Origin of the sequence: Photobacterium angustum, from assembly GCF_003026365.1 — a bacterium.
In the GTDB taxonomy this organism is placed as follows: domain Bacteria; phylum Pseudomonadota; class Gammaproteobacteria; order Enterobacterales; family Vibrionaceae; genus Photobacterium; species Photobacterium angustum.
Genome location: NZ_PYOM01000012.1, coordinates 115,343 through 173,013, shown reverse-complemented (window position 1 = coordinate 173,013; position 57,671 = coordinate 115,343). Strand labels below are relative to the sequence as shown.

Here is a 57,671-nt window from a genome sequence, read left to right as displayed (position 1 = left end):
TTAGTGGATGAAATTAAGACTAGATCAGAAAAACAAGGATATGTGTCGCGTAGGCGACACCTATTCTAAGTGTTGGACAAGCTTCATTACCTTCACGCCTTTCGATAAAAACACGTCCAAAGTTCTCGGCTGGAATGATATGTTCTGCTTCCCAGCGTTTAGTACGTTTCTTGTGTACTTCTGTTGTAAACCATTTAGGTAATTTTATGTACTTATCTTTATTAAAATAGGCAGCACAATAAAGCGTTTCCATGCGTTCTTTGTTGGTATAAATATCTCTCTGCATGTGCTTTTTTACTTTTCTGAAAGATTGAATTGTAGTGTTCCCTTAGTAATTATCAGCAATACAGAAAGTGGGAATAACTGCTAATGTAATAAGAACAAATGGATTAACGAGAATAATGTTCAGTTTATAAGGAAAATGAGTAGTAACTAAAATCGTAACTAATAAATCATGTATTATCTTATTAAGAGTGTGATTCATAACTCTTATCGTATTGATATCTTTTTAATGTGTATTAGTGGGTAATACTGCTCTTATAGATAGTCAAATAATGATGAATATCCCACATTATGTGCTGAACATAAGAAAAATGCGAGTTCTATTCCTTAACATAAGATTTATACTCACATCTGCATTTATCTGTATCATTTTCTAGCTCGAAAATATCACATAATAAGTAATACCTAGTTACACTTTGTTGACTTTAATTTGAATTAGCTTTAACGATCAACTTAATCCTAAATTTTAATTAGTACTTCTCCTGTCTTTATTTCCTTATAATAATTTTCTTTAAGTAATAAAGTGTTGATGATGTCATAATTTCCTAGATAAAAAGTTGTATAATTATCTAAACTTTTGGATGTTTGGTGTATCAAGCATGTTATTTTTATTTTATGTTGGTTTAAATGACTAAACTTCAATGAATAAAAGTTAGTTGTATCGATTCAAAATATTTTAGCGCAATCTGAGTATATGAATCACAATGAGTTGCTACGCAATGTCTTACTTTTCTGAAGTTACATATCATTATTCAATACTAAATATTATAAAAACAATTTGGAGTAGAGATGAAATATAGAGATCCAAAACCTGATATCTTACGGATCGAAGAATTAGTGAAAGATGTAAAATCTGGCGATATTAAGCTTCCTAAGTTTCAACGGCCTTTTGTTTGGAAGAAGGAAGATATACTAAAACTTTTAGACAGTGTTTACCAAGGTTATCCGATCGGAAGTGTGCTTCTTTGGCTTACAAGGGAAAAACTAGCAGCTGAACGAAAAATTGCTGACCTTGAAATAAACGAGCGGCCTAACGAGTATCCAACAAACTATCTCTTAGATGGTCAGCAACGCCTTTCAACTCTTTGTGGTGCATTGTATTGGAATGGTGAAGACAAAAATAGCATATGGAATATCGTGTTTGATGTAGAGAAAGAGGTTTTCATCCATCCTAAAGGAGACTTGAAAATCACTGAATTTCCACTAAATAAAATCATAAATACCAGTGATTTTCTCGCTCAATGTCGAGCATTTGATGCTCTAGAAGATAAAGATATTTTTTATGAAAGAGCAGAGAGATTACTAAATGCAATTAAAGATTATAAAATTGCAGCAGTTCGGATTGGCGATATGTCTTTAGATGAAGTAGCACCAATTTTTGAAAGGATAAACAGCTCTGGTCGACAATTGACAATGGTTGATTTAATGAGAGCCGCCACATGGAAAGGCGGCTTTGATCTTAATGATGCTATTTCATCTGTTCGTAATGCATGTGAAGCAAAAAGTTTTTATGATATCAAAGAGTTACATATTTTAAGAAGTATTTCTGCGGCTGCCGGCCTTGGTATTCATAAAGAAGACATTGAAAAGCTACGGGATAAAACTTCAGATGAGCTAAAGGCAGCTGCAACGAAGTCAGTACAAGCTTATAAACTTGCTGTTGACTTTTTAACATCTGAATTACCACTTACATCAATTAATTATCTACCCTACGCACTTCAGCTGACCTACATTGTTGAGTTCTTCAACATTTGTCCTCAGCCGTCAGTAGAAAAGAGAAAAGAACTTAAAAACTGGTTTTGGCGGTCTTCTCTTGCAAGACAGTATGGTTCGTCGAATACAGGTCTTATTTCAACTGATTTAAAACACATGAGATCATTTGCTAATGGTGAAATAGCGCTAATACCAGTAAGTAATGACTTAAAGACAAAAGCAATTCTCGAAGATAGTTTTACCTTAAATAAAGCAACAAGTATGACCTTCGCTTTATTACTTGCACATAAAAAACCTAGGAGCCTTCTAGATGGTAGTGTTATTGATACAAGAAGAGCGCTTTCAAAAACCAATCGTTTAGAGTACCACCACATATTTCCTAAGGCTCATCTCGAGAGAGTCGGCGTGTCAAAAATAAAAGCAAATATGCATTTAAATATATGTATGTTGAACCTAACTAATAATCGAGAAATTTCTGATAAAGACCCTTCAGATTATTTCTCAACTATTGAAGAAAGGTTAGGCAACCACCTAAGTGAAGTATTGATATCAAATTATATAAACAATGAAGCATTCTTAGCAGCCAAGTCTGGTGACTACGAGAAGTTTCTGAGTGAGCGAGATAAAGAAATATTAAAAGAGATTAAAAAGCTTACATACTCTCGGATTTCGTGAGGGAAGAATGGACAAAATATAGCTATGAAAATTGATATACTTTATTATTCTAAATCAAATATAGGCTACAAATCTAACAAATCAATCAAGAGTGATTTAGCGCGTATGGAAATTTTTATGTCATACAGTAAGGCTCTTGGAAAGCTTTAACTTGCATATTAGAACATTTGACATTATGAGGCTAAGCTGGAGTATCCAGATAGCCTCATTTAAAAATCTCATAGATTTTCAATTTTAAGGGTAAGGGGCAGGAAAAATTATTTATGATAAATACAAAGTTGATTAGTAAAATAGCCAAAATCGTAATGCACTATAACTTTATATTTTGTAAAGGAAAAGTAGACAAAAAGTTCATATTGAAAAAGCTTTTTAGAAAAATTTACAACTTATAAGAATGTTGTAAAGAATAGTAGAGTGACTTGATAATATAAGTCATTGTTATACTTATTTTTATCAAGTCAGTCGGTCAGTTAGTCATTTAGTTAATGGTACATACCTATAACTTTCTAGACTGTGATAAAAGTAACTTACCAATCGAGAACTAATTGATGATTTTTAATTACCAATTCAGGCTTAGTAGATTTAAGTAACGCTTGTTTCATTTCGTTTTCATCGAGCCTATAGACGGGTTTGGTTGATAACACTTGTCCAATAAGTGAAACAAATGGTGTGATAACCGGTTTAGTGATCATGTTATTAAACTTCTCCGGTTTTATTGCCAATGATTCAATATTTAAACCACGTAAATATATTGCCCCTTCATCTTGGTTATAATAGGGGATGGCACTGAAATTTGCTTTAACAACAATATCTTGAGGTGGTTGACCTGCAAGTTCTAGTTGGGCGCTAGCAGTAGTATCAACACTTACACGATTGTCAGCGACACGACCAATACCAACTTTTACTTTTTCAAACTTACCTGTAGCGTAGGCGATACCTTGAATACCAACAGATCGTTCAACATTGGTTTCTTTGTTTATGTAATTTTGCATCTCACTTTCAGTGACACCGTAACTACTACAACCAGCAAAAAAGAAGGCAGAACTCACAATAATTAGAGCTTTTAAGCGCATAAAAAACCTTAAGAAAAATATATATGCTTTATTTATAGCTCATAATAACCAAAAAAAGCACGTAAACCTACGTGCTTAACACTTTCAAACAAATATTAACTGTTAGCAAACAAAACAGAGATATCGTAGTTATCACGGCTCAGTGAATTTTTTAGTTTTGCTAATGAGGTAACTTGTAACTGGCGAATACGCTCTCTTGTAAGTCCCACTTCTTCAGCCACTTCTTGTAATGTCTGAGCTTCATAACCTAATAAACCAAACCTCCGACATATGATTTCTTTATCTCGATTATTTAGACACTTAAGTACGTTCGCTGTAATTTTTTGGATTGCTAAATCATCAACGAGCTCATCAGGTTTAGCACTGTTTTCATCTGCAATTAATACAGCTATTGACTGTGAAGTTGCTTCACTTGTAATTGATTGATCATACGAGACAATAGGGGTGTCATAAGAAAGGGTTGTAGATACATCATCAAGTGTTTTGTTTAAAACTTCAGCAACTAATTCTGTACTAGGTTCTTGATTGTTTTTCTTAACTAACTGTTTGTGTGTTCGAATAATAGTGTTGATTTCTTTTGATACATGAACAGGTAAACGTATCGTTCTTCCTTGATTATGTATTGCACGTTCTATCGTTTGTTTTATCCACCATGTTGCGTATGTTGAGAATCTAAAACCTTTTTCAGGATCAAATTTTTCAACAGCTGTCATCAACCCTATATTACCTTCATCTATTAAATCACTTATATGTATGCTACTGCCTCTATATTTTTTTGCGATACTTACTACTAATCGTAAATTACTCTCAATTAATACATTTTTACTACAAGCATCGCCACACAAACTTTTCCGACTATATAAAATTTCATCTTCTTTGGTTAAAAGTGGCTTTTCTGATATCTCTTTTAGATATAAATGAACAATGTCTCCGCCATGTGAAAATTGTTCTTCTTTCTTATTTATATCCATATTACATCCCTATATGACATTAATGCTACATGCTTAAATGCATAACTCTCTATAAGCAACAAAACTCACCCTACCATAAAGGTATGACCTGTACATCATATTTTATGAAAATGTTAATATAAAATTAAAATCACTTCACATTTAACTCTCGTGTCATATAGCCAAAACGTATTATGCCTGTTGATTGTTAGCGTAAGACTTTATCTTTAGATAGGTTTTAACAATCAAAAAACATTTAAACATTTATGAAATCTTACCAACCACTAATAGCACCCAAATGACATTGATTATCATTTGCAACGGTATATGATAAAATTATTGTTTAAGGAGTTAGCTATGGTCTCTACCACAATTTCTGTTAAGCCCGAAATGGCTACCTTCAGTTTAAAACTAAAGAAAAAACTACTACTTCTAGGCCCAGCATTCATTGCTGCTATTGGTTATATTGATCCAGGTAATTTCGCTACAAACATAGAAGCCGGCTCTTCTTTTGGCTATCAGTTATTATGGGTTGTGCTTTGGGCAAACCTGATGGCTATGTTGATCCAATACCTATCTGCAAAGTTAGGCATAGTGACGGGCAAAAATCTCGCGGAACATTTACGTGATCATCTACCTAAATGGGCGATAGGTCCATATTGGATTCAGGCTGAAATAATAGCTATGGCGACTGATTTAGCAGAATTTATTGGTGCTGCTGTTGGTTTCCAATTATTGTTTGGAATTAGTTTAATGGAAGGGGCAATAATAACTGCCATAGTAACAATGGCTATATTATTATTAAGTAATAAAAGCCAGAAACCATTAGAAGCTATGATTGCAACATTATTATTAGTTGTAGCTGTTGTATATGTTATTGAGCTTTTCTTTGCTCATCCTGCTACAAGCGAGATGATAAAAGGTCTTGCAGTTCCAACGTTAAATAGTTCACATCAAATTTATTTAGCTGCAGGTATTTTAGGTGCAACAGTCATGCCGCATGTTATTTACTTACACTCGGCACTATTTAAAAATACTTACGGTGAAAAAAAAGCAAAAAGATTAAAATCAACACGTTTAGATGTACTTATTGCAATGGTTATTGCTGGTTTTGTTAATATTGCAATTGTGGCAATGGCAGCAGCAGTTTTCCATTATTCAGGTAATCAAGATATTGCTGGGATTGAAACTGCGTACAAAACCTTAACACCACTTGTTGGACAAGCTGCATCTACATTATTTGCTATTTCTCTTATCGCATCAGGTTTATCATCTACTGTTGTTGGTACTATGGCTGGAGATGTTGTAATGCAAGGTTTCGTAAAATTTAAGATCCCTTTGTTATTACGCCGTCTTGTTACAATGATCCCATCTTTTATCGTTATTGGACTTGCTATTAATACCACTGAAATTTTAGTGATGAGCCAAGTCGTACTTAGTTTTGGTATTGCATTAGCTATTATACCGTTACTAATTTTCACTAATAATGAAAAACTAATGGGTGAGTTTAAAAACAATAAATACGTTAGTTATGCAGGTATTGTTATCATTGCTCTTGTTATTGCCTTGAACATATATTTAATGATGACACTTTCTTAAATATTACTTTCAATCAAATAAAAGAATAAAAACCAAACATTTCTTGTTTGGTTTTTATTCGCATTTTTTTTGTTTCATCAATAAACGTAGTGCTTTCTTTTTATATTTAAATTCTTTTTTAGCTTTCTCTGATGCAACATTTAAGATCATTTTGGAACGCTTTTCTAGGCTTTCCAATTTTGTTTTCAAACCATTACAAGGTACAACACTGTATTGATTCTTGTACTGTTTCACACTTTGAGCCCCAGAAGGGAAAGAGATAAGTAAAAAAATCGAAATTAACGAGCTAATGACACACATTTTCATGAAAAATACTCCTTAATTTGGCGTATTATATCCCATGGCACTTTATTGCTAGTATTAAGTTTTGTAATAAATGCGAGTTAAATTAAGATTTTATAAAATAGATAATATTGTCAATTACATTATCGACTCGGAATTACACCTTTTAAATCATCATCGGTACGTCTATCGTAACGTTGAGTTGTCGTAATACTGCTATGTCCCATAAATTTACTGACCAGCAATAAGTCGTATCCTGAGCGCAAAAGATTTGTTGCCACTGAATGTCGAAAATCATGGGGTGAAACAACACGAGAAAAACCAAACATATTGAGTTTTTTGCACAAATCATTAAGTGTTTGTGTTGTTAAACGCATATAAGTCAATGTTTGGTAACGATTAATAGTGCAAAATAGAGCGGGTAAATTCGGATTAAAATTTTGCTGGCGAATAGCCAGCCATTTTTCCATCGCGTTATATAAATCACTATTGCGCGAGAAAGGAACATAGCGCTCCTTATTACCTTTACCAACAACACGTAGCTGGCACCGATCCATATCAATATCATAGGTATTGATATTTACCACTTCTGCTCGTCGTAAACCTGCTTCATACATCAACCAAAAAATAGCGTTATCTCTCAATGCTTTAGTTTTATTCTTTTGAGTAAGAGTAATAGCTGAAATATGATCTAATTCATTATAGCTAAGATATCTGCCGCTGGATTGACGAGAGCCTCTCGGTAATTTGATCGCTTTTATGCGTTCTAAAGTTTCAACTGAGATTAACTCTGCAAGCCAAGCATGTTGAGCAACACCGCGTAACATACGAAGTAAATTATCAGCCGTTGCTGGCGCATAAGCTTTTTTTCGATCACTGATTTGGTTATCTATTCGATCACTTAAAAAAGACTGCATGGTTGATTGAAGAATAGGGGCGTATAAAATACGACTCCAATCAAAACGCTCAACACAACTTCTAATACAAAAACAACTAAAAGCCTCTAACATCACTTCAGATTGTTTAGATAATTCAAACGAATAATGTTGAGGTGAGCTTGGTTGAAACCAGCCACTTTCGATCATGGTTTTATTCAAACTACTTAGATCAAAAACCGCAACACGATCTTTAAATTCAACAACACGAGAGGCTGGTAAGCTCTGAGTATCTCGAAGAAATTCAGCTACATTCAATAAAGCGTTAAGTAACGGCTTTATTTGTAAGTTCTTTATTGGCTCATTCGCACTGAAATAATGATTTTTCATCTTAGCTTTTTGTTTAGCGCGAGCGATCAGAAATGACTTAACTGCATCAATCAGCTTTTCTTGATTATCAAATAGTTCAAACCAATCAACAAGTTGGAAGCTATTTCCCAATACATATCGCGCAAACCTTTCAAGCGTATAAAGCGCATTAGCTTGACCACCAGTAGTGTCAGTCGATGATAATGAATATACGTAAGATAACGCAGGATTAGTCGAAGCATAATTTATATGATTAATGCGTTCTGCTAATTGTGTTTGCTGACGTAACGATGTAGTCCTTAAACTCGAGGCTCTTGGATCGATAGGGAATTTGTTCTGCATTACATAAGTTATATTAGATCTGCTATAAGAGATATTATATAAGACTTAGAATTTATTACTATGTAAATCTGTCACTTAGAAAGAATTTCAAGATCAACTAAGATCATCTGTATTGTGGTTTTGTGGTCATTTTGTAGCCATGTTTATCGCGGTTATAATTTTAATAAGTAAAGAGTGTTAAGCCATGAGTAAGTGATTTATTGAAGTGTTACAGCGTCACTTAAGTGGTTGTAAACTTGATACGATGAATGAGAAGGTAATTACTTATAATTAAAGTTAATGGAGATAAAAGGATGTAGGTATGAAATTGTTAAAGAGAGCTATTTGGCTTTGTTGTATTTTTTCTACTTCAGTAAGTGCAACGAATATCTATCTAAAGCAATTTAATGAAATAGATATAAGCCTTAACAATTTAGTGTTGGATATAAATTGCGGGAAATTACCATCAATATCTTTTAATGGTGATGAACTTGAAAAGGTTAAGTTACAAGTGAATGATGCGACGCTTAAATTATATTCTACAGACAAAGATAACCCAAAAGTTAACATTACCGCTCATGTCATTGTTTCTAAACCTCTAACCAAAATTGATATCGCTAATCACGCAAAGATAAATATCGATGGGTGTGCGTTAGATGAAACTAAATTCACCGCGAATGTATCGAACAAAAGTTATGCTGAACTTCATGGTTCAACCACTAATCTCGATATTACGGCAACAGACAATGCACATGCAAAGGTCAGTATTATTGCTGAAAAAGTTATCGTTAATGCCTTTCAATCATCATCCATTGATATCGTTAAACCTGTTGGTGTTTTAAATTTGGCGCTCGCTACAGATTCATTATTTTCCTTAACATCAGGCGTCAACCATGTCAAGGTGAACATGAAAGAGCAGTCAATTGCAATTATGTGTAATACTGCGAACAGTACAATAGATGGCTCAATGGAAGATGATTCATCTATAGCTATAAATAAAGCTGCAGAATCAACAATTGTAGCTAACGACAATAGCAAAATTACTTATTGTTATCAGAACTGACGTTTTATACTAAATATGTAATGATAGTCTTAATTAGATAGGGGCCGATCATGACAATCAAAACAGTAACGTTTTCAGTCAATAACAAACTTTCAATTGCAGAAAATATAATCGAATATGTACAAAGCCATGAAGATAAATTCTCCCACGCTTTGTTCACTAAACACGATCAACAAGATCTTCGATATCAATTTGCAACAGCAAGCCTAAATGTTGATATGGTAGAAATAGCAAAAGATTCAAATAGTGGTGTGATCACCGTAAGCTACGGTATTCATTTCTTCTGGCCCTGTAATAACCAAGATGAAATTGATAACTATAAAGAAAAACTAAACTTTGTAGTAAGAGAGGAAAAAGTAACGGTTGAACTTGTTGAACATGAACCATGGGTTGTGCTGTAAACAAAAACAGCCACTCGGAAGAATGGCTGTTTTAAATGACATCTAATTTATTCGTCACTTTCAAAACCAAATACGCGATCTTGGATATACACCATATCGCAATCAGTTTTGTATAAAACACTATGTATTCTGTTCGCTTGAATATAACCTGTTTGACCAGCAGATAGAGTCACTTCATCACCATCTTTGGCAAGTTCACCATCTTTCTTTACGTAAAATTGAATAACAATTTCACCTTTAACAATGATCGACATGTCATCATTGGGATGATGATGCGGTGCTTCAAACGTACCTGCTTCCCAGCGTTCAAGTAAAGCTGTTACACAGTTTTCATTCTTTTCATCTGTGTCTCGGAAACTAAAACCTGGCATTTCAGGTTCTTTTTTAAAATCAGACCAGATATTTTTAGAAACAAAATCACTCATAACAAAACCATATAACTAACTGAACATATGGTCATTATAGGTGAAGAAAATTATTTTACAGATAGCTAAAAAAGAAAGATAAAAAACCAAATTGACGTGCTACAAATTCAGGTTAAGAATCTTATATCTTAATTAATACATATCGTGATCGTTGTATAACCAATCGTCCGCTTCATCAAACATATCCTGTAGCAATGTTTCAACACGCTCTTTATCATCGGCAAAACCACCAAGCACTGTTAGGTTATTTCCGCCACCAAGGCGAACACGAATATTTGCATCCGGCCAGTTCATTAATACTCTTCGGTTAAATTCATCATCAATCTTTGAAAAATGAACATCAGATAGGTTTAGTTTGTTAAGCATCAATTCAATACGCATATAGTAATTACATCCAACTGTATATAACAACACTGATTTTATAAACAGTATTAGGTAACATCAATTCAAGATTTAAATCGTTGTAATTAGTTGTATTAATTAATGCTGTTACCTTATGACAACATGGATATTTGTCACATCTTCAATGAAAATTGATCAAAATAACGTTCATTTGATACTGTCATAACGCCATTCATTAACCAATGCTTTTATGAAAAGTCGGAAAAGAAGTACTTAACTCATCAAGCTTAACGTAGATAAACTCTTACTCCAGTCGTTCAGATTTTCAAGACGTAACGATTTTTAAGCCCAAAAGCGATTAGAACTTCAAAGATATAATTAACATTTAAACAATAAGTATCAAAATTGAACCATTAAAAAGCAATGTGATACTTAATGTTATATTTTGTGGTCAAAATAGTTCTATTATTATTCCAACGAAAAATAATAGGACCTAAAAAAATGACAATTTTCACATTACACAGCCAAGACATTGTAGAAGGCCAACTAAAGGACAAGCGCTTTTCATTTAACAGTTTCGGACATGACGGTGATAACGTTTCTCCGCAGCTATCATGGGAAAACGCACCTGAAGGAACAAAAAGTTTTGCAATTACGTGTTTTGATCCAGACGCTCCAACAGAAAGTGGTTTCTGGCACTGGCAAGTGATAAATATTCCAGCATCAACAACATCAATCGAACAGGATGCATCAGGTAAACTTGCAGCCGGTTTAGAGATGCGTAATGACTACGGATTTAATGGTTACGGCGGCGCTTGTCCTCCTGAAGGTCACGGTATGCATCGTTACCAATTTACAGTATGGGCACTACCAGTAGAAAAACTTGAAGTGCCTGATGACGCATCATGTGCATTAGTTAGCTTTATGCTAAACGCAACTGCATTGGGTAAATCAACAATAACCCCAACATATGTTCGATAAATAATGCTAACGCTTATATAAATAATTATTGAGATAAACCTTGTGTCTATTTACTGTGTATTTCAATAACCAGTCACAAGGTTTATAAAAAGAAAACATGTCAGGCATAATCAAACTAAACTATTACAACGGTAATCAACCGCAGCACCTACGAAATGTACCTATTATTTACCCTTCAATTTTCTGGATTCAACAGGGTAATAAAAAGTTGCACTGGCAAAATGAATGGATCCCTTTCAATAGTAATAACTGGTTATTGGCACATGGCCATACATCATTAACCTTTATCAATAACCCTAATCAAACCAAATTTTTTTCAACTCAACTGAGTTTTTTTATCCGTCCTACAGATGAGCAAATCCAACGATCGCAAGAAAATCAGGAAGATGGTTTAACACCTGAATATAGCCTCGATGGAACAGCGAAATACTTATGGCAAAGCATTATAACAATGCCGAAGGGTATTAAGCCCAACGTACAAACACATATCGTTAATGCTTTATTTGAGCACCTTGCTAACAGCGGTTATCTTCATCAGTTATTTTCTATGCGAAATTTGAGTTGGCGAGATAAGTTAACCCAATATTTTAATGACGATCCCAAAGCCAATCACTCAATTGAATCGGTATGTGATCATTTCGGGTTAAGTAAATCGACATTAATTAGACGCTTAAAAAACGAAAATACTCAGTTTAGGGATGTATTAGCAGAACTCAGAATGGGGTATGCATTAAGCTTGTTGCAAACTAAGCCATATTCACAAATAGAACTTGCACATTTATGTGGTTACAAATCAGAAGCTCGATTTGCACAACGGTTTCAACATCAGTTTGGTTTGAGCCTAAAACAATACCAAAAAACATTTGAATATCATTAGGATAAATACCATTAGCTTACGTTAGTGATAATGGTATCTATCTTTATATTTAATAATATAAATCGATTAACGGATAAATAATGTCTCTAATTGCAAGGCAATTGCATCCGCTAATTGGTGTGTTGAAACATTACGTTCGACAGTATGCAGTGGCATAGTACCTGACTCAACCACACTTAACCAATCAGAAATCATGGTATCAAAACCTTTGGTTGCTAACATCGGCATCCAATCTTCTGATGTCAAAATTCTTTCTTCGTTGTTTAGCCAACGTTGGCCACGCATAAATGAAGTAAATTGGTAAGACTGGTTATGATAAGTGGCAGAAACACACTCATTGGTAATGCCATTTAAACGGTTCATCGAAGCATGTAACAAACATTGCCCTGATTGCCATTGCACATCAACACGTGAAAGATGATCGCCAAACATTTGATGAGTGACATAAACATCATCGATTGTCGATTTAGCATTTAGATTCACACTATCAAGTGCGTGAATAAAATCATCGAAGATAAAAGGGCGGATATCACCAACAAGATTATGTCGATTTTTCTCCCAACGAAGTGAATGCAACTCACCAATATTACCGGAAGCCAATTCGGGTAAATGTTTGTTAAATAGAGGAATGTGACGACGGTTAAAACCGACATAAAGTGGAGTATTGTGTTGTTCTGCAAGTTCGTAAAGACGCTCAACTTGCTCAGCATTATCAACTAACGGTTTATCAACAAAAGTAGGAATACCTTGTTTTATACACCAATGTGCTATGTCATAGTGAATATGCGTTGCAGCATGGATCATCACGGCATCAATATTCTTTTTATTTAATTGGCGGTAATCACCTAAACAACAAGTTACACCATATTGATCTGCCAATGCATTTAAAACGGTAGGGTTGCGTGTACAAAAAATTAACTCTACATTTTTAAGTTGCGTCATAATTGGAAGATATGCTTTTTGCGCTATATCACCTAATCCAACAATTCCTATTCGCATTTTTTACCCTTAACGTATTGGTTACATTAACCGAAATGCTTTATATCTCAAAGAAGCTGAAGCTAGGCTTAAGACACTCACTATCGGTGTTTATTTTCAGAGCTCTCTTGATTTAAAGTAGGATCATCATACTTTTGCATTCGCTCATTAAATTTATCTTCACGCTTATGATAGATAGATTGTAATGAAATTAAACAGATAATGCAGCTTGCCACGCATTTTAAAAGGGCAATAATAATGCAATGGGGCAGAGTGGTTGTCCTATGTAGCGTTAAGTACAATAACTCGCAAGTATAAACAATAGTAGAAACTAACGACGCGTAAAAAAATATTTTGTTTGTAGCTATGGGCATCTTCATTCTAGTAACTCTGTTTAATATGCTGCTATACATAAAAAGTAACATAATACGCCAGAAGAATAACAGCCGTTAAAGGAATATTTTATAAATTAATTACATAGAGTGATGATTTTATACATTAAGACCAATTTTTGAGCAGGAGTTGGGTCGTAAAACAAACAAATGCCAAACAAACCGTTAGCATTATTTTGCCACTTCAGATGGTAATATATTGCAAGGTAATTACATGCATAAATAGCATAATTAATTTATTTTTATGTCATTTATGTTCGTTAAAAAACAGGTTCAGTTATGAAAACACGCTATATCACGGTTGATCTAGAAATACGCTCACACAAACCTTTTCCATTCTTAGCTGCATTTGTCAAACAGCAAGATACATGTTGCGAAGTTTATCCACCAAATGAACATGACCCATATTGGGCTACTAATCTTTCTTTTGAACCACTAGATAATCCAAATGATTGCATAGAACAACATTGCCAATGGCTAAACGCTATGCCTAATAAAGCCAAACAGGAATGGGATGAAATTGAACACAAATGCGTAAACATTGGTTATGAAGCATCTTCACAACATTTGGCATTTACCGAGTTTTTAAGCCCTAGCATCATTAAACGACTCGCTGAATTCAATCTTGGCCTTGGCTTGACACTTTATTCTGTTAATCAATTAGAATTCTGCAATTATGAATAAAATGAGCAACATAGAATATTATTTAAATTGATGAAATCACATATATCAATATAGTGGGATCATAGTTTCCAAAATATAGCCGTTTTATTTAGCACATTAATCATGTTCAATACGCAATACTATTATTTGTAGATTATTCTATTTACACAGTTTTTGGGATAGCACATGCTTTCAGTATTCAACGCAGCAGAAATGTTCTCACTTATTCTTACTCTCGCGACCTTAATTACAGGTATTGTTTTCGCGTTAGATAAGTTCGTGTGGCAACCTAAACGAGAAGAGCTTAAACAGGAGAATACAGGTTGGGTTGCTCAAGCACGCTCAATGTTTCCGGTGTTATTTGCTATTTTAATTATTCGATCATTTATTATCGAACCTTTCCAAATTCCAAGTGGCTCCATGCAGCCAACATTGGTTCCTGGTGATTTTATTGGGGTAGAAAAGTTCGCTTACGGCCTACGCGATCCTATTTTCCATAAAACACTAATACCAACAGGTAAGCCACAACGTGGTGACATAACAGTATTTATTGATCCATCAAACCCTAAAATTGATTTAATCAAACGCGTAGTTGGTTTACCGGGTGATACTATTATTTATCAAAACAAAACCCTTTATATCAAACCAGCTTGTAACGGACAGAAAGTATGTCCAGTAGCAAAAGAAGTACCAAAACAATATGTTGGCTTAACCAAATTCACTGAATTAGGTACAGACCTAAACGAGTATAAAGAAGAACTAGGTAAAGTGACTCACCATATTCTGCGTGATCCAACTCTACCAGAGCAAATTAATCGTTATTACCAACAGCCAGGTCAACCAATGGGTGTATGGGTAGTGCCAAAGGGTCATTACTTTGCGATGGGTGACAACCGAGATAATAGCTTAGATAGCCGTTACTGGGGCTTTATGCCAGAGCAGAACTTAGTGGGTAAAGCGACCTTTATTTGGATCAGCTTTACTTTCAACCATAACCCAGACTCAATATGGCCACATTGGTTACCTAATGGTGTTCGCTTCAATCGCATTGGAAGCATTCATTAGATCGATAACCAAGCAACAAGATAAAAACCAAAAGAACCGACATGCTAACAACATGTCGGTTTTTTACTTATACTTAAAATAATGAGTACATCAAGGTTTATCTTCAAAATAAAAACATTGATGTATCAAAAAAGTACCGATATGATTAAAAGTCAAGCTTAAACATAAGTGAAATTAATAGTTTATGAAAAAAATTATCATTCCATTTTTATTCCTTGCTCTTACTGGATGTGCATCACAGTTAGGCGTTGTTACACCTAAAGAAAATTCTTATACTGTAGAGGCAACTGGTAGCAGTGTGCAGGAAGCCAAACGAATCGCAAATGCTACTGCTGAAAAGACATGTAAAGATTTGGGTAAATCTTACTATGTAATTTCTGTAAATGATTATTTCAATCATGCTATGGATGAGAACACAACAGAGCTTGCAAATACCGCGAGTAATATTTTACTTGGTGGTAATCTACTAAATTCAGAACATCAAGTCATGATGGAATTTAACTGTAAATAAGGAACTGATAAATATAATTAGTTCAATATAGCATTTACATTTTATTTCATGCCTTTTGTATCCTGGAAAAATAGAGCTAAATTATATGTTAATTAATGCTACACCTGTTTTTGTTATTGATTAGCAAAGATTTACAGCTTCAAAATTTATAAGTCTCTATTAAAAAACCGACATGCTAACAACATGTCGGTTTTTTATTAGCTATAAATCGATATTAATCGAAATAGGTAATCATGATTAAACCATATTTATCAGATTCTTTTTTCGTGACCCAATGTTCACCACTTGCAGGTGCAGAATCTAATGTGTACATGTAGAAATCAACACCTTTATCACCAAGCATAGTTTTAAAATAGGTCGCTTGTTTACGATGACTTAAATCTGTAAATGGGAATTCTTTTGCTGTTTTATCGCCTTCAGACCAGCTATGAACGCCTACTTGTTTCGTGATTTCAATATTCGCCACAGGCTGAGCTAGTTGTAAATAGCGTTCCTCACCAGCGGCAAATAAGTCAGTCCCGCCTGAGAATACCGAACCATTGCGAGTAACCATTGTAGACATATGATTATCTCGAATCATCAAACCGGTATACATATTGATATCATCATCCATACTGCCACCAATATGATTATCAAACTTGATCAACATGCCCTGACCGTAATAGTCTTCAACAATTTTAGATAGTTGTTGATACGTAGTTAAACCTAATGATGAAAGATTGAGTTCGCGTTCAGTAATATCCTCATGACCTTTTAAAAGGTCGTTATAAAAATCTTTAAATGCAAATGATGTTATAATATCAATATTGTCACTGTAATATTCAACCGATAGTAATGTTGAACCAATCATCGGTAACTCTTCAATCTTATCATTATCATAATTTAATATAACATTATTCATGTTTGGTGTTGATGTTGATTGAATAAAGGTTGAATTATCATCTGGTTCGGGTTTATTAATCTCACCACAGTCAAAGACTTCTCTGTACTTGTCCTTTTTATAAATAACACACTGAGCGTCATCGTCAAATTCAATCATTAAATCAATATTATGATCGTAATTATCTGCTAATTTCACAACAATTGTGTCGTCAAGTACTTGGTGTGCGAACTTAACGCGATTATAAACTGTCCCGTCAAAAGTAAGATCAATACTTCTAAGATACTCTTCACGGTTCTTTACAAGTTGTGAAATTTCTTCAGCATTAAAATTATAATCTGCCGCGGGCTTAATTACTTCCTTAGTAATTGTATACTTAGCATCAGAACTTGACCCTGAATTACAACCAGCAAGTATAATAAGTGATGATGCTAATAATAGTTTTCTATAAGAAGTCATTTAAACCCTCTCAATTTTTTGTGTTTTCTGAATTGTGCTCAGCTTATGGAAATCCGTCTTTTTCGTCTAAACTATAACCACATAAAAACCAAACCAAAATAAAACATTAAGTAACAAACTGATATTATTATAAAATAATTGAAATCTAAAAAGACGATATGTTTAAAAAATAACAAGTGATTATAACTATCAATCACACCCACATCTGTTACATTGTCACTTGTTGGGCTGTTTTTATACAGGCGAATATAGAAGTGAGCTTTATTAGGATAAAAAAAAACCTGTACTAATAGCTTCAGTACAGGCAAACGGTAATAGAGTAGATTATAAAAAAGATTATCAAAGAAATAGGGCTAATAAACGTCTACGTCATATTGTTTTAATTGCTCAATATCTTCAACTTTAATTGCTGTGCCGCCGGTATAAGGAGCTCCCCAAGAAAAAGCAGTAACAGTATGACCACCATATAAATTAATAACGGCATTGGCACCAATTTTTCTCGCTTCATCTGCTAATAGTGGGTATAAAGTCACCACACTGTCATAGCCATATCTAGCATTAGCTTTTACTTTACCTACTTCTGTGTATTTTACATTGTTTAGTAAATCAGATTTAATAATATAAATCCGCCCTTTAGTTTTCTGACTAATAGGTAAATCAGGCACATTAGATGAAGAAACATTACTTGCTGCACAACCTGTTAATAATAACCCCAGCATTAACGCTGAGCATAATTTTTTAATATTCATTATTCATATCAATTTGGTAATCGTTAATAGTTAATATAATGAACGTAAGATTATAAAAGCTCACAAAAATCAAATTAAAACCAAATATTTTCTAAGATACTTTATTTTCCGTTTTTAAACAGTATATTTTTGGCTAAAAGGAATACCATTAAATGTATGTGTACAGCATTTACAAAACGGCTTTAGGCTATCTTCATTTATATCAGGGTTAACCACTTGCAGTGTGCCATCGGTATCAATATATAAACCACTAAAATATGTACTTTCACTTTCAAGTATTATGTCGTTACCTAAGTCTTGCCGTTTGGCAACCATATTAAAAATAGGATCGGGTTTATCCAATCGAGAAATAGCTTCGCTATAAATCTCATTCCAACAATTGCCAACTTTGGACAGTAAAAACTTATAGAGAGGCGTGTAATCTAATCCGCGTTGAAGGCCTTTACTCATACCTGTCAACACATCACTTCTATGCCGAGTTTTACTATAGTCGCTACCGTGAAGATGCCGAACACCTCGAGTTCTAGTATTCACTTTCCGATAAAGCGGCTTTTTTTCTTTCATCGTATTTTTTTTCATATTTATTACCGTATCTCTTTTAATCGTAGAACTGTCTGCTTTAGTATTCATAGTTCAATCTATATGTTCAACAACCTTAATAATTATCAGATATTAACAAATAACATAAGAATCAATAAGTTAAAGTTACCTTTAATATTGATGTGAAAAGTGTTTGAAGATTAATGGAATTTTAAAGAAACAAAAAAGGGGTATTTCCCTATTTTTAGTTGGTTTTTGTTACACATTGTCTTAGCTATACTGCGCAAGTTTTAAACTCACTATTATAAATAGAATACATAAAGCACTGGATTTACGCTCCAGCTCGCAGAAGGAAGAAACATGTCTCAATACGTTGTATGTGCGCTGTATAAATTTGTCGCATTAGATAACTACCAAGAAATTCGCCAACCATTAACTGAATTGCTCGAAGCTAATCACATTCGTGGCACATTGCTTCTGGCAAGTGAAGGGATCAATGGCACCGTAGCAGGTAAACGAGAATCTATTGATGCGTTACTTGCCTGGTTTAAACAAGATCCGCGCTTAGCTGACGTTGTTTATAAAGAATCATTTAATGCAGAGCAGCCATTTAACCGCACCAAGGTAAAACTGAAGAAAGAAATCGTTACTATGGGTGTAGAGGGGATCGATCCTCGTCACGTAGTGGGAACCTACGTAAAACCTAACGAATGGAATGCATTAATTTCAGATCCTGATGTTGTTCTGGTTGATACTCGTAACGATTACGAAGTCGATATTGGTACATTCAAAAACGCCGTAAATCCAAATACAGAAACCTTCCGCGAATTCCCGCAATACGTGAAAGATAACCTCGATCCTAACAAACACAAAAAGGTTGCGATGTTCTGTACTGGCGGTATCCGTTGTGAAAAATCAACCGCATACATGAAAGAACAAGGGTTTGAAGAAGTTTATCACCTTGAAGGTGGCATTCTTAAATACCTTGAAGAAGTCCCACAAGAAGAAAGCATGTGGGAAGGTGACTGCTATGTGTTTGATGGGCGAGTTGCAGTAAACCACCAACTAGAAAAAAGTGATTACGATGTGTGTAATGCCTGTCGATTACCAATCACACAAGAAGAGCAATTATCAGAGCATTTTGAAAAGGGTGTAAGTTGTCCAAAATGTATTGATAAACACAGCGATGAGCAAAAAGCCCGTTTCCGTGAACGTGAAAAACAAGTGCAGTTAGCGAATGCGCGTGGCGAAACTCATGTCGGTGGTGATGCAGCTCAACTGATAGAGCAACGTAAAAAAGCCAAACTGGCCCATAAAGAGCAGCAACGCTCAGCTAAAAAGTAAGATACAAACAATATCTGCTTTTAAATATAAATTCACAAAAGGAATAAACAACCATGTTTATTCCTTTTTTAATAACTCAGCTTATGTGTTGGTTTTTTACTTAATATTAGATGCATACAGTCAATCTATAGCTAGCTAAATATTCCTCACACAATTAGAAATTGTACACCGTTCAGTTTGTGTTAATAATCTATTCATATACTTGCCGACCTAAACAAGTGGCGTCAGTCACATAGTAGATCAACCGTCTGCTTTTACTTATTCATATAATTATAAAAAATACATAAATATCAATAAATAAGCTTATAGCGTAAGTCTGTTTACTGATAGGAGTTAACATGCAATTAAAAACAGTTTTCATTTTATTATCACTTACTCTGCTATCTCAAACTGCAGTAGCGAACGAGAATATCATTGGTGGATCTATTGGCTATGGTACCCAAGATTTTAATTTAAAATACGATGCCAATGATGGCGATACCGTGGCATTTGATATCTATTACCGTCATATGCTTAGCGATTACATGGGGGTAGAAGCTGGTTATACCCGAAGCTATGATGGTATTTTTAGCGACTTTACCAGCTTGCTGTCATCTGCTGATGTATCGTCATACGGTGGGCCACGTTTATCACTGTACGGGCAATATCCATTAAGTCATGGTAATGCATTGTACGCGAAAGTTGGTGTTGCTTATCACGATGTTGATTACAAGATGAATAACGTAAAACATAATGAGAGTAAGGTTGGTGCCGATCTGCAAGTGGGTTGGGAAAAACGCTTCCACAACGGAATGGGTATCAACGTAGGTTACCAGTTTGCTGACAGCTCCATTTTAACTATGAACAATTTCTATGTCGGCACAAGCTACCGTTTTTAATTGCCTCACTTAGCTCAACGTATTATCCGCTACAGGGGATAATGCAGTAATATCCCTTATAGCGAATAAATTGAAAATATCCGCTGTAAGGGATATACTTTAAATATCCTTTATAGCGGATAATTTAAAGTGGGAACCATGCAAATCACATCAGCTAAAATGCTCGCCAATGCAGTGCGAGATCAACGTAAAGCCCAAAGCAGAACCCAAAGTGATACAGCTAAACTGGTCGGTATTAAACAAACCACCGTATCTGCGTTTGAAAATAACCCAGAAAGTACCAAGCTAGAAACGCTTTTTAAATTACTCGCCGCATTAGATTTAGAACTGCATGTTCAACCGCGTAACACAAACACCGAACCACACACCACAGAACAGAAATGGAATGAGGAGTGGTAAACATGGATGTGTTAACGGTTGCAATGAATGGGATCTTAGTCGGCAGCTTAACCAAAGCAAGCTCTGGTGCTATATCGTTTCAATATGATCCAACATGGTTATCACGAGCAGGAGCCCGTGCGATCTCACTTTCTATGCCGTTACGCCACGATGCTTATCATGGTGATATTCCTTACAATTTCTTCGATAACTTATTGCCTGATAATGAAGAAATTCGCAGTCGTATTCAGTCTCGTTTTCAAGCAGCCACTAAACGACCGTTTGATTTATTAAGTAAGATAGGCGGCGATTGTGTTGGTGCTATTCAGCTTTATTCACCACAACATAGCCTACAGGATGTAAGGCAAATACAAGCAGAACCATTAACCGAATCTCGAATGGCACAGGTATTACGAGGTTACCAAAGTGATGCGCCACTCGGCATGCTAGATGATATGGACGACTTTCGTATATCTATTGCAGGCGCACAGGAAAAAACGGGCTTGTTATGGTATCAAAATCAGTGGCATTTACCGTTAGGTTCGACCCCAACCAGCCATATTCTGAAATTGCCAATCGGGATCTTACCGCACAAAAACATAGACTTAAGCGATAGCTGTGAAAACGAATGGTTATGTTTAAAAATCGCGACGGCATTTGGCTTTGAAGTGAACGATGCCACCATAATCAATGTTGAAGATGTAAAAGCATTGGCGTTAACGCGCTTTGATCGTCGATGGTCGCAAGACGGCAGTTGGCTAATGCGTTTGCCCCAAGAAGACATGTGTCAAGCGTTAGGTGTTGCACCCGCATTAAAATATGAATCAGACGGTGGGCCAAATATTGCCAGTATCATGCAATTTCTATTAGGTTCACGCACATCAACCCAAGATCGAGAAGTGTTTTTCAAAGCACAGATCTTGTTTTGGTTGTTAGCAGCCATTGATGGACACGGTAAAAACTTCAGCTTATTTCTAGAACCTGAAAGCCGTTACAGCATGACGCCACTATACGACATCATTTCTGCTTATCCTTTAATGGATTCAAACAGCATTCCGAAACAGAAAGCAAAGATGGCAATGGCATTAACGGGCACCAAGAAATATTACAAATGGCAAACCATTCAGCCTCGCCATTTTTTAAGTACAGCTAAAGCGGTTGGATTTTCGACCCAACGTGCTAATGAATTAATGACTGAAATGAAAAACCAAGCGCCAAGTGCGATAGAAAAAGTCCGACAACAATTACCCAACGATTTTCCTACAGATATTAGTGAATCGATATTTAATGGGGTATTAAAGCAAGCAGGGCGATTGGGGTAAAGCCAAGTTATATGTGTAAAAAAGGCATGAGCAAACAACCCATGCCTTAAATATGCTTGCTTTAAATACTCTGGCCTTAATACTTATGCCTTCAGAATTAAGGCTTAATTAGCCAAGAGTAGGATAGTCGGTATAACCGTGGTCATTACCGCCAAATAGCGTCGTACCATCCAGTTCTGCTAATGGTTGTTGATGCTGTAGACGTGAGACAAAATCAGGATTAGCCACAAACGGACGACCAAACGCCACCAAATCGGCATAGCCTTTATTAAGCACTTCATCCGCACGTGCTTGCGTATAACTACCTGCAACAATGATCGTATTAGTGAAATACTCACGCAGATCAATTCTAAACTGTTCGGGGATCACAGGCGCATCATCCCAATCCGCTTCTGATAAATGCAGGTAACCAATGTCACGGGCTTGAAGTTGTTTTGCTGCCTCTAAAATAGTCGGCACAATATCAGGGCAATTCATATCTTTAAAAGTGATGAAGGGCGCAAGTCGAACACCCACTTTGTTAGCACCAATAATATTACTCACAGCATCAACAACTTCTAGTAAGAAGCGAATACGATTTTCTCTAGTGACACCGTAACTATATGTACGATGATTAGAGTTAGTCCGTAAGAACTGATCGATAAGATAGCCATTACCGCCGTGAATTTCGACACCATCGAATCCCGCATCAATGGCGCGTTTTGCAGCATAAGCAAAATCTGCGATAACCCGATCAATATCTGCTTGTGTCATAGCTCTTGGTTCAACACAATCGACCATGTTGCCATTGCCTTGTTCATCCGCAATCCACACTTTAGTTTCAACAGGTTTAAGTGCCGATGGCGCAATCGGCTTCTCTCCATTTTGGAATACAGGGTGAGACACACGACCTACATGCCATAGCTGACAAAACATCGCCGCGCCGTTCTTATGTACCGCTTGCGTTACCGAATTCCAACCCGATACTTGCTCATCGGTATAAACACCAGGCGTAAACGAATAGCCTTGCGAATCATCAGAAATCTGCGTCGCTTCAGAGATAATTAATCCAGCACTTGCACGTTGTTGGTAATAACTCGTCATCATCGCGTTTGGAACATTACCCGGCTGGCTACTACGCGCACGTGTCATCGGTGCCATAACAATACGGTTTTGTAGATTCAATTCGTTAAGCTGTGTTGATTCAAAAAGCTTGCTCATTATCGACACCTTATTTAAGTAGTGGTAAGTGGGTTTTAACGCTGACCGATTCCATCCAATCTTTTACTGTGTTGTCCCACTTGATCTCAGGCGCACTAAAGAACCCACGTAAAATAGAGAACATAATCGCACCATCAATCAAACGAACAGGTTGGTTCGTTTCTAACTGCAAGATCGTTTTTGCTTGCTTAATAAGAGACTTAACGTCATTGGCGATATTCGCGGTATCTTGCAATAACGCATCAAAATTTAACTCGTCTGATTCTTTCTTGGCTCGCCAAGATTGTCGAGCAGAGTCAGTTACAAACTCAGGTAACGCCATGTTTGACCAACGTGGATAGCCGATTTTTTGTAATGGAAGAAACGCGTTTTTTTGCCAATCAAACACAGCCTTAGAAATTTCAATTGTCTCGCTAGACTGCGCTAACTCAATGAAATACTGAATAATATCTAAGCTTTCGGCTAAAGCTTCGCCATCATCTTTAATCAAAAGAGGCACTTGCTTAGTACCGATGAGCGCATTCGTGGTTTTGTCATCATCATAAGCAATACAAGTTACCGTCAGTGGGATATTCAACATTCCAGCCACATAACGGACGCGAGCACTAAAAGGGCAATGTTCATAAATATAAAGCTTCATCATTATTTCCTATCTAGCCATTTTTGTTTTGATGGCGTCAGTATATTCATTGGATAGAATTTTATAATTGGGGTAAATTTAAAAAGATTATTCGGCTGAGCTGAACAATAAACAAAAGGAAAGGGCATGGATAAGTTTTCTGATATGACGTTATTTATCAGTATCGTTAAAAATCAAGGCATGGCCGCAGCAGGCAGAGAGTTAGGTTTATCTCCCGCAACGGTAACAGCTAGGCTACAAGCATTAGAAGATCGCTACGGTGTTAAACTGCTTAATCGCAGTACTAGGCATATTTCTTTAACCGAATCTGGTGCGCTGTATCATCAAGCCTGTTTAGAGATCATCGATAGCGTAAAAGAGACAGAAAACTTACTTCAAACCGGTAGCCAAGAAGTACGAGGGACGCTAAAGATCTCGGCGCCACGAGACATAGGCAAACAATACATCTCACCCATCATCTCGACATTTTGCGAACGATACCCAGATGTAGTGCCGTACTTGTATTTAGACGATAAGCTGACCAACTTAGCAGAGTCGGGGATTGATATTGTGATCCGTTATGGTGAACTGGCAGACAGTAATCTTATCTCTCGCAAACTGGCAGCCAGCAGGCGAGTGTTATGTGCAACGCCTGAATACTTGGCAAACAAAGGCACGCCCGTAACACCGCAAGATCTCGCCGATCATCATTGTTTAGCTATGATCCGCAGTAATGAAGAACTGAAAACATGGCACTTTACAGACGACAACCAGCAAACAGTGATAACCCTAGTACCGAAACGTTTTTCAGATGATGGCGAAGTGATCCGCCAATGGGCATTAGATGGAGCAGGCATAGCGTTAAAGTCGATATTAGATATTCAGCACGACATAAAAGAGCAACGATTAGTGAAAGTGCTTGATGGTTACATGAAGAACTTCAACGCATCGACATCTTCAGCCAGTGCGGACTTAAACGTGATTTACCAAAGCCGCCAGTACCAACCCAAACGGCTTCGATTGTTTATTGAGTTTTTGTTAGAGCGATTTGGTGAAAGGTTGGGGTAAATGTAAAAATGTCGAAAAGTAGAATTAAGAAGAATAACTAACGCATTAATTTAAAGAGTTTATAGTGTTAGGGAAAGAACTTGAAGTAGACGGCGGTCATATAGTCGAATTCAAAGATAAATCACTCGAGTAACAAAGTTACTTTAAAAAACATTAATTAAAATAAGGCATAATAATTATAAATGATTATGCCTTAATTAATTTTCATTAATTTATAGTAGAGTGTTCAACAATTTTTATATTAAAATCATCAGGGTCTATGTATGCCTTATTCAATTTACAGCTAATATCTGGATTACTTTTTAATATTGAAACTAAAGTATTTAATTTATTTTCTGGCATTTTTTCACCAACAGTTATTGATTTAATAGATTTTGATGAAAAATAATTAAGGTTGGGCATATTTGAGAGTAATAATCGATATTCATTTTCATATGCCCATTCGTTAGATTTCATGCATATAAGTGAACCAAAATCTAGTTTGATAGAGCCTGTCTGCAAAGCTAAGTCGGTAACATGGTGTTTTGATAAATTAGAATAGATAATTGGAGACAAACCAACTGCCTGATCAGTAAAACGTGAAATACTATCTATCAGTAAATCAAAATCATATTCGATACAAAAACCTCTAAATCCATTAGAATAATGAGACCACATAAGTTTATTTTCTAAAGCCTTTTTATTGCCATTAAGATCATCTGTTGCAAAACAACAGGCTTTATTGATCTCAATGTACTCATCTAGTAGGCGCTGTGTAGTTTCTACTAATCGATTTAATTTTTCCTTAAAATAACTTTCCAAATTTTTATCTACAACAAGCTTCGTTAATAGTTCCGTTAGTTTAGCATCATCAAATTCATCTTTATAAAACTCCTTTATAAAAGAAATTGCTCTAGCATCACTATATTCAAAATCACTAAGTTTAAAAATAGCGTTTCTTATAAATACATCTTCAAAAGGATCATTAAAATCAGCATAAGAACTAAACCACAGATAATTATTCGAGAGTGAATCCAAATCATGGGCATTATATGGATAAAATCTATACAAGCTGTTGAATTTATTGTTTTTCTTAATATCTTCCCAATTCGACATCCTGTAACCTCAAAATCACACAATTATTAAATTAGTGCTAATTGTACATTTTTGCATGCTAAATGATACATTGATGTAATTTAAATTAGGCAAAGCAACCATCATAAAAAGCTCTAATCTTTGATTATTATGTCTGCGTCTTTCAAAACATTCTCACTATGAAAAACAGCAGCTCCCCAAAGAAGGAAAGAACAGCTTATTAGAAAGGTGATGTTTAGAGATTTAATTAAGAGGGCTTCCGCTTTGCGGGTATCGGCAAGGATTGACTAGCCGAAAATTCAAATATAGGTTAGTTAGCAGCATAGGTTTAGCGAATGGTAGCACTAACCACCTACATTCTCATCAACCAATTCAACTTGATTTGGAACCAGCCAAAGGATTGAGAAAAACACAATAAACACCACTAAAGTTGTTAAAAACAAATTTTGGACATGGTTATTAATCAATGAGTATAAAAATGAAGAAAAGAATGCCAGTGTTAATCAAGTAATTTTTCTACGACGGTTTGATACCATAAGTGCCGAACATTTCACACAGCGATATTGAGTTGTGTATTTGCTAAATAACAAATAGCTAAGGGAAATAGGAGAGTGACAGTTAGGGCATTGATGCTTAGCCATAAAGATTCCTAAGTGTTGTGTTTGTGTGTAATCCAACTTGAACTTTACCAACTTAGATCATCCATTTACAAACATCTGCATCAAGTAAGATTAACGTTTGGCGACCATCTCACATAATGATGAATCGCCATGTATCGATTAAAACGTGTTTTCACTGTTATATTTCGCATTGATATAGTGATTTGACAAAAGGATAAATTGGCGCATCCTCAACGGTTGATGTCGTAAAGTATCAAACGAACACGAAAGAAAGTATACATAATATAGTTTCTAAACAGCGGAGGTATATTATGAAATTACAATGCTTATCAACAATGCTTATTACTACTGTTGCGACATCAGTACTCGTAACAACAGAGGCTCAAGCGCAAGATAAAAGTCACACAGATAAAATACAAACACCAATTAAGTTTAAAGAAGTAGATGAGCCAAGCTTAACAATACACTTTAAAGATAATAGTCACCCAGAAACAAACCAATACTTAGCTAATTTTTTTAAAGTATTCATCGCTTCAAATAAAAATAATTTAAAAACCTTGCTTGCATCTGGCTTTGTGCAAAAAGTTGGAGATAAAGAAAATAACTATAACGCTTTCATTAAGCATGCATCGTTTTTAAGTAATCAGCTAAAAAGTATGGATATTGTATTTGAAGATGTGAACATTGATAGTGATGGGACAATATCTGACATACATACAGTAACTGCATCTAAGTTAGATGGAACATCAGCGATATTTAAATTGTACGCATTCTACTATTTTGATAAAAAGGAGAAACTCACTAAAATTGATGAGTCGTCTGTGCTTTTACATGGCTCGAAAGCTGACTCTGATTTAGGTTCGCAAACAAGTTAATATTCTGATAAATAAACTTAGGTGGGATCAATATTCTTGATACTACCTAAGCTAATTAGTTTATAACTTATTAAAGAAATTATAATTAACAATATTCTCAACATACGCTACCCATTCTTAATGAAAGAAAACAATATCGCAACATTTGTGAGTTATGAAAATATATAAAATATCAATATTAATTTTCAATTTATTACAAAAATTTGAATAATATATTAAAAACATTTCCTCTCGACATGACTCCAATCAGTAGATTATTAGTAATTCTCTCGTTCAAGAAGTGTAATCACTAATGAATTAGTCATAAAACTAATTATAAAAATTAAGTCATAAGCGAATTATTGACAGAATGATCATCGATAAAGGTTACAGAGATAAGGTAGAACTAACTACCTACATTCTCATCAACTAATTCAATTTGGTTAGGTACCAACCATAGAGCTAATGTAGCAACAACCACTGAGATAAAACCACACAGCAACAGGTTTAGATTTGGGATTAATGCATTAAATGTGAAAATCAAAATGGCTGGAAGAACTGTCGTAAACATTCCAAATAGTTTTCTTCGTCGATTCCATTTTATAAGTGCTGAACATTTTACACAGCGATATTGAGTTGTGTATTTGCTAAATAACAAATAACTAAGAGAAATAGGAGAGTGACAGTTAGGGCATTGATGCTTAGTCATAAAGGTTCCTAAATGTTGTTTTTGACGTGAAATCAAACGTAGACTTTACCAAGTTAGCTCATCTGTTTATTTACAAACATCTACACCAAGCAAGGTTAACACTGACGACCATCTCACATTATGATGAACCACCATGTATCGATTAAAACTTGTTTTCACTGTTGTATTTGTTAGTAATTTTGAAGTCATTAAGGTCTAAGTTTTCTAAGAAATCAAAACCGTGATGCTCATGGTAATACCAAGCAGCAAAGCCAATGATCGCGAGTACAATTAATTTTTTCATACAATCCTTTGTTTTGTTAACCGTTAAACCAACAACGGCAATCCATTCCGTGTATACAAGCAAAGTAATATACAAAACAATAACGCATTGATTGCAGTATCAAATGGCCAATCTGTGTATTAAGCAAATGAATAACACTGAAACAGATTCAAATACCAATACAAGTTGTGATGATCGTTATGGTTAAGACGATAAGCGTGATAATGATTTCACGTACAGCAACGTGATAAACTTCGGCGATTGAGATGGTTGAGATTCAAATCGTTAAAATTTAAACATCAGTAACAGCATGATTTAAGTTCGTCTAAGAACATCTGTGATTTGAATCTTTAAAGCGAAGATATGATGAGCGTTAAACACGCCATTTCAAATAGGTTCAGACTAAACATAGCCGTTTTTAAGGCAAATACCATTACTTTGGGAACTATACCTTTGGTACGCATTATGTACCTTATGTTAAATAGGATATCTAGATTATTATCTATCATAAAACCCAAACTAAGGTGTCACATGTATTGCTCTACTCTGCTGATTTATTGATAGTTTTAGTTTGTTACAGGGTCATTTAACAGTATTGCGTATTTACCATAAAATAGGTAATTACCATCAATAATTCTTGTTCTGCGAACGCTATGCATTCTTGAACAAGGATTATTTGGAATTACCATGGAAAACTAACTAATGCCTCTGTATAAATTACTGAGCTATTTCAATCACTATATGGCTTAGACAAACTTACATATTTCAAGAAACGAATATCTATTGCATGTCATGGCCGATGAAATGAAATATCTGCAGACCTATACAAGCCAGCCATATCAGTAAATCAAAGAGCTTTCGTCGATGCTTTTACTAGATAGCATGTTCGTTATAGCAAGCCCGCAATTCGGTTGCTTCCTATCATCAGCGTTTTTCATACATTGCTTGCAACGAACGAAATCTGTGTATAGTTGGGTTTGTATGAATATCTCATATGCTATCGTTGGCTTCTTCACTTACATGCAGCGACTCAAACACCTTGTCATATTGCTTTCTAAGCAGCCTAAACAAAAAGCCAAGTATGTAATAATCTTCCTGGCGTGAAAGCAAACGTCCCTGCAATTAATATTGCCGATACGTATAAAATAATCATGCTATTACGGTGTTTTTCCACATTGTTTTTTTTGATAGCAATGAATGCTTCTGGGACTGTATATAACGTAATAAAGCTAAGGATATGTATATAGCCAAAGTGATAAAATATAAAACCCCCAACCTGAGCTGGAATAAACAATGTTGATATTGCCGTTAATAACATCAACACCATATATAATCTGCCAAGGATCTTATGATTTTTAGTCCCTTTTCGTTTAATGAGTAAATAAGTTCCAATGAGAAAAGCAAGAACGACTGTAACTAAATGAAAATACACTAAATCTAGATATTCCACATCAAAATCCATTTAAACTTGAAAATTTATAAAACAATAGCAACTTTACGATATGTCTTATATTGATATATGTATTTTCTGAGAAAAGCCCTAAAGAAAATCACTACTACTTTTCAAGCAGTTACATTTTATTTGAGGCTTTACTGTTGTAAATGGATGAACTTACTTTTCGCCAACCAATTTTAATGGGTTGGAATTGCTCGGTAAGTAACGTAACGAAAACATGGTGTTTGGATGGCATGTTTCTTCATTCAAAATGCTGTCGAATTTTTCTTTACTCACACGATCGGCTTTGAAACTTTTAGCCGCTTTATCTTGCACGAAGATTTCGCGGATAATGCCTACATTACAGCCTAAGTCATCTAAGTAAGCATGGCGTTCATCTGTCGATAATGCTTGTGTTCCCGCACCATCTTGTACGTAGACAATTAAACCTAAGTTGGTAAGTTGATCTGTCCATTGTTTTATCTGGCTTTGAGGTAATTGGCCTGATAAGTAAAGACTGATCATTAATGGTTCGTCATACAGTTTTATTTGCTGCTTTAGGATTTGTGCCAGTTGCTCTCTTTGTTCTGGTGTTTTGAAATCGTAATCTGATAACTCTAACGGCAAATATAAACCTTGCACTTTGCTTGAGTGTATTCTTAACCAAGTTTTCCACTGCACGTATGATTTATGCAGTTTGTTAAAGTACTCTGTTAAATACACTTTTTGCTCAGTAGCATTGGTATGTATCTCACGGAAATAATTAGGATCGGAATATAATCCGACCCATAGTTTTATATTGTCATCTTGCAACGCTTCCATACGCTGCGCTAACCAGCCGTGAGACTCTCCCAAGGCTTCATTACCATATTGCGTCCATTGAATGACGACATTTTTTATACCTATACCACTGATTTCTTTACCAAAATCTTTCCATTGTTGTAGTGATATACCACGATCTTGATTAAGCGGTTGATAGAAAATACTAAGATCTTGACCATCTGCTTTTTGCTCACAGCTGGTTAAAAAGATAAGGAAAAACGCAGTAAGACAGCATCGCCTGATTTGTTTCCCTGTGAACTTTGTAATGTATGTTGCCATTCAAGACCTACTTCTGAATCTACGTCTAACCCATTGTATTTGGTGTAATGTGAATTCCAGTTCCAACTTGCTCCTCCACCAGCCACAGTAGATGTGTTGTCACTGTCGTCGGCCCATTGTATAAATGTATATGGCGTAAGTCTTTGTTGGTAATCATTTTTCATCTTGTATGTTTGACCAATTTCGTAACGACCAAACAAAATATAGTCATTTATATTATCTAGGTATAATAGTCCATCAGCATAAACGCTCTGATATAACCAATGATTTAGATCAGGCTTCCATGCTTTTGACCATTTATCGTTTGAAAGTACGTTTGAACTAACACGTACATAAGGCCGTAATTTATGGTCATCACCTATCACTCGTTGGCGAACACCGGCTTTTAAATAAGTATCATGGCTTGCTATAGGTTGGACTTGATACGATAAATCCAAGTCTGTGGTATTGCCTGATGATGCATTAGCAAATCCCCCATTACTTAATGCTGCGATAGAGACTGCGCTGCGTGGTAGCCACGGATGTTCAAAATAGTATTTAGCATCACTGTATAAGAAGTAGTTACCCGTACTACTAGATACCCCTGGCATTGATTGTTGTTGATCTGTCCCAATCCAACCCGCAACATTATATTTCCAGCCTAAATTGATGTTTTTATGTGATCTTTGTAAGTAATTAATCAATTTCTTGTCTGGTGCTGGGCTAGTTAGTTCCTGATCAATAGCTGCTTTATAGAGCTGTGATGAAAGTTCTGTATCACCGTTTTTATTTGCGATATCAGCATATTGTGCAGTCATATTGACATCTTTTTTATATTTCAGATGTTGATATGCATTAGCAAACGCCTGCTGTGCTAATTCTGGGTCTTTTTGATAAGTTTGGTAGCCTAATAGCGCACTCGCGTTACCTGTTTTGTCGCTTTCAAACAATTTTTTTGCTAATTCGGTATCGTTATTTTCTGCTATGTATTCAGCAAAATCTTTGGTTAATTCCGATGACTGCGTGTGATCAACCCCTTGCTCGATACGTGATAGTACAGCGGCTTTATCATCCATTTTTTCTGCAATATCGATGCCTAGTTGCCACCACTGTTCATTCTGTTTTTCAAAGTTTGATTCTAACCAGTCCTGATTTGCACGCTTTGTTTGCCCTACTTCATTCATCGTTTCTATATATAAATAACGTGAGTATGGTGGTAGGTTTTTAAGATCTGACGTATTACGTACTACCTTATGCCAGTATGTTTCACTCAACTTATAAGCTTTTGCCTTAGCGAACCATTGCGCTAAAACTAATGCTTGTTGAACTGTCGGAGAGCTTTTTATTGTAGCCTGATACTGTTTAGCAGCTTTCAGTGGATCACTATTAACCTCACAATATGCGATCGCTTGGTTTAAGTAGTCATTATTTGTTACCAAGCCATCAACCATCTTACATTGATGCTGTAACTGCCAAACTTGAGGTGACAATGTCACTTTATTTCTGTTTACATCCGCAATGATTTGCGGGGTAAACAATGTAATATTACGTTGAGCAATATCTAGAATGTTATTAACGATTTTACGATCGGCCAGTAGCTTTTGTTTATTTGTTTGTAAGCCGTATTTAATCATTGATGCTGCGAGTTTATCCCCATTTGAAGATTGTAATGCATTAAACACCGCATGAACTAAATCAGAGTTATGCTGATCATTTTTGTAAATATGAAAAGATACTCTGGCTGATTGACTGTATTGTTTTACTTTTGAATAAGCATACGCAAGCTCTCTGCCAAATGACTCACGATGGTCGTTATCTTTTAATAAATTGATTATCTTCGACCATGCTCGTTGGTTCTTGTAGTGTGTTAATAACACGACTGTTTTCAATTTTTCAGCACTATTCTTCTTAAAGTCAATTTGTTCAATTTGGCTATATAAACCCAATTTATCAGCAAGTTTTATCCACATTGTTGAGTCTATCTGTGGGTCACATTGCTTCAATATTATTTTAGCCTGTGTGGTATTATCTTCAGATATACCATTCATAGTTTGCTTCAAACAAGGAGTCATTTCGGCAAATTCATTAATGACTTGTTCGTCTAATGAATTTAAGTAATCTCGTTGTTTAATTAACTCACCAGAAAGCTCATTATTGTCATGTAAACGATTTAGTTCTTTTCGTGCTTTTTTATATTGGTATGTCGCCAATAAATGTTCAATATATTGGTTGTAAAACTCTTGCTGATCACTAAGTGAAATAAGTTTAGACGCATAAGTCAGCGCCTTTATCTCATTACCATTCATTAACGTGGTAAGAGCTAGATATTTTAAATCCGTCTGATTACTCGAGTGTGATTGATAAATTGAATCAAGTATTGGTTGTGCTTCAACATACTTTTTGTCTGAATATAAATGATAAGCTTCATAGCGAAGCGTTATTAACGACTTATATCTATCTGGCTTATTATATGACCATTGTAGTGCTTTGGTTGAGCCATATTGTTTATCTAAGTTGTATAGGTTATTAGCAAACAAACTCTGCATTTGTGTTGTTGTTAGCGTATCAGCAATTTTTTTCAACTGCTCCTGCGTGTAAAACTTGCCATTTTTTGCGTTATTCAACCATATATTGAGAACGTCATTGCCCCTCTCACTCTTTGGTATTTTGGTTAAATATTTTAATTGCGTTTCAATCGGCTTACCGGCACTTACTGCTAATTGATAAGCAAATTTTAAAAAAGGAACATGGTTAGGAACAATAATTAGTGCGTGATCAACTTCTGCCAATGCTGCATTGTATTGTTTGTTTTTTTGTTCCTGATACGCCTTATCAATATACGGATAAGTGCGAAAATGCTCTGAATCTGTAAGATGCGCAAAAATGTTAGCTGTTGCATGTACATTGACACTCATAAATGCACAAGCCATAGCGATTGATGTTCTTTTGAAGTTATTCATTAGTACTGTTTGCATTCATTAATAAGGTGATTAACATTCATTTGCTGTGAAGCTTGAAGCTCCAATGCTTTGTCTATGGCTTCTTTTGACACGTAATGGTGCTTAATTAAAAATGCACCAAAACTTTGCTCATGTTCTTTTTCATAAGCAAGGATTGCCTGATTCAGCACCGCTGACTCTATTTGTCTACTCATTAACAAGCACTGACCTAGTTGACTCTGTGTAGCAAAGTACTGATCTATCAAGGTGTTGTAAGCCTCTTGGGTAAGACTTTTCTTACCAACGGTTTCTTCAATCACTTTATGAGGGTTAATCTCTTTTTGTTCTAAATACCAGTAGCGTAAACCTAATGTCACGGCACCATTAGTCGTAATCACTGATTTTACGGGGCACTTTAATCGTCTTTCTATCGTTGCTAACGCTACAGGGCTTAATGACATTTCTTTACCTAGCACGAGCATCTCACCATCTTTTCGTAGTGGCAGTACCGAGTACTTCAATGCCAGTTTTTTAGGTAACAATTCAATAAGTGCAGGATCTAAATCAAAAGGATCACAGTGTTCAAATTCAGATTCAAATTGTTCAGCAATTGCTTTACTTAAATCATCATTACTCACAATACCTTGCTCAACTAAGTAAGAGCCGAGTAAGCGGTCTTTTGGCATACTGATTAATACACTATTAAGCATTTCTTCCGATATTTTCTTGTTTTCTTTTAAGATCTCTCCAATCGGCTTTTTTCGTACTTCATCTTGAATGCTTGGAAAATCGTGGGTGGTTTTATCCCACGCAACACGCCTTGCATCACCTTGTTGAATGACTTGTCGAATTGCACGAACGTTAGCAGCAAAGTTAATAACAGTGCCCCAACATAAACGTAGTAGTGATAGCACGCCCTCTAAATATCCATAGTATTGACTTACAAAGAAAAAACGTTGGAATAAGCGGTTGATAAACAATAAGGTATTAATCACTAAAAGAATGTGAGTGGTCCTATCGTTAGCGATTATAGATAAAAAATGGTAGCCATCTTTCACAAGGTAGGAATAAATTGTTAGTCCCACTAATTGTAAAAAGATAAGCATAGATAGAAAGCCTATCGTATTGTTAATAAAGCCTCTTCTATCACGCCATAAAAAGTAATTTAACTTCCAATCGCTAGTCCATTTTGTGTTTTTAAAACCTTGGAAAACGATACCAATAATCCACCGACTTTTTTGACGGACTGCTGTACTAAATGTTGTAGGGAAATACTCACGCACACAGACCACGTTACCGTCATGCAGTGATACCCCAAAAGAGTCTTCTTTAAGTGTTGATTGGTCTTTATCAATAATAGGGAAACGTACAAAGATTTCGTTCATTCCCCATTGCTTCAGCCGTAAACCAATATCGTAGTCTTCCGTTAATGATTGAACATCAAACGGTAAACCATCACCTGCGACTAATAGTTTTAAAATCGCTTTACGGCTAAAACAAGTGCCGACACCAGCACTGGGTACTTGTCCTGCTATTGCTTCTCGGACAACAACATCTTTACCATGTAATTCAGCGAATTCATCAGCATAATGACCAGGTGTCATTTGATACCATTTACGGGTATAAGGATAAACAGGTAACTGAATCAGGTCTTTTTCAGGTAATAAGTAGTTGTAAAGACGCAATTCCATTGGTGAAACAATGTCTTCTGAATCATGGAGAATAAAACCTGAAAATTCGATTTTTGCTTTTTTCTCAAACTCTATAATTGATGAAATAATGTTGTTTAAACAATCTGCTTTACTGGTTGGCCCCGGGCGAGCACACACCACTTTATGTACGTTAGGAAAACGTGCACAAACACGATCAACATCAGCTTGGGTTTCAGGATCGTTAGGATAAGTACCAACAAAAATTTGATAATTTTCATAATCTAAGCGAGATGCTGCCAGCTCTGCCATTTTATCGATTACGCCAAACTCTTGCCATGCTGGTACCATGATCGCTAATGGCTGCTCTTCTTTTTGATAAAGATCATCAACATTTTTACGTGAGTATCTTTTATAAACGGTGCCCTTTCGCCAAAAATGGCGTATCCAATAGTAGAGATCGATGAACAAGTCATCGATACCACAAATACATAAAATCACCATGGTCACGAACAGAACAACGCGTAAGCCATATAAGTAATAGAGAAAATAATCGAACATATCCATGATTAGAACTCGTGCACTCGCTTACAAATAAGGGCTGATGCATCGCCTTTACCGTATGGGTTTAGACAATCTTCAGATTTCCCTTGAAACAACAGTGTCAACGCTGCATCGACAATACGATTACTATCATCCGCACCCGCTAATATAGATAATCCTAAATTTAGAGCTTCTGGGCGCTCTGTCGTTTCTCGTAAAATAACAACTGGCGTTCCATAAGTCGGCGCTTCTTCTTGGATACCACCAGAGTCTGTCATAGTCATTACAGATGAAGCGAGAGTCTGCTGCAAGGCCAAATAGTCTAGCGGCTCGACAATTGATAGGTTTTCAACATCACTTAAATTATCTATCACAGCTTGTTTAACCGTTGGATTTGGATGAACCGCCAAAACAAAGCGTAATTCAGGCTTTAATTTAATAAGTTTCTTAATTGCTTCGCTAATTGTAGGAATAGAAAGCCAATTTTCACGACGATGAGCAGTAACAAGCACTGTATTAGTCGCTTCAAGGTTAATGATACCTTTGTCTAATAATAATTTTTGCGCATCAATTGCTGTATTACCTGTCACTATTACAGATTCAGGTTTTACACCTTCTGCAAGTAATGCTTCCTTTGCCATTTCTGTTGGAGAAAAATGCAAATTTGCAATACGAGCGACTAAGGTTCGGTTTGATTCTTCTGGAAAAGGATGATGTAAGTTCCCAGAACGTAAACCAGCTTCAACATGCCCAATACAGGGTATTTGAGCATAAAACGCAGCCATAGCACCGGCTAATGTAGAGCTTGTATCACCATGAACGAGTACACAGTCGTATTTGTTCTTTTGTAATACCGATTGAATATTTACCATTAAACCAGAGACTAAATCCGTTAATGTATTTCCTTCTGGGCGTTGAAAGAAATAATCTGGTTTGATGTCAAAAACTCGAAAAGTTTGCTCTGCAAGCGTGTCATGTTGCCCTGTATGGCACCATTCAACCCACTTATTTTGTTTTTTAAATTCAGCATATACTGGTGCCATTTTTATTATTTCGGGTCTAGTCCCTGTAATAATAAGTGTTTTCATAGATATTTACTCAAGCTATTTATAACTTAAAATTTATATTTATTTTTTATATTAAAAATTAAATATTAATATAAAATTCCCCGACAATATCTAATAGCTATTAACTATGATTGTTAATAGCTATGAATGAATATGTGTAAAAAATAAATAAAATTAATGCATTTTTAGGTTAATCTGAAAAAGCCTATAATTCGATTAGAATTTACTCTAGTAAAACGATATATTCAATTCTAAATACGAAAAATAATACACCGTTTAAAATATCAGTTAAAAAATATATTAATGTTCCCCATCCCAACTCATTAATTACAAGCACTTAAACTGAAAAAGAGCGACTTAACGCTCTCTCATTTAGATTAAACAATGATTTACTACTAATTTATATATCAATTTTGAATATATAATCACATCCATGTGAGTTGATCTTTTAGGAGGGATGGTATTGATCAACTAATCGACGTATTTGCCATAAACGTTTACGCCAATATGGATGATTAATATTGGATATAGCAACACCACGTGAACTTGTCGCATTCACAAAACGTCCGTGGTCTAAGTAGATTCCAACATGATGATGCCAACCACCAGTTTTAAAGAAGACGAGATCACCATAATGAAGGTTTTCTTTTCTAACTTTATAACCCAGTTTTACTTGTTGTAAGGTGGTTCTTGGTAAATGTACATGGTAAACCTCAGCAAACACTCGACGAACAAATGCAGAGCAATCAATACCATGATGTGTGTTACCACCATAGAGATACGGTGTATGTGCCCAATGTGAATAGGCATGCCAAATCTTGGATCGCCATTTTTGAGGAAGCCTCAAATTCCTGACATCAGACCAAAATGATTTGTGATGTACGTAATGCCCTTTCAAGGTGTAGTAATCGACAGGGATTTTGTGTTTCTTTGCACTAGCATGATGGCTTGAGTGACTAAGACGATGCGAATAATGCGATTTATGAGTCACATGATGCGTTTCATGTTTCTCACTGTGCTTCGCTGTTTTGCTATTTTTATGTTCAATGTTGTGACTGTTATGGTGAGTTACAACATGGTGATATGTATTTGAATTATGTTTTTTATTAAGTCGAATATAATTTTCAGAATGCGTGTGTGCAGATGCTGTGATCGGTAATGCTATTAAGGACAATAGTAACGTCTTTTTTAATTTAGCTTTTAATAAGTTTTTAAGGCGATATGAAGACATGAGTGATGCCGCTATGTTTTATCGTCTACTAATATAATCGCTTATTATTGCAATTTAATAAGCAAGATATTGCTTTTTTCGATAGTTAGTATTATGACTTTTATTCTATAGAGAATAGACAGTTCTAAAAATAGATATTAGATAATACTAACTTTTTATTTTTGAAACATTACCCATTAGTCATCAATATGAATAGAACATACTGATTATTTAGCAAAAACTCGTATTTATTTACAGCAAAACGCTTTTATCCATCACATCCCAATTCACGCCATGAATAGATCTGTTTGTAATTCAGTATATTGATTACCGTTTTATTTTAATTGTTGATAATAATTTAAAATAATAAGAAAAATACGTCATTTCTTATTCCCTATAATGACCATTAGCGTATTTAATAAAGCTTATTATTGCTTAGTGGGACTTCTAACGTATTGTCTTGTTTGCCATCTGGCATACCTATCATTTCATCGTAAGCACTTTGCTGCCTAAGCACCCAGCTTTTTACTTTTAATTTTCTACATAGTTTTTGTATTTCTAAAACAGAAATCGCTCTGATGTAATCACCTTTTTCATTCGTTATGTAATGTTCTTGACCATCTATAACCACTGATGCTTGATACAGTGATAGGTCTAACGAGTGAACAACCAATTTATCGATATAGAAGAATTTTTCTAGTTTACTTAGTGGCATTGTCATCATATGTCTCCCCTTTTAGTTTTAACATTAATCGTAATGACTGATGCTGTTTGTTTACGTGCCAAGTGAGAAAAAGGATTAATTACTTCGTAATGCTAAAGGTTGTTTTAATCATAGAAGAACGTTTAGATTGATGAAAAAAATAAATGTGGTGTGGCTTAAGCGCGATTTACGCCTTACCGATCATCAAGCGCTTTCAGTAGCTGCAAATAGCGACTATCCGGTAATGCTTATTTATATTATGGAGCCAATGTTACTCAGTGATCCTCATTACAGTGAGCGACATTGGCGATTTATCTGGCAATCCTTGGAAGATATGAATCATCAGCTTGCTTGTGTAAATAGCCAAGTCTTTATCTTTCACGGTAATGCTGTTGAATGTTTAGATAATTTAATGCACCACTACCCTATTAATGCTTTGTTTTCACATCAAGAAATTGGATTAGGTTGTACCTTTGAGCGTGATCTTAATATTAAAGCATGGTGTGATAAGCAACAGGTTCAATGGCACGAATTTCAGCAAGTTGCTGTTATAAGAGGTGCAAAAAACCGAACGAATTGGGATAAGCATTGGAATCTTGTTATGCGAGCGCCTGTGTTTTCGGTTAATTTAGATAAGGTTAAATGGGTTAGTACTTATCCCGAACAATTGGCTGATATGCTTTTTTCTCCGCCAGAGTCATGGCGTGAGCGTGTACAGGGAATGCAAACCGGAGGCAGTACGTTAGCATTACAAACACTTGATGATTTCTTTAGCCGACGCGGTAAAGAATATTACCGTTCCATTTCCAGCCCAACAGCATCTCGTACTGCTTGTAGCCGACTTTCTCCCTATTTAGCTTGGGGCAATATTTCGTTAAGACAGGTTTATCAACAAGTTCTCGCCCACTGGAATGTAAAAGGCTTTCGTCGAAGTTTAATCGCTTTTTCATCTAGGCTGCATTGGCATTGCCACTTTATTCAAAAGTTTGAATCAGAGCCTGATATAGAATTTTTTTGTATGAATCGCACTTATGATCGCTTACTGGCTGAGAGTTGCTCGAAAGATAAGATGAAACTTAACGCATGGAAAGAAGGCAATACTGGGATACCTCTTATAGATGCTTGCATGCGATGTTTGTATCACACCGGTTATATCAATTTCAGAATGCGTTCAATGCTTGTTAGCTTTCTTACCCATCACTTAAATATTGATTGGCGTGACGGTGTAACTCATCTAGCCCAATTGTTTCTGGATTTCGAACCCGGTATTCATTACAGCCAATTCCAAATGCAAGCTGGAGTCACTGGTATTAATACTATTCGTATTTATAATCCGACTAAGCAAGCACAGGAACATGATCCTGATGGTAAGTTTATCCATAAATGGGTACCTGAATTAGCAAATATCCCTGTTCCTTTGTTATTTGAGCCTTGGACTCTTACAGAGTTAGAAGTTGTGATGTACCAACTAGATAGCAACAGCTGTTATCTCTATCCTATTATTGATCTCGAACGCAGTGCCAAAAAAGCTAGAGAACGTTTGTGGGGATGGAGAACTCGTAAAGATGTTAAATCAGAGGTAAATGCCATTCTTAATCGGCATGTAAGGACTAAAAACACGAATTGACCGTTTTTGGTTTTTTATTGTCAAACATTATTAATTCAGCAATAAAATTATTCGTTATAGTTTGTAACAAGTTAGAAAGATAATAAATCTGTAGAAACGCTGAAGCATGTGGCATTGAATCACAAGTAGCCCCAGGGGGAATTATGATGACATTTTCAAAACAACTAGAAAAAATGCGTACTCAAGATGGTTTCATTGCAGCACTTGACCAAAGTGGCGGCAGTACACCTAAAGCATTAAAAGCTTATGGCATTAATGAATCCGACTACAATAATGACGAACAAATGTATGATCTTGTTCATGCCATGCGCTCTCGTATTATTACAAGCCCAGTCTTCACTAGTGAGCGTATCATCGGTGCTATCTTATTTGAAAATACGCTAGACCGTGAAATTGAAGGTAAACCAACTTCACAATATTTATGGGAAGAAAAAGGTGTTGTTCCTTTTTTAAAAGTCGATAAAGGCTTAGAAGATAAAGCTAATGGCGTGCAATTAATGAAACCAATGCCTGAGCTAGATCAACTCTTAGCTAAAGCAAAAGCGAAAGATGTATTCGGCACTAAAATGCGCTCTGTGATTTGGGAAGCCAATGAACAAGGTATTAGAGATGTTGTTGCACAGCAAATTCTATTTGCTCAACAAATTATCAATGCTGGTTTAGTACCTATTATTGAACCTGAAGTGAGCATTGATAGCCCAGAAAAAGCACAGGCTGAAATTATATTAAATCGTGAGTTAATGTCTCAATTAGACAATTTACACCCTAGCCATTACGTTATGCTAAAACTCACTCTTCCAGAGCAGCCTAATTTATATGCAGATACAATCTCACACCCTAATGTGATTAGAGTAGTTGCTTTATCAGGTGGTTTCCCACTTATGAAAGCGTGTGAAAAGTTATCTGAAAACGACGGTATTATTGCAAGTTTCTCTCGTGTACTTACCGATGATTTATATGCAGATCAACCTCAAAATGAGTTTGATGCTGCTTTGGCAGAGACAATCGAACCTATTTATCAAGCTTCCCGCACCTAAGTTTGTAAATAAATAACTTAGCTGCTCATGGCTAAGTTATGTTGGAATTAATTACTGCCACGGCGATCAACATGTTTGATCGCCGTTTTTTTTGATCTTTGTTAATCACTTTCTAGTTCTAATTTATGAAAAAATAGATTCTAACTTCTTTACCTGTTTATTTTATTCTCTTTTAACTCCACACCATCAAAGAAAAATCATTCCGGCCTTATGACCGAAATTAGATTTTTTGTGTCTTTAACTCTAAATACAGAAAAAAATATCTACGATATAATACTTCTAACTTAAGAACGATTCGTATTTTAATGTATGTCGGTTTAATTCTTTATAATGTTTAGTAAAACTTAATATCACTTTCATCTATTTTAAATTTTATAAAAATATATGTTTGATACTATTCCTACGAATTAATGACATGCATTAATAAAAATCATTAGATATTATCAATAATAATCAGGGTCTGTTATGCCTAATAAAGAACTTTTTTCTAATCTTTTAAATCAAGCTGACATTAAAATTAATGGTGACCGTCCGTGGGATATTATCGTTAACGACGATAAGCTTTTCGATAATATTTTATCTCAAGGAACTATTGCCTTTGGTGAAGGGTATATGGATCACCTATGGGATTGTCAGAGAATTGATATTCTAGTAAGTAAACTATTACGTGCAAATATTGAAGAAAAACTTTCAGGCACGGATAAATTTAAAATCGCGGCTAAAATTGGCGTATCTAAAATAAAGAATTTGATTAACCATCAATCTCTATCTCGTGTAAAAGAAGATGTGCCTTTCCATTATGATATTGGTAACGATTTATATACTAATATGCTCGATGATCGTATGGCTTATACTTGTGCATATTGGAAAGGTGCAAAAAATTTAAACGAAGCCCAAGAAAATAAAATGGAATTAATTTGTCGCAAACTGGATTTAAAACCAGGGATGCGCTTATTAGATATTGGTTGTGGTTGGTCTAGCTTCATGAACTATGCTGCTGAAAAATACGGTGTTATTTGTGATGGCTTAACGTTATCGCAAGAGCAAATGAAACTAGGTCAAAAAATTGCAGATAATAAAGGACTACCGGTAAGAATTATTTTAGAAGATTACCGTGAATATCAGCCAGTTCAACAATATGATCGCATTGTTTCTATTGGTATGATTGAGCACGTTGGCCCTGAAAATTATAACGAGTTTTTTGATTGTGCTAATAAATTCTTAAAAGATGATGGTATTTTCCTTTTACATACTATTGGTAGCCCAGTATCAGTGACTCAAACTGACCCGTGGATTAATAAATATATTTTCCCTAATGGCGTTGTTCCATCTATCGCACAATTAAGTAGTGCGCTTGAAGGAAAAATGAATATTGAAGATGTTCATAATTTCGGTCCAGATTATGATCTTACATTAATGGCATGGTGTGAAAACTTTGAACGTAACTGGCATAAAATATCTGATCAATATAACGAACGTTTCTATCGTATGTGGCGTTATTATTTATTAAGTTGTGCAGGTGCATTTAGAAGCCGTGATTTAAACCTATTACAATTTTCACTAACAAAAAATGGTTGTGAATTACCTTTACATGTTCGTGCTGCGTAAACAATTACCGATAATTTATAGGGGTAAATTATCGGTATTTTATAACTTAGATGGATTTTACTATGACTGGAAAACATATCTCATATTGTCGTAATAATTTTGAAGCTCTTTGTGCTACCAAAACAAATATTTCAGATATCGCTCTCGTTACTGAAGGTGGAGGCCAACGAGGTATTTTTACGGCAGGTGTTTTAGATGCGTTTCTTGAACATGAGTTTAATCCATTTTCGTTATTAATTGGTACTTCTGCCGGTTCATTAAACCTAGCCTCATATATTTGTGAACAAAAAAAACATGCTTATCGTGTGATTACAGAAATCACTACTAAGAAGAAGTTTTTTAGCTATACCAAATTGTTTTCAAACCGAGGCGGTATGGATTTGGATTGGTTATTAGAACAAACCCAAACCACATTAAAATTAGACTGGGAAACCGGTCGCCGTAATATGCAAAATAAAACGGTTCTTGCGAGTGCTTCAGGTATTGATCACCACCAAGCGGGATTTTTTGATTTAAATTCTGACTGTTGGGATCAGCGACTAAAAGCCTCTTGTGCAATTCCTGTTTTAAACCGCCAGCCTATTTATACTGATGATCATTATTGGGTTGATGGTGGTTTAAATGCACCAATTCCTGCTAAAGAAGCCTATAACCGTGGGTTTAAAAATATTGTTGTTATTCGCACTAACCCTATTGGTCTTAACGCGAATCATGAATGGTTACATAAAGTAAAAGCGGGCTTATCAAAAACCAAAGCAGCAACATTAATTGATATGCTGTTATTACACGAGAAAAGCTACAGCGAAAGTGAACACTTTATCAGTAACCCTCCAGATGATGTGAATATTTATGAAATTTTCCCGCACAAATCGTTGAAATCAAAGCTTATTGGTAGTGATCTTACATCATTAAATCACGATTATGAGCATGGTAAACATATGGGAATGTATTTCGTTAAAACCATGATGTCTTATTGCCAGTGTTCAGACTGTAAAATTGCGTAACTGATTATTTACCTTGTATAACACGAGTGAGTTTAGGTGCCATAATTAATGTGATTATGGCAATAATACCAGTTATAACGCCAATTTCTTTAAATACTACACCATAAATTTCTAACGTTGTATGTGGATCAGTTACCCCTTTAGGTGCGGCTGTTAATGTCGCAACCCACCCTGCTATAACCGCTGCGGTTGCTGAAGTTAAAAACCACATACCCATTGCAAAACCCATCATCCGTTGTGGCACTAACTGGGCTATCATCGCAAGCCCTAACCCTGATACTAATAGTTCGCCAAGAGATTGTAATAAGTAGCTAAGTATTAACCAATTTGAGCTCATTATGCCGTTGGCATCTGCATAATGACTGCCCAAAGTTAATATAAGAAATGCACAACTACATAACACCATACCTAAAGCAAACTTAAACGGCATTGAAAACTTTTCACCCGTTTTGTTGTAAACCATGGCAAGTATTGGGCTACAGATCATGATCCAAAATGGACTGAGTGCTTGAAATTGCTCTGGCTGTACTTCGATACCAAAGATCTTGTGTTGAATGTTGTGTATAGCGAAGAAATTTAATGAGGTTGGCATTTGAAAGTAAAGCACAAAGAACACAATTCCTTGCAGCATAAGTACGAACGCAACCATCATCTTTGCGCGCTCTATTCCTGTCGTTTGTAATGCTTCTTTAAAATATAGGGTCACAATGGTGACACCCACGACAGCAAGGATAAGGTGAGCATAAAAGATGTGCTGCAATAAATACGCACTCGCAAAGGCTAATAGAATAGTACCTATAACGACCATAGAATAATAACGGTAATTAACAGGTTCTTTATCTGGCTGAGAACCTATGTTGCTCACTAATCGACGGCTAACAAGAAAGTTAGCGATAGTGATAAGTAAGCCAATCGAGCTTACGCCAAAAGCGACACCATAACCTAGCTGCTCAGATATCCATGGGGTAAGTAATGTAGATATAAACGAGCCGAGGTTAATCGCCATGTAATACATGGTAAAAGCACCATCTAATCGCGGATCATTTTCTTCATAAACTTTAGCTAACAAGCTGGATGGGTTTGCTTTAAACAGGCCATTACCAATAGTAATAAACCCCATCGCAATATAAATTAGTCCCTTGCTATTAAATTCGCCTGACGCTGAAACACCCAGTAGTGCATACCCTACCATAAGCACAATTGCACCCAGTACTATGGTGCGTTTCGTACCTATTATTTTATCACCGACCCAACCACCAATAGCAATAGAGCCAAATACCAATGCTGAAAATGCGCCAAATAAGGTAAATGACTCTGCTTCTGACATCGCGAGTACATCAACCAAGTAAACGGTAAGGATGGCTTGCATGCCATAAAAACCAAAACGTTCCCAAAACTCGATAGAAAAAATGAGATAAAACGGCTTGGGTTGTTTAAAAACGTTGAGCTCTGACATGTCTATTCTCTTTATTTTTTTGGCATTTTCAGTCACCGTTCCAACATAGTATTTTATTGAGTTAAGCGCTTTTTATGTTGCGGCATTATTTTAAATTTTTTTTATATATGACACCTTCACTATAGAACATTCCTGTTTCTCTACCTCAATTCTTAATTCTGCGATTTTTGATCATTTATTGCTCACTATCCTTTCTGTAATTGATTTTGCAAACAATAAGTACAGGAATAATTGATGAAGTACTCGACACTTTTTGTGTTATTAGCTTCTTTAGCCTATTCAGGATGTGGTGGTGGAAGTTCTGATGACACAACAAATACAGCTGCAGTTGATACAACAACCGCTAATACCCCTACACTTGATGAGCAACTTCCCAGCACACCAGAGGCCGAAACTGAACCTGCTGATAATCCTGAACCTAAGTTTTTGATCAATGATATATCAAGTGGTTATTACGATAAGCTGTATGACGCTGTAGGTAACGAGTTAACGTTAGATAAAGATCAGGTTTTATCTATGCAAGACGCATTAGTTGATGATGTGTTACCTATTTTGACAGAGGAACAACAAAATACATTTAACGAGGCTTATAAGGCATTTGAAGATCTAGACGAAAAGAATGAGGTTGATAAGGTTTTATTTTCCAATAGCATGATTGATGCAATGTTAAGTAGTGCTGATAAAGCGACGCAAGACAAATACTTCCCTTCTTTTCGTTTGTTCCGTAAGCAAACACATCACCTGTTCCCTATTTCACGATTAGGTGATTACAGCTGGTTATTTGAGTTTCTAAATCAACGTTCTTGGTTAACTCATATCATTTTAATCCCACCAGAAACTACTGACGATTATACTGCGACTTGCCGTGAAAATGATGTACCGATCCCACCCGATTGGGGCTCTGATTTATGGGTACATCAAGGCACAGCAACCACTGATTTTCTTGCTAGTAGAAGAACCGAAGTTTATGCCTATGAAGATCCTAGTGTCGCTGGCGCATGTATGGCATTACCTCGTTGGAGTTTAGGCGCTTCTGGCAATGAATATATACAATTTCTTGGTATTATTTGCCAAAGTCAAACCACAGGTAAAGCGTGTTTTTGGGATAATATCAGTAAAGAAACAGGCGGAAGAATTACAGGTGGTGAAGATTTAACGTTTAAGATTTCGGATATTCAAAATGGTGATAATCTCGCAGAAAACTGTACTAACTGCCATAGAGGTAAGAACGTTTTCTTAATACACCCTGACACGCCAATAGACATTTCCGATGATTACGACATTGATCCGAATATTCGCTATCAGCCTATCTCAGCCCAAGGATGGACAAATCCACCTGCCTTTGCCGAGCTTGGCGATGGTGCTTGTGCGAGTTGCCATGAGATAGGTGGGATTTCCTTTGATTATTGCAACACAGTTCTAAGAAGTGCGGCAAATCAAACCATGCCTAGTGCTGCACTTCCTGCTGGTTGGGAGGGTGATGAGACTTTCTATGGGACACATATTCAAGCAATGATTGATGCCGGCTGCCGAGAGTAGCCTGTAACATACTATAACAGGCTGCTTTTGCAGCCATTTTCATTGCTGATTCAAAGTATAACGAAGATAAAAAACCTTACATAAAGAATAATTTAATATCAAAACCACCTTTTCAGTACAGTTAATGAGGTTATTTAGGTTTTTTACTTTTATTTCTACTACCTTTGTTTTGAATTTATTATAAATATTAAGGTAATGATTATGAAAAAGTTTCTTCTTCCTCTGTGTATAGGTATGGCTATCACCTCATTACCAGCAGCCGCATGTACTGGTATTGTATTAAAGAGTGATGATGGCGTAACAATCCCTGCCCGTACAATGGAATTTGGTTTTGATGTTGAATCAGATATTGCTATGGTTCCTGCTGGTACTGAAATAAAGTCACTTTCAAGTAATCCTGATAAAACGGGACTTGTTTATAAAGCTAAATATGGTTTTGGTGGTGCCAACGCCTTTGATCGCAACATAATTGTTGATGGTATGAACGAGAAAGGTTTGTACTACGGCGCATTTTATTTTGCAGGTGTTGCTAAATATTCGGAATTAACGAAAGAAAATCAGGCTCAAGCAGTATCTAGTGAGGAGTTAGGTAACTATATCCTTGCGAACTTCGCAAACATTGATGAAGTTAAAAAAGGACTAGAAAAAATAACCGTTGTCGGAACTCTAATTAAGGAAATTGGCGGTATTGCTCCATTGCATTATGCTGTTACTGATGCGAAAGGTGATTCAATTGTCATTGAGTATTCTAAAGATGGTTTGAAAATCCATGTTAATAAACTAGGTGTTGTCACAAACCCGCCGTCATACGATTGGCATGAAACGCATGTACGAAACTTTATTGGACTATCACCTGAAAACACTAAACCGATAGAAATTAATGGTGTAAAACTAACAGGTATTAGCCAAGGTACAGGTATGGTCGGTCTTCCAGGGGATTACACTTCACCTAGTCGATTTGTACGTGCTGTAACATTCGTGAATTCTTCATTGCCATCAAAGAACGCAGATGAAGCTGTCTTCCGTGCATTTCATATTCTAAATGCCTTTGATATTCCAAAAGGTTTAATTGTAGAAAATACTGATGATGGAGATTTTCACGATTACACGGTATGGACTTCAGTATCTGACACTAAAAACAAAGATTATTACTTTAAGACATACTTAACGCCTCAACATATGAAGTTGAATATTGTCGATGCGTTAAAGGGACTAAAAGCGCCAAAAATCATAGAAATGGAATCAACGCATACTTATAACGATATTACAGGCCAATTTAGCCAGAAATAATATTTTCAAATCAAAAGAGGCCTCTAATGGCCTCTTTTCTATATTGCAGACTCAACCGCCAGCTAATTTTACGGTGTGACCTTTTTTCTCAAGGTGCGCTTTAATTACATCACGCTTATCGCCTTGAATTTCAATTTTTCCATCTTTTACTGAACCACCACAGCCACATACTTTCTTTAATTCAGCAGCAATGAGCTTTAGTTGGGTATCCTCAACATCTAAGCCAGTAACAATTGAAACACCCTTGCCTTTGCGACCTTTAGTTTCACGCTGAATACGGACAATACCATCACCTTTTGGGCGAACGGGTGCTGCTGTTTCTTCTTTAATTCGACCAGTTTCGGTTGAGAAAACTAAACGACTGTTATCATTCATTATGCAATTAGTCTCATTATTTGCTTGGTTATTGTGAATAAGCTTTCAAGTTCACACATGAATCTTGCTAATTCGCTTTCAGCTAATATTATCAAGAAAAGAAGACAAAACGGAACAGCTTATGATTCGGAATGTTATATTTGATTTTGGTGCTGTGTTATTCCAGTGGAATCCACAGAAAATAGTAGAAACTTTTACACAATCTATAGATGAGCAAAATATCCTAATGGAACAAGTGCTCGCTCATTCTGATTGGTTAGCGCTTGATCGTGGTACTATGCTATTAGCTGAAGAAATTCCGAAATTCGCAGCGCGGACGGGTATTTCTTGCCAACGCATGGAAGAATTTATCAACCACATACAATTAAGTTTGGAAAAAATACCTGAAACAGAAGCATTATTTTTTAGAATTCTCGATAAAAACTACCCTACCTACTATCTAACCAATATGTGTAGTGCTTTTTTTGAAACCTTATACGAGAAGCACCATTTTATTTCATTTTTTGACGGTGGTGTTGTTTCAGGAAAAGAGCTAACTATGAAGCCTGAGCCTGAAATCTTTCATCTTTTATGTCAACGTTATCATCTTAATCCCCATGAATGCCTTTTTATTGATGATCATTATCCTAATATCGAAACAGCTAAATCACTCGGGTTTAATACGGTGCATTTTACACCAACGCAAGATTGTATAAGAGAAATAGAAGAAGCACTTGCAATGTTTAGCCCTAAAATTCAAGCTTTATAATGAAATTTAACAATCACTTGAACCAATAAGGATATATCCAGTCTATTATCAATAAATAGATCTATTATTCGTTTCAGGAGTATGTGTGAAAAACATTCTTATCTCTGCGGTGCTTTTGCTAGCCTCAGGAACAACTTTTGCAGCCCCACAATGTGATGGTAAGTCCATTGTTGGTCCCGTTGAAACTATCAAGGTACACGATCTTGGTATTAATTATAAAGCCCGTATAGACACAGGTGCTAACACAACATCTATCAATGCTTACAATATCAAAATCGACGGAAAAACTGAGAACGATGACAGTAAGCAAGGCATGCATGATAATTTAGGACACAATATTACTTTCACAACAGAGAATGAACTTGGTCAGGAAGTCACGCATACCGCTAAAATTATTAAAGTAAGTAAAATTCGTAATGCGCAAGGTGTCGAGCGTCGTTATGCCGTTGTAATGGATCTGATTTGGAACGGTCAGAGCAAAGCAATTCCTGTAAACTTACGTGATCGTAGTAAATTAAAATACAAACTCTTGATTGGACGTAACTGGCTTGAAGGTGATTACCTTGTTGATGTTACTAAAGAAGATGCTGACGATTAGATAATAAAACGCAAAGATTAAGACATAACGATTAAAACAAAGCCTGCTGAATTAGCAGGCTTTGTCGTTTATTACGCTTTAGATTGTTTCTCAATGACTTTATCAAGGTATTGCTTAATGGATGTCGCATTACCCTTTAATAACTGCCCTCTTAAAAGCAAATACCATTCATTAGGCTTACCAGTATCATTACGTATGATAAAACCACGATAGTTCTCAGATGAACCATTGGATACTGGCTTTGAGGATTGAGATGAGAACTTCTGAGGATGAATGAATGTACTCATGTCCAACCACCAATCAACACTTTTTTTTATTTCAGTCAGCGTGCCGCTGATAGGGTTACCTTTAATTGCTGATTTCCATTCATTGGTAACGCCCGTTGTATTTTCAATAGTATATCCACGGTGAAAAATCCGTTTTTTCATACTGTTGATCCTTGTTTAACGTTAAGTCCAACATCATGATAACAAGGTTACCATTTGTAAATAAATGCTGAGCAATTTAAGCATGATGTTTTATTTATGACTAGTATTTAATGCTACTAAAGCGGCTTATGTTTAAAGTTTGCATACTTTGTTAACATATAGTGTTATAATTTCTCTTAGAGATAAAGTTATAGTGCATTAGGTGTTAAGTTATGGCAAAAAAAATTCCAATTATTGATTGTGATGAAAAGCGTGCCAAAAGCATTACTCAGTTCAAACAAGTGGCAGATAACATCGCTATTTGGCAATCACTTACCCATCATAGTTACGCTGAAAATACCTTGGTGGCGTTTAAAAATGATTGGAACCACTTTTTAATATTCTGCGAAAGGAATAAGGTATCAGCATTACCTGCAACAGCCGAAACAGTGCATCGATTTATCGAAAAAATGGCAGAGTCACGTAAATTAGCCAGCCTAAAACGTTACATTGTCACTATAGGACTAATTCACAAATGTCATGCCCTACCTAATCCATGTCAAAGCCAAGAAATTAAGCTCGCAATGCATAAGCAGCGGTTAGATAAACATGATGATTACACCCATGCACAAGGCTTTAGAGATAATCATTTACAGGCATTACTTGATATCTTTGCCCTATCAACAAAACCCAAAGATGTCCGAGATATGGCAATTTGGGCTATTACCTTTGAGGCAATGTTAAAGCGTTCAGAAGTCGCTGCACTTACAATAAATCATATTGAAATAGAAGATTCGGGGTTAATCAACATCACAGTTAACGATCGCATTATTGCCCTTAGTGATTTAGCCTCTAAAGCGGTTCAACGCTGGTTAACACTCGGCATGATTATGGACAGCTTTGTATTTAGGCGTATTGATAGACACAGTAATATTGGCGATAAACCACTGGATCACTCATCAATTTACCGTGTGTTCCGTCGCGCAAGCCAAGAGTTAGATTTACCTGCTGATGTCATTTTCTCAGGACAATCACCCCGTGTTGGTGCAAGCCAAGATTTAGCCGATTCAGGTCTATCTATTAGTCAAATTCAGCATCAAGGACGTTGGCGAAGCCCAGCTATGCCTGCGCAATATATTGGCCAACGTGGTAAACGTGATAATGAATTAAAAAAATTCGCTAAGAAAAACAGCGATAAATAACTTAACATCCACCAGCAAAAAGCCCGTAAACTTGTTCATAAACATGTTAACGGGCTTTAATTTATATTTAGCTAGACGTGGTGATGATTACTTCACTGCACTCTTAATTGATTGTTCTATGAACTCAGCAAATTTATGTCCGTGATGCTCTAGCATTTTCGGGAACATAGATATTGGTGTCATTCCAGGGAAGGTATTGATTTCGTTAAGTAGGATTTCATTGTCTTCACTAAGGAAGAAATCAATACGAGAAAGATCTTTCAGCTTCATTTGTACAAACGCTTTACGTGCGTAAGTGCGGATCGCTTCAATTTGCTCTTCCGTTAAGTTCTCGGCTTCAACCATGGTGGTTGATACACTATCAACGCTGTATTTTTCTTCGTAGCTGTAGAATTTATCAGTCGGACAAGATACTTCACCCGGCTTAGTGATCACTAGCTCGTCACCGTATTGGTAAGCTGCAATTTCTAGTTCACGTGGACGAATCGCTTTTTCAATAAGTACTTGATCAGAGTAACCAAACGCATTATTAACAGCATCTGTTAGTTCTTGTTCAGTCGTTACGCAGTAACAACCAACAGATGATCCCTGACAAGCCGCTTTAACAAAGACCTTACCCCACTTAGAAAACGCATCACGTGCTTCTTGATGCGATTCTTGGTTGTTTTCACTTAGGAAAACATAAGGTGTGTTAGGAATGTTTAGCGCATCAAACCACAGTTTTGTTGTGATCTTATTAAAGCAATTTGTGCTTGCTTCTGCTCCACACCCTAAGAAAGGTAGACCAGCGATTGTCAGTAAAGATTGCAGATCGCCCGTTTCACCTGGGAAACCATGAACACAAGGAATGACATAATCGATCACAACTTCTTGATCACCAACAATCAATGTTTTATCTAAATTTAGCTCGCAAGAACGATTTTCAGCGTCTAACCAGCCGTCATTTTTAGTCATCTCAACACGAGTATAAGTAACACCGCTGATCGTTTTTAGCTGCTCTTCAATAAAGTTTGCTGATACGAGAGAAACTTCATGCTCAGCGCTACCGCCGCCGCATAATAATAAAACATGGATAGAGCTCATCATCATCCCTTGTAAACGCCGTTAGCTTTCGATGCAGCCAACGTGAAATAATTAATAACTTTGATACAAATAGAACCAATGCAAAATCATCAAAGTCTGTTTGAATAACATAGTAATCAAAAAATTCGATACTGTGCACCCTCTGCTATCGCGAATCGTGATTTATTTTAAATTTAGCTAGTTACTTGTTTAGTAAATCGACGCTTCTAACACAGTGCTTACATGTATCTGCTGAACTTAAGGCAATAAAAAAGTCATTTACCGTAATAAATGACTTTTCCTCAACATAATCTGTGATGTGAAATGCTTAACGAATACGTTGTAATGTTGGATATTGTGTTGCTTCAATATCTGCGAGATTACGAACAAATGCGCCTGATTGAACCACTTTTTGTGGCATGGCAGCCAGTGCTGCTTTTGCGGTTTCGTAATCCTTGTAATGGCCATATAACAAGGTATAAACACTACTACCATTGATCATCTTATCATTTAGCCATGCAGGTTGATCCGCTGGTAACTGACTTAAATAAGGTTTGAACTCATTCGTTTCACGCATAGCTAAGAGTTGAATGCTAAATCCTTTAACTGCTGTTGTTTTCTCTCCTACAGCAGTTTCTTCTGTCGTCGTCTCTTTATCAACCGCGTTTTGTGTTTCATCAATAGGCTGCGTATTTGGCGTGGCTTCTGTCGGTTGTTCATTCACAACTTCAGGCTGTGGCGTATTTTCAACTGTTTTTTCTTCCGCTTGATCAGTTGTTACTGCCGTCGCAACTGTCGCTGTAGTTTCTGTTGTAGCCTCAGCTAAATTTTTGTCCTGAGTGTTTTCAGAAATACGTTGTGATGAGACTTGATGATCTTCACCCACGATATCTACCATATCATTAGGTGTTTGAACCTCAGAATTATTAGCTGGTGCTATATTTTGCTCAGGCTCTATCGCTGTTGTCTGTGTATTTGGGGTTTCAGTCACGGTATGTTCAATAGAAGGTGTCGTTTCTGTTGGTAGTTGTTTTTCACTAATGGCAACAGAGTCACTGGATAAATACAAAGGTTCAGACACAACACTTGGATCGACTTCCGCTACGGTATCAATAGGTTTCATTGTTTGTTCTGCATTAGATTGATTAATTGTTTCAATCGGTGCTTGAGTGTGCGGTGTCGACATACAGCCAGTAAGTGCAGCTAGCATACTGATAGTAAATATTTTTTTCATGATTGGATTCAGACCTAACGAAAGTGTAGCAACAACATTAATGATATTCTGCCGTGCCTTCATTCACCAATCAACAGTAAGCTTATATTAATACACTCTTTATTAAGTAATTGTTTTAAAAGTCACGCTAAAAAGAAAAAAAAGAGCCCTGCATTATACAGGGCTAAATATTACGGATAAAAAGAGTTAATAAGAATAAGTAGATTTGTTAGATTAAAATGCTGCATTGACGCCTAATGTGAACTCTCGGCCATCAGCTACAGTTGTACTTGTTTTACCACCACCGCCAAAGTATTCGGTATCGAATAGGTTCTTAACATTTAAGCGCAATTCAACATCTGTTTCAGCAACACTCATGCCGTAAGAGACACCTGAGTCAAAACGAATATATCCATCTTTCGACACTGTGTTTTGGTTATCAGCAAAACGTTTACCTTCATAAACTGCACCAAGGTTTAATGCTAGTTGGTCATTAACTTCATAACGACTCCACACATTTGCAGACCACTCAGGCGTATCAGCAGGTCGTTTACCATCTAGGCTATCACCTGCAGGTCGTTCATATTTAGCATCTAAATACATCATAGAGCCTGTTAAGAACAGTTGATCTGTCACTTGTCCTTGTGCTCCAAGTTCAAAACCACGGTGTTTTTGCTTGCCGGCTTGAGTTGTAATTTGATCAAAATTAGGGTTATCAACGATTTCTTCCGTCACTTTAATATTTGAAACTTCAATATCAAAGATAGCACCTGTTAATAATAAGCTTTCATCAAACAATGCCCACTTTGTACCTAACTCATACTGCTCACCGTATTGCGGTTTTAAGTTAAGGCCATCATTAACGTCAGTTTTGTTATTAACAGAACCTTGTGGCATGAAACTTTTCGAGTAATTCACATAGATACTGCTATCTATTGTAGGATTAAAGACTAAGCCAGCTTTAGGAGAAACAGCATAGCTGTTATTACCATAGCCTTCTTTATGCTGCTCGTCGTAACGAACACCTGCTAAGACTTTCCAGTAATCATTGATAGTCATTAAATCTTGTACATAAAAACCAAAGTGTTTGTATGAACTATCACTTGTTGAGCGTGTACTATTGTTATAGAAGTCTGGTTTTTCAACGACATCACCAGGTTTTACTTCAATAAAGTTATTACCATTTGCGTCTTTGTACGTATAGCGTGTTTGTGAGTAATCATAATCAAGAATATTGGCACCTAAAAGTAGCTGGTGTTCTAATCCAAAAGTCTCGATACGCCCCGTTAAGTCAACATAGCCTGTTTGGAAATTCCAATCGTCATAGCGATCAAACGGTTTAATGAAATAGCCATCAGCCATATCATCGTAGCAATTATTTTTGTAACATTGATTTGGCTGTGAAGCTACATAGTTTCGATCATATTGTTGCTCGTTATAGCCAAGTTTAACTTTCCAGTCAGTATTGATTTGGTATGTTAAATCAGCACCAATATTGGTCACTTCTTTATCTGTTTGCGCCCACGGCATATCCCAGATAGTTTCTCGACTACCGATAAGATTGCCTTCATCATCGAGTCGTCCACCGTCAATACCTGACTTATCATTGGTTTTACTGTAAGCAAGTGACAATAATAGATCGTCGGTTACATCAAACTCTAAGTTTAAGTAACCTACACTTTTATCACCCTCATTGTGCTCACCATTCTGTTTATATTTTCGCGCAGAAACACTATCTTGTTTTGAAAGTACCGTGCGGTAACGAATCGTCTCAGCATCGTTTAAACTACCGCCTGCATCTAAGCTATAGCGAGTAGAGCCATTACTATTCACATCAAAACCCACTTTAGCCATATTTTCATATGTCGGTTTCTTAGTGACCATGTTAATCAAACCACCTGGACCTGATTGACCATAAAGCATACTTGATGGGCCTTTAAGCACCTCTACTTGCTCTAAAATCTCTGTCGGTTGCAGATAATATGAAAAATGTTGATGACCATTTACAAGATAGCCAGAGCTTGAACTTAAATCGAAACCGCGAATTTTAAAATATTGAAATCCCCACTTTTGACCACCAGCAGTAACGCTCGAATCATTTTCAAGAATGTCACCTAAATTATTAGCCATTTGTTCATCAGTAATAAAGCTAGGAATAACGGCAACTGACTGTGGTGTATCAATTAAATTGATATCACTTCGCATTGCACCAAATGCTTCATCAGCTTTGTAATGGTTAAACTGATTACCAAATACAACAACACGTTCAACGTCGTTATTTTCAGATAGATCATTTGATGGCTTATTTTCCTCTGCAATAGCCGGCATAGAAATTAGAGTACAAATAGCCAATGGAAGTGGTGACAACTTAAAAAGTGGCGATGGAATTTTCAAAACAACCTCAAGTAATAAAACACGTCTAAATCATTTGAGCCACAAATATAAATGAGATGAATTATCATTTTTATTTAATTTACACTGTTTACATTTCTTCATTTACATTCACAAAAAATGAAAAATTCAAACACAGTTGTCACACCACAATACCCATAGAGTATATAAGGGTAAAAATTTACCAGAAAGTGTCTGATATTTAAGGTTTCATCACTTTACAATTCATCGTAGATATTTTTAAGTGAATAGTGTTTTTTTAAAGCAGGTCAATGAAAAGCTATATTGACTAAATAGTTATTTAAGTCAGCATCTTCATTCAGTAAACTGAAGTTATTATTTTGTATTGTGTTTTATTTGGGAGTAAATATGGCTGATCCCCATATTAAATGTGAACTTGATCTATTAGACAAGCTCACTGTTGTGCTTTACCGCTCTGCATTAACTATTGCAGCAGTTATCATGGCTATTATTGGCTACGAAACGATACAGGCAACGCCATTCTTAATTATTGTTGCTTTATTAGCTTCAACAACCGTCCACATTTATGACAAACGCTTCCGCTGGCTAATTCAAGGTGCTGGCTTATTTGCCGCTATTTGGCTAATTGCTGGATTATGGCAACCATTAGCATTAGGTGCTGCTTTATTTGTGTTTAGCGCACTCTCCGTTAAAGAATACTTTTGCTTTCAAAT

54 protein-coding genes (1 of these 54 cut by a window edge) are annotated in these 57,671 nt (G+C 35.9%); 25 read left to right on the top strand and 29 right to left on the bottom strand.

Annotated features, from left to right (window positions below; genetic code table 11):
• Positions 1-19: 19 nt before the first annotated feature.
• Positions 20-286, bottom strand: a complete 267-nt coding sequence (locus CTN01_RS14005) for a hypothetical protein (RefSeq protein ID WP_052666622.1) — start codon at positions 284-286, stop codon at positions 20-22.
• 785 nt (positions 287-1,071) lie between these two features.
• Between CTN01_RS14005 and CTN01_RS14000 the strand changes: the two genes are divergently transcribed.
• A complete protein-coding gene (locus tag CTN01_RS14000; protein WP_107342175.1) occupies positions 1,072-2,670 on the top strand; it encodes a DUF262 domain-containing protein in 1,599 nt (532 codons plus the stop codon).
• 527 nt (positions 2,671-3,197) lie between these two features.
• On the opposite strand, the gene CTN01_RS13995 is transcribed toward CTN01_RS14000, so the two are convergent.
• Entirely contained in the window at positions 3,198-3,743 is a 546-nt protein-coding gene (locus CTN01_RS13995) for a YceB family lipoprotein (RefSeq protein ID WP_045148938.1), read from the bottom strand.
• A 95-nt stretch (positions 3,744-3,838) separates the two neighbouring features.
• The gene (gene rpoS, locus CTN01_RS13990; protein ID WP_005365187.1) at positions 3,839-4,714 is read right to left on the bottom strand and encodes an RNA polymerase sigma factor RpoS; all 876 of its coding nucleotides are present in this window, start codon (positions 4,712-4,714) and stop codon (positions 3,839-3,841) included.
• Between the two features lie 336 nt (positions 4,715-5,050).
• Between rpoS and CTN01_RS13985 the strand changes: the two genes are divergently transcribed.
• Positions 5,051-6,292 (top strand): Nramp family divalent metal transporter, encoded by a 1,242-nt coding sequence (locus CTN01_RS13985; RefSeq protein WP_045148937.1) that lies wholly within the window; start codon positions 5,051-5,053, stop codon positions 6,290-6,292.
• A gap of 54 nt (positions 6,293-6,346) precedes the next feature.
• Here the strand turns inward: CTN01_RS13985 and CTN01_RS13980 are convergent, their stop codons facing one another.
• Positions 6,347-6,598, bottom strand: a complete 252-nt coding sequence (locus CTN01_RS13980) for a hypothetical protein (RefSeq protein ID WP_045082108.1) — start codon at positions 6,596-6,598, stop codon at positions 6,347-6,349.
• Positions 6,599-6,717: 119 nt separating this feature from the next.
• Positions 6,718-8,160, bottom strand: a complete 1,443-nt coding sequence (locus CTN01_RS13975; protein WP_045148935.1) for a tyrosine-type recombinase/integrase — start codon at positions 8,158-8,160, stop codon at positions 6,718-6,720.
• Positions 8,161-8,461: 301 nt separating this feature from the next.
• Between CTN01_RS13975 and CTN01_RS13970 the strand changes: the two genes are divergently transcribed.
• Both CTN01_RS13970 and CTN01_RS13965 read left to right on the top strand, forming a co-directional pair.
• On the top strand, positions 8,462-9,202 hold the full coding sequence (locus tag CTN01_RS13970) for a GIN domain-containing protein (protein ID WP_045148933.1): 741 nt from the start codon (positions 8,462-8,464) through the stop codon (positions 9,200-9,202).
• Positions 9,203-9,252: 50 nt separating this feature from the next.
• Positions 9,253-9,603: a hypothetical protein gene (locus tag CTN01_RS13965; RefSeq protein WP_045148932.1), complete on the top strand. Its 351-nt coding sequence runs from the start codon at positions 9,253-9,255 to the stop codon at positions 9,601-9,603.
• Between the two features lie 47 nt (positions 9,604-9,650).
• Here the strand turns inward: CTN01_RS13965 and CTN01_RS13960 are convergent, their stop codons facing one another.
• Positions 9,651-10,028, bottom strand: a complete 378-nt coding sequence (locus CTN01_RS13960; RefSeq protein WP_045127450.1) for a cupin domain-containing protein — start codon at positions 10,026-10,028, stop codon at positions 9,651-9,653.
• Positions 10,029-10,160: 132 nt separating this feature from the next.
• On the bottom strand, positions 10,161-10,409 hold the full coding sequence (locus CTN01_RS13955; RefSeq protein WP_005365202.1) for a DinI-like family protein: 249 nt from the start codon (positions 10,407-10,409) through the stop codon (positions 10,161-10,163).
• 462 nt (positions 10,410-10,871) lie between these two features.
• On the opposite strand from CTN01_RS13955, the gene CTN01_RS13950 reads away from it, so the two are divergent.
• Together CTN01_RS13950 and CTN01_RS13945 are read left to right on the top strand one after the other, a co-directional pair.
• Positions 10,872-11,351, top strand: a complete 480-nt coding sequence (locus CTN01_RS13950) for a YbhB/YbcL family Raf kinase inhibitor-like protein (protein ID WP_045148930.1) — start codon at positions 10,872-10,874, stop codon at positions 11,349-11,351.
• Between the two features lie 97 nt (positions 11,352-11,448).
• Positions 11,449-12,228, top strand: coding sequence for a helix-turn-helix transcriptional regulator (locus CTN01_RS13945; RefSeq protein ID WP_045148928.1), 780 nt, complete (start codon positions 11,449-11,451; stop codon positions 12,226-12,228).
• Positions 12,229-12,294: 66 nt separating this feature from the next.
• Here CTN01_RS13945 and CTN01_RS13940 read toward each other — a convergent pair whose 3' ends face one another.
• Positions 12,295-13,227, bottom strand: a complete 933-nt coding sequence (locus CTN01_RS13940) for a Gfo/Idh/MocA family protein (RefSeq protein WP_045148926.1) — start codon at positions 13,225-13,227, stop codon at positions 12,295-12,297.
• A 650-nt stretch (positions 13,228-13,877) separates the two neighbouring features.
• Here CTN01_RS13940 and CTN01_RS13935 point away from each other — a divergent pair.
• The 3 genes from CTN01_RS13935 to CTN01_RS13925 all read left to right on the top strand — a co-directional run bounded on the left by CTN01_RS13935 (position 13,878) and on the right by CTN01_RS13925 (position 15,837).
• On the top strand, positions 13,878-14,282 hold the full coding sequence (locus CTN01_RS13935; protein WP_045148925.1) for a hypothetical protein: 405 nt from the start codon (positions 13,878-13,880) through the stop codon (positions 14,280-14,282).
• A gap of 165 nt (positions 14,283-14,447) precedes the next feature.
• Positions 14,448-15,326: a signal peptidase I gene (gene lepB / locus CTN01_RS13930; RefSeq protein ID WP_080896198.1), complete on the top strand. Its 879-nt coding sequence runs from the start codon at positions 14,448-14,450 to the stop codon at positions 15,324-15,326.
• A gap of 184 nt (positions 15,327-15,510) precedes the next feature.
• On the top strand, positions 15,511-15,837 hold the full coding sequence (locus CTN01_RS13925; RefSeq protein WP_045148923.1) for a hypothetical protein: 327 nt from the start codon (positions 15,511-15,513) through the stop codon (positions 15,835-15,837).
• A gap of 214 nt (positions 15,838-16,051) precedes the next feature.
• Here the strand turns inward: CTN01_RS13925 and CTN01_RS13920 are convergent, their stop codons facing one another.
• The 3 genes from CTN01_RS13920 to CTN01_RS13910 form a co-directional block, all read right to left on the bottom strand.
• Positions 16,052-17,176: a hypothetical protein gene (locus CTN01_RS13920; protein WP_045148922.1), complete on the bottom strand. Its 1,125-nt coding sequence runs from the start codon at positions 17,174-17,176 to the stop codon at positions 16,052-16,054.
• Positions 17,177-17,529: 353 nt separating this feature from the next.
• On the bottom strand, positions 17,530-17,925 hold the full coding sequence (locus CTN01_RS13915) for a hypothetical protein (RefSeq protein WP_045148921.1): 396 nt from the start codon (positions 17,923-17,925) through the stop codon (positions 17,530-17,532).
• A gap of 114 nt (positions 17,926-18,039) precedes the next feature.
• Positions 18,040-18,555, bottom strand: a complete 516-nt coding sequence (locus CTN01_RS13910; protein ID WP_208598940.1) for a hypothetical protein — start codon at positions 18,553-18,555, stop codon at positions 18,040-18,042.
• A 270-nt stretch (positions 18,556-18,825) separates the two neighbouring features.
• Between CTN01_RS13910 and trhO the strand changes: the two genes are divergently transcribed.
• The 4 genes from trhO (at position 18,826) to CTN01_RS13890 (ending at position 22,387) form a co-directional block, all read left to right on the top strand.
• Complete coding sequence (trhO, locus tag CTN01_RS13905) at positions 18,826-19,809, top strand: oxygen-dependent tRNA uridine(34) hydroxylase TrhO (RefSeq protein ID WP_045148919.1); 984 nt, start codon at positions 18,826-18,828, stop codon at positions 19,807-19,809.
• Positions 19,810-20,147: 338 nt separating this feature from the next.
• Positions 20,148-20,687, top strand: coding sequence for a porin family protein (locus CTN01_RS13900; protein WP_045082097.1), 540 nt, complete (start codon positions 20,148-20,150; stop codon positions 20,685-20,687).
• Positions 20,688-20,825: 138 nt separating this feature from the next.
• Positions 20,826-21,086 carry a helix-turn-helix domain-containing protein gene (locus tag CTN01_RS13895; protein ID WP_045082096.1) on the top strand — a complete coding sequence of 87 codons (261 nt, stop codon included), beginning with the start codon at positions 20,826-20,828 and terminating at the stop codon, positions 21,084-21,086.
• Between the two features lie 2 nt (positions 21,087-21,088).
• Positions 21,089-22,387, top strand: coding sequence for a type II toxin-antitoxin system HipA family toxin (locus CTN01_RS13890; protein ID WP_045148917.1), 1,299 nt, complete (start codon positions 21,089-21,091; stop codon positions 22,385-22,387).
• 108 nt (positions 22,388-22,495) lie between these two features.
• Here CTN01_RS13890 and CTN01_RS13885 read toward each other — a convergent pair whose 3' ends face one another.
• Both CTN01_RS13885 and CTN01_RS13880 read right to left on the bottom strand, forming a co-directional pair.
• Complete coding sequence (locus CTN01_RS13885) at positions 22,496-23,587, bottom strand: alkene reductase (protein ID WP_045148916.1); 1,092 nt, start codon at positions 23,585-23,587, stop codon at positions 22,496-22,498.
• Between the two features lie 10 nt (positions 23,588-23,597).
• Positions 23,598-24,227, bottom strand: coding sequence for a GrxB family glutaredoxin (locus CTN01_RS13880; protein ID WP_045148914.1), 630 nt, complete (start codon positions 24,225-24,227; stop codon positions 23,598-23,600).
• Between the two features lie 126 nt (positions 24,228-24,353).
• On the opposite strand from CTN01_RS13880, the gene CTN01_RS13875 reads away from it, so the two are divergent.
• Positions 24,354-25,274, top strand: a complete 921-nt coding sequence (locus CTN01_RS13875) for a LysR family transcriptional regulator (protein ID WP_045148912.1) — start codon at positions 24,354-24,356, stop codon at positions 25,272-25,274.
• A 207-nt stretch (positions 25,275-25,481) separates the two neighbouring features.
• On the opposite strand, the gene CTN01_RS13870 is transcribed toward CTN01_RS13875, so the two are convergent.
• Positions 25,482-26,369, bottom strand: a complete 888-nt coding sequence (locus CTN01_RS13870) for a DUF2971 domain-containing protein (RefSeq protein WP_045148911.1) — start codon at positions 26,367-26,369, stop codon at positions 25,482-25,484.
• A gap of 910 nt (positions 26,370-27,279) precedes the next feature.
• On the opposite strand from CTN01_RS13870, the gene CTN01_RS13860 reads away from it, so the two are divergent.
• Entirely contained in the window at positions 27,280-27,843 is a 564-nt protein-coding gene (locus CTN01_RS13860; RefSeq protein WP_045148910.1) for a hypothetical protein, read from the top strand.
• A gap of 385 nt (positions 27,844-28,228) precedes the next feature.
• Here CTN01_RS13860 and CTN01_RS22685 read toward each other — a convergent pair whose 3' ends face one another.
• From CTN01_RS22685 to CTN01_RS13825, 9 genes are all read right to left on the bottom strand, one after another.
• On the bottom strand, positions 28,229-28,531 hold the full coding sequence (locus tag CTN01_RS22685; RefSeq protein WP_146150429.1) for an SIR2 family protein: 303 nt from the start codon (positions 28,529-28,531) through the stop codon (positions 28,229-28,231).
• A gap of 142 nt (positions 28,532-28,673) precedes the next feature.
• The gene (locus tag CTN01_RS22795; RefSeq protein WP_167335197.1) at positions 28,674-28,814 is read right to left on the bottom strand and encodes a hypothetical protein; all 141 of its coding nucleotides are present in this window, start codon (positions 28,812-28,814) and stop codon (positions 28,674-28,676) included.
• Between the two features lie 1,042 nt (positions 28,815-29,856).
• On the bottom strand, positions 29,857-30,243 hold the full coding sequence (locus CTN01_RS13855) for a DUF2306 domain-containing protein (protein ID WP_045148958.1): 387 nt from the start codon (positions 30,241-30,243) through the stop codon (positions 29,857-29,859).
• Positions 30,244-30,405: 162 nt separating this feature from the next.
• Positions 30,406-31,329: a DUF4434 domain-containing protein gene (locus tag CTN01_RS13850; RefSeq protein WP_045148908.1), complete on the bottom strand. Its 924-nt coding sequence runs from the start codon at positions 31,327-31,329 to the stop codon at positions 30,406-30,408.
• Positions 31,251-34,268, bottom strand: a complete 3,018-nt coding sequence (locus CTN01_RS13845) for an NfrA family protein (protein ID WP_170096466.1) — start codon at positions 34,266-34,268, stop codon at positions 31,251-31,253. Before CTN01_RS13845 ends, CTN01_RS13850 begins: the two co-directional genes overlap by 79 nt.
• Positions 34,268-36,463 carry a glycosyl transferase family protein gene (locus CTN01_RS13840; protein WP_045148904.1) on the bottom strand — a complete coding sequence of 732 codons (2,196 nt, stop codon included), beginning with the start codon at positions 36,461-36,463 and terminating at the stop codon, positions 34,268-34,270. The genes CTN01_RS13845 and CTN01_RS13840 overlap by 1 nt, the downstream gene beginning before the upstream one ends.
• Before the next feature lie 2 nt (positions 36,464-36,465).
• Positions 36,466-37,527: a non-hydrolyzing UDP-N-acetylglucosamine 2-epimerase gene (gene wecB / locus CTN01_RS13835; RefSeq protein WP_045148902.1), complete on the bottom strand. Its 1,062-nt coding sequence runs from the start codon at positions 37,525-37,527 to the stop codon at positions 36,466-36,468.
• 427 nt (positions 37,528-37,954) lie between these two features.
• Positions 37,955-38,737 carry a C40 family peptidase gene (locus tag CTN01_RS13830; protein WP_045148901.1) on the bottom strand — a complete coding sequence of 261 codons (783 nt, stop codon included), beginning with the start codon at positions 38,735-38,737 and terminating at the stop codon, positions 37,955-37,957.
• A gap of 394 nt (positions 38,738-39,131) precedes the next feature.
• On the bottom strand, positions 39,132-39,437 hold the full coding sequence (locus CTN01_RS13825) for a DUF6482 family protein (protein ID WP_045082067.1): 306 nt from the start codon (positions 39,435-39,437) through the stop codon (positions 39,132-39,134).
• Positions 39,438-39,570: 133 nt separating this feature from the next.
• On the opposite strand from CTN01_RS13825, the gene CTN01_RS13820 reads away from it, so the two are divergent.
• The 4 genes from CTN01_RS13820 (at position 39,571) to CTN01_RS13805 (ending at position 44,695) form a co-directional block, all read left to right on the top strand.
• Positions 39,571-41,046, top strand: a complete 1,476-nt coding sequence (locus tag CTN01_RS13820; protein ID WP_045148899.1) for an FAD-binding domain-containing protein — start codon at positions 39,571-39,573, stop codon at positions 41,044-41,046.
• A gap of 143 nt (positions 41,047-41,189) precedes the next feature.
• Entirely contained in the window at positions 41,190-42,083 is an 894-nt protein-coding gene (locus CTN01_RS13815; protein ID WP_244156036.1) for a fructose bisphosphate aldolase, read from the top strand.
• A gap of 465 nt (positions 42,084-42,548) precedes the next feature.
• Positions 42,549-43,691, top strand: a complete 1,143-nt coding sequence (gene cfa / locus CTN01_RS13810) for a cyclopropane fatty acyl phospholipid synthase (RefSeq protein ID WP_045082064.1) — start codon at positions 42,549-42,551, stop codon at positions 43,689-43,691.
• A 62-nt stretch (positions 43,692-43,753) separates the two neighbouring features.
• Positions 43,754-44,695, top strand: coding sequence for a patatin-like phospholipase family protein (locus tag CTN01_RS13805; protein WP_045082063.1), 942 nt, complete (start codon positions 43,754-43,756; stop codon positions 44,693-44,695).
• A 4-nt stretch (positions 44,696-44,699) separates the two neighbouring features.
• Here the strand turns inward: CTN01_RS13805 and dtpA are convergent, their stop codons facing one another.
• Complete coding sequence (gene dtpA, locus CTN01_RS13800; RefSeq protein ID WP_045082062.1) at positions 44,700-46,151, bottom strand: dipeptide/tripeptide permease DtpA; 1,452 nt, start codon at positions 46,149-46,151, stop codon at positions 44,700-44,702.
• 234 nt (positions 46,152-46,385) lie between these two features.
• Between dtpA and CTN01_RS13795 the strand changes: the two genes are divergently transcribed.
• The gene (locus tag CTN01_RS13795) at positions 46,386-47,690 is read left to right on the top strand and encodes a hypothetical protein (protein WP_045148895.1); all 1,305 of its coding nucleotides are present in this window, start codon (positions 46,386-46,388) and stop codon (positions 47,688-47,690) included.
• A 201-nt stretch (positions 47,691-47,891) separates the two neighbouring features.
• Positions 47,892-48,980 carry a choloylglycine hydrolase family protein gene (locus CTN01_RS13790; RefSeq protein ID WP_045127429.1) on the top strand — a complete coding sequence of 363 codons (1,089 nt, stop codon included), beginning with the start codon at positions 47,892-47,894 and terminating at the stop codon, positions 48,978-48,980.
• A 51-nt stretch (positions 48,981-49,031) separates the two neighbouring features.
• On the opposite strand, the gene yciH is transcribed toward CTN01_RS13790, so the two are convergent.
• Positions 49,032-49,355 carry a stress response translation initiation inhibitor YciH gene (yciH, locus tag CTN01_RS13785; RefSeq protein WP_005365278.1) on the bottom strand — a complete coding sequence of 108 codons (324 nt, stop codon included), beginning with the start codon at positions 49,353-49,355 and terminating at the stop codon, positions 49,032-49,034.
• Between the two features lie 121 nt (positions 49,356-49,476).
• Between yciH and CTN01_RS13780 the strand changes: the two genes are divergently transcribed.
• Both CTN01_RS13780 and CTN01_RS13775 read left to right on the top strand, forming a co-directional pair.
• Positions 49,477-50,103 carry an HAD family hydrolase gene (locus tag CTN01_RS13780; protein ID WP_045148893.1) on the top strand — a complete coding sequence of 209 codons (627 nt, stop codon included), beginning with the start codon at positions 49,477-49,479 and terminating at the stop codon, positions 50,101-50,103.
• An 85-nt stretch (positions 50,104-50,188) separates the two neighbouring features.
• Positions 50,189-50,701 (top strand): ATP-dependent zinc protease family protein, encoded by a 513-nt coding sequence (locus CTN01_RS13775; protein ID WP_045148891.1) that lies wholly within the window; start codon positions 50,189-50,191, stop codon positions 50,699-50,701.
• A gap of 71 nt (positions 50,702-50,772) precedes the next feature.
• On the opposite strand, the gene CTN01_RS13770 is transcribed toward CTN01_RS13775, so the two are convergent.
• Positions 50,773-51,129: a DUF3319 domain-containing protein gene (locus tag CTN01_RS13770; protein ID WP_045148889.1), complete on the bottom strand. Its 357-nt coding sequence runs from the start codon at positions 51,127-51,129 to the stop codon at positions 50,773-50,775.
• A 212-nt stretch (positions 51,130-51,341) separates the two neighbouring features.
• On the opposite strand from CTN01_RS13770, the gene CTN01_RS13765 reads away from it, so the two are divergent.
• A complete protein-coding gene (locus CTN01_RS13765) occupies positions 51,342-52,310 on the top strand; it encodes a tyrosine-type recombinase/integrase (RefSeq protein ID WP_045148888.1) in 969 nt (322 codons plus the stop codon).
• An 87-nt stretch (positions 52,311-52,397) separates the two neighbouring features.
• Here CTN01_RS13765 and CTN01_RS13760 read toward each other — a convergent pair whose 3' ends face one another.
• From CTN01_RS13760 to CTN01_RS13750, 3 genes are all read right to left on the bottom strand, one after another.
• Entirely contained in the window at positions 52,398-53,393 is a 996-nt protein-coding gene (locus CTN01_RS13760) for a D-alanine--D-alanine ligase (protein ID WP_045148886.1), read from the bottom strand.
• 307 nt (positions 53,394-53,700) lie between these two features.
• Entirely contained in the window at positions 53,701-54,606 is a 906-nt protein-coding gene (locus tag CTN01_RS13755) for an SPOR domain-containing protein (protein WP_045148957.1), read from the bottom strand.
• A 213-nt stretch (positions 54,607-54,819) separates the two neighbouring features.
• A complete protein-coding gene (locus CTN01_RS13750) occupies positions 54,820-56,979 on the bottom strand; it encodes a TonB-dependent siderophore receptor (RefSeq protein ID WP_244156035.1) in 2,160 nt (719 codons plus the stop codon).
• Between the two features lie 366 nt (positions 56,980-57,345).
• Here CTN01_RS13750 and CTN01_RS13745 point away from each other — a divergent pair, with 366 nt between their 5' ends.
• A protein-coding gene (locus CTN01_RS13745) for a membrane protein (protein WP_045148884.1) crosses the window boundary here: on the top strand, positions 57,346-57,671 show its 5' portion. 184 nt of this gene lie beyond the right edge of the window; only the first 326 of its 510 coding nucleotides appear in the window; it begins with the start codon at positions 57,346-57,348; the stop codon falls past the right edge of the window.

Excerpts from the sequence above, each read along its gene's own strand:
- CTN01_RS13925 (WP_045148923.1), top strand. The coding sequence starts at position 15,511 with ATGAAAAAAATTATCATTCCATTTTTATTCCTTGCTCTTACTGGATGT.
- CTN01_RS13970 (WP_045148933.1), top strand. The coding sequence starts at position 8,462 with ATGAAATTGTTAAAGAGAGCTATTTGGCTTTGTTGTATTTTTTCTACT.
- CTN01_RS13975 (WP_045148935.1), bottom strand. The coding sequence starts at position 8,160 with ATGCAGAACAAATTCCCTATCGATCCAAGAGCCTCGAGTTTAAGGACT.
- CTN01_RS13965 (WP_045148932.1), top strand. The coding sequence starts at position 9,253 with ATGACAATCAAAACAGTAACGTTTTCAGTCAATAACAAACTTTCAATT.
- CTN01_RS13825 (WP_045082067.1), bottom strand. The coding sequence starts at position 39,437 with ATGACAATGCCACTAAGTAAACTAGAAAAATTCTTCTATATCGATAAA.
- CTN01_RS13935 (WP_045148925.1), top strand. The coding sequence starts at position 13,878 with ATGAAAACACGCTATATCACGGTTGATCTAGAAATACGCTCACACAAA.
- CTN01_RS13850 (WP_045148908.1), bottom strand. The coding sequence starts at position 31,329 with ATGGCAACATACATTACAAAGTTCACAGGGAAACAAATCAGGCGATGC.
- CTN01_RS14000 (WP_107342175.1), top strand. The coding sequence starts at position 1,072 with ATGAAATATAGAGATCCAAAACCTGATATCTTACGGATCGAAGAATTA.
- CTN01_RS13805 (WP_045082063.1), top strand. The coding sequence starts at position 43,754 with ATGACTGGAAAACATATCTCATATTGTCGTAATAATTTTGAAGCTCTT.
- CTN01_RS13880 (WP_045148914.1), bottom strand. The coding sequence starts at position 24,227 with ATGAAGCTTTATATTTATGAACATTGCCCTTTTAGTGCTCGCGTCCGT.
- trhO (WP_045148919.1), top strand. The coding sequence starts at position 18,826 with ATGTCTCAATACGTTGTATGTGCGCTGTATAAATTTGTCGCATTAGAT.
- CTN01_RS22795 (WP_167335197.1), bottom strand. The coding sequence starts at position 28,814 with ATGAAAAAATTAATTGTACTCGCGATCATTGGCTTTGCTGCTTGGTAT.
- CTN01_RS13875 (WP_045148912.1), top strand. The coding sequence starts at position 24,354 with ATGGATAAGTTTTCTGATATGACGTTATTTATCAGTATCGTTAAAAAT.
- CTN01_RS13870 (WP_045148911.1), bottom strand. The coding sequence starts at position 26,369 with ATGTCGAATTGGGAAGATATTAAGAAAAACAATAAATTCAACAGCTTG.
- CTN01_RS13790 (WP_045127429.1), top strand. The coding sequence starts at position 47,892 with ATGAAAAAGTTTCTTCTTCCTCTGTGTATAGGTATGGCTATCACCTCA.
- CTN01_RS13910 (WP_208598940.1), bottom strand. The coding sequence starts at position 18,555 with ATGAATACTAAAGCAGACAGTTCTACGATTAAAAGAGATACGGTAATA.
- CTN01_RS13860 (WP_045148910.1), top strand. The coding sequence starts at position 27,280 with ATGAAATTACAATGCTTATCAACAATGCTTATTACTACTGTTGCGACA.
- CTN01_RS22685 (WP_146150429.1), bottom strand. The coding sequence starts at position 28,531 with ATGACTAAGCATCAATGCCCTAACTGTCACTCTCCTATTTCTCTTAGT.
- CTN01_RS13845 (WP_170096466.1), bottom strand. The coding sequence starts at position 34,268 with ATGAATAACTTCAAAAGAACATCAATCGCTATGGCTTGTGCATTTATG.
- CTN01_RS13945 (WP_045148928.1), top strand. The coding sequence starts at position 11,449 with ATGTCAGGCATAATCAAACTAAACTATTACAACGGTAATCAACCGCAG.
- dtpA (WP_045082062.1), bottom strand. The coding sequence starts at position 46,151 with ATGTCAGAGCTCAACGTTTTTAAACAACCCAAGCCGTTTTATCTCATT.
- CTN01_RS13815 (WP_244156036.1), top strand. The coding sequence starts at position 41,190 with ATGATGACATTTTCAAAACAACTAGAAAAAATGCGTACTCAAGATGGT.
- CTN01_RS13900 (WP_045082097.1), top strand. The coding sequence starts at position 20,148 with ATGCAATTAAAAACAGTTTTCATTTTATTATCACTTACTCTGCTATCT.
- CTN01_RS13780 (WP_045148893.1), top strand. The coding sequence starts at position 49,477 with ATGATTCGGAATGTTATATTTGATTTTGGTGCTGTGTTATTCCAGTGG.
- CTN01_RS13940 (WP_045148926.1), bottom strand. The coding sequence starts at position 13,227 with ATGCGAATAGGAATTGTTGGATTAGGTGATATAGCGCAAAAAGCATAT.
- CTN01_RS13760 (WP_045148886.1), bottom strand. The coding sequence starts at position 53,393 with ATGAGCTCTATCCATGTTTTATTATTATGCGGCGGCGGTAGCGCTGAG.
- CTN01_RS13890 (WP_045148917.1), top strand. The coding sequence starts at position 21,089 with ATGGATGTGTTAACGGTTGCAATGAATGGGATCTTAGTCGGCAGCTTA.
- yciH (WP_005365278.1), bottom strand. The coding sequence starts at position 49,355 with ATGAATGATAACAGTCGTTTAGTTTTCTCAACCGAAACTGGTCGAATT.
- CTN01_RS13915 (WP_045148921.1), bottom strand. The coding sequence starts at position 17,925 with ATGAATATTAAAAAATTATGCTCAGCGTTAATGCTGGGGTTATTATTA.
- wecB (WP_045148902.1), bottom strand. The coding sequence starts at position 37,527 with ATGAAAACACTTATTATTACAGGGACTAGACCCGAAATAATAAAAATG.
- CTN01_RS13885 (WP_045148916.1), bottom strand. The coding sequence starts at position 23,587 with ATGAGCAAGCTTTTTGAATCAACACAGCTTAACGAATTGAATCTACAA.
- CTN01_RS13795 (WP_045148895.1), top strand. The coding sequence starts at position 46,386 with ATGAAGTACTCGACACTTTTTGTGTTATTAGCTTCTTTAGCCTATTCA.
- CTN01_RS13980 (WP_045082108.1), bottom strand. The coding sequence starts at position 6,598 with ATGAAAATGTGTGTCATTAGCTCGTTAATTTCGATTTTTTTACTTATC.
- lepB (WP_080896198.1), top strand. The coding sequence starts at position 14,448 with ATGCTTTCAGTATTCAACGCAGCAGAAATGTTCTCACTTATTCTTACT.
- CTN01_RS13770 (WP_045148889.1), bottom strand. The coding sequence starts at position 51,129 with ATGAAAAAACGGATTTTTCACCGTGGATATACTATTGAAAATACAACG.
- CTN01_RS13960 (WP_045127450.1), bottom strand. The coding sequence starts at position 10,028 with ATGAGTGATTTTGTTTCTAAAAATATCTGGTCTGATTTTAAAAAAGAA.
- CTN01_RS13765 (WP_045148888.1), top strand. The coding sequence starts at position 51,342 with ATGGCAAAAAAAATTCCAATTATTGATTGTGATGAAAAGCGTGCCAAA.
- CTN01_RS13840 (WP_045148904.1), bottom strand. The coding sequence starts at position 36,463 with ATGGATATGTTCGATTATTTTCTCTATTACTTATATGGCTTACGCGTT.
- CTN01_RS13955 (WP_005365202.1), bottom strand. The coding sequence starts at position 10,409 with ATGCGTATTGAATTGATGCTTAACAAACTAAACCTATCTGATGTTCAT.
- CTN01_RS13985 (WP_045148937.1), top strand. The coding sequence starts at position 5,051 with ATGGTCTCTACCACAATTTCTGTTAAGCCCGAAATGGCTACCTTCAGT.
- CTN01_RS13755 (WP_045148957.1), bottom strand. The coding sequence starts at position 54,606 with ATGAAAAAAATATTTACTATCAGTATGCTAGCTGCACTTACTGGCTGT.
- CTN01_RS13995 (WP_045148938.1), bottom strand. The coding sequence starts at position 3,743 with ATGCGCTTAAAAGCTCTAATTATTGTGAGTTCTGCCTTCTTTTTTGCT.
- CTN01_RS13895 (WP_045082096.1), top strand. The coding sequence starts at position 20,826 with ATGCAAATCACATCAGCTAAAATGCTCGCCAATGCAGTGCGAGATCAA.
- CTN01_RS13920 (WP_045148922.1), bottom strand. The coding sequence starts at position 17,176 with ATGACTTCTTATAGAAAACTATTATTAGCATCATCACTTATTATACTT.
- CTN01_RS14005 (WP_052666622.1), bottom strand. The coding sequence starts at position 286 with ATGCAGAGAGATATTTATACCAACAAAGAACGCATGGAAACGCTTTAT.
- rpoS (WP_005365187.1), bottom strand. The coding sequence starts at position 4,714 with ATGGATATAAATAAGAAAGAAGAACAATTTTCACATGGCGGAGACATT.
- CTN01_RS13830 (WP_045148901.1), bottom strand. The coding sequence starts at position 38,737 with ATGTCTTCATATCGCCTTAAAAACTTATTAAAAGCTAAATTAAAAAAG.
- CTN01_RS13820 (WP_045148899.1), top strand. The coding sequence starts at position 39,571 with ATGAAAAAAATAAATGTGGTGTGGCTTAAGCGCGATTTACGCCTTACC.
- cfa (WP_045082064.1), top strand. The coding sequence starts at position 42,549 with ATGCCTAATAAAGAACTTTTTTCTAATCTTTTAAATCAAGCTGACATT.
- CTN01_RS13950 (WP_045148930.1), top strand. The coding sequence starts at position 10,872 with ATGACAATTTTCACATTACACAGCCAAGACATTGTAGAAGGCCAACTA.